This is a genomic window from Luteococcus sp. H91 (assembly GCF_038433135.1).
Taxonomy (GTDB): domain Bacteria; phylum Actinomycetota; class Actinomycetes; order Propionibacteriales; family Propionibacteriaceae; genus Luteococcus.
In genome coordinates this window covers 1-57,447 of sequence record NZ_JBCDMV010000003.1, presented here as the reverse complement: position 1 = coordinate 57,447, position 57,447 = coordinate 1, and the positions used below count along the sequence as shown (strand labels likewise).

The 57,447-nt window shown below is 68.3% G+C and carries 46 protein-coding genes, 4 tRNA genes and 2 pseudogenes (1 of these 52 only partly in view); 24 read left to right on the top strand and 28 right to left on the bottom strand.

The features are described 5' to 3' along the window. A protein-coding gene (xseA, locus tag AAEX57_RS03065) for an exodeoxyribonuclease VII large subunit (RefSeq protein WP_342090797.1) crosses the window boundary here: on the top strand, window positions 1-1,127 show its 3' portion. Its footprint begins 151 nt before the window's first position; the window shows 1,127 of its 1,278 coding nt (coding positions 152-1,278); its start codon lies off the left edge, out of view; it ends in the stop codon at window positions 1,125-1,127. Next, a complete protein-coding gene (locus AAEX57_RS03060) occupies window positions 1,124-1,369 on the top strand; it encodes an exodeoxyribonuclease VII small subunit (RefSeq protein ID WP_342090796.1) in 246 nt (81 codons plus the stop codon). The genes xseA and AAEX57_RS03060 overlap by 4 nt, the downstream gene beginning before the upstream one ends. Window positions 1,370-1,468: 99 nt before the next feature. Here the strand turns inward: AAEX57_RS03060 and AAEX57_RS03055 are convergent, their stop codons facing one another. Next, window positions 1,469-1,981, bottom strand: a complete 513-nt coding sequence (locus AAEX57_RS03055) for a DUF4245 domain-containing protein (RefSeq protein ID WP_342090795.1) — start codon at window positions 1,979-1,981, stop codon at window positions 1,469-1,471. Between the two features lie 41 nt (window positions 1,982-2,022). On the opposite strand from AAEX57_RS03055, the gene AAEX57_RS03050 reads away from it, so the two are divergent. Then, complete coding sequence (locus AAEX57_RS03050; RefSeq protein ID WP_342090794.1) at window positions 2,023-2,679, top strand: spermidine synthase; 657 nt, start codon at window positions 2,023-2,025, stop codon at window positions 2,677-2,679. An 89-nt stretch (window positions 2,680-2,768) separates the two neighbouring features. Here the strand turns inward: AAEX57_RS03050 and AAEX57_RS03045 are convergent, their stop codons facing one another. Both AAEX57_RS03045 and AAEX57_RS03040 read right to left on the bottom strand, forming a co-directional pair. Further along, window positions 2,769-3,626 (bottom strand): HpcH/HpaI aldolase/citrate lyase family protein, encoded by an 858-nt coding sequence (locus AAEX57_RS03045; RefSeq protein WP_342090793.1) that lies wholly within the window; start codon window positions 3,624-3,626, stop codon window positions 2,769-2,771. A 124-nt stretch (window positions 3,627-3,750) separates the two neighbouring features. Continuing rightward, window positions 3,751-5,103, bottom strand: a complete 1,353-nt coding sequence (locus AAEX57_RS03040) for a PhoH family protein (protein WP_446721059.1) — start codon at window positions 5,101-5,103, stop codon at window positions 3,751-3,753. A gap of 279 nt (window positions 5,104-5,382) precedes the next feature. Between AAEX57_RS03040 and AAEX57_RS03035 the strand changes: the two genes are divergently transcribed. Further along, window positions 5,383-7,734, top strand: a complete 2,352-nt coding sequence (locus AAEX57_RS03035; RefSeq protein WP_342090791.1) for a glycoside hydrolase family 31 protein — start codon at window positions 5,383-5,385, stop codon at window positions 7,732-7,734. Between the two features lie 18 nt (window positions 7,735-7,752). On the opposite strand, the gene AAEX57_RS03030 is transcribed toward AAEX57_RS03035, so the two are convergent. Both AAEX57_RS03030 and AAEX57_RS03025 read right to left on the bottom strand, forming a co-directional pair. Next, a complete protein-coding gene (locus tag AAEX57_RS03030) occupies window positions 7,753-8,202 on the bottom strand; it encodes a deoxycytidylate deaminase (RefSeq protein WP_342090790.1) in 450 nt (149 codons plus the stop codon). A 289-nt stretch (window positions 8,203-8,491) separates the two neighbouring features. After that, window positions 8,492-9,466, bottom strand: coding sequence for a cation diffusion facilitator family transporter (locus AAEX57_RS03025; protein ID WP_446721060.1), 975 nt, complete (start codon window positions 9,464-9,466; stop codon window positions 8,492-8,494). A 115-nt stretch (window positions 9,467-9,581) separates the two neighbouring features. On the opposite strand from AAEX57_RS03025, the gene AAEX57_RS03020 reads away from it, so the two are divergent. Then, window positions 9,582-11,099, top strand: coding sequence for a patatin-like phospholipase family protein (locus AAEX57_RS03020; RefSeq protein WP_342090788.1), 1,518 nt, complete (start codon window positions 9,582-9,584; stop codon window positions 11,097-11,099). Window positions 11,100-11,141: 42 nt separating this feature from the next. Here AAEX57_RS03020 and AAEX57_RS03015 read toward each other — a convergent pair whose 3' ends face one another. Beyond that, window positions 11,142-11,921 carry an HAD-IIA family hydrolase gene (locus AAEX57_RS03015; RefSeq protein ID WP_342090787.1) on the bottom strand — a complete coding sequence of 260 codons (780 nt, stop codon included), beginning with the start codon at window positions 11,919-11,921 and terminating at the stop codon, window positions 11,142-11,144. Between the two features lie 670 nt (window positions 11,922-12,591). On the opposite strand from AAEX57_RS03015, the gene AAEX57_RS03010 reads away from it, so the two are divergent. Continuing rightward, window positions 12,592-13,848 (top strand): hypothetical protein, encoded by a 1,257-nt coding sequence (locus AAEX57_RS03010; RefSeq protein ID WP_342090786.1) that lies wholly within the window; start codon window positions 12,592-12,594, stop codon window positions 13,846-13,848. A gap of 24 nt (window positions 13,849-13,872) precedes the next feature. On the opposite strand, the gene AAEX57_RS03005 is transcribed toward AAEX57_RS03010, so the two are convergent. Genes AAEX57_RS03005 through AAEX57_RS02995 form a run of 3 tightly spaced genes read right to left on the bottom strand, consistent with a single transcriptional unit; the run spans window position 13,873 to window position 15,810 of the window. Further along, window positions 13,873-14,508 carry a hypothetical protein gene (locus AAEX57_RS03005; protein WP_342097745.1) on the bottom strand — a complete coding sequence of 212 codons (636 nt, stop codon included), beginning with the start codon at window positions 14,506-14,508 and terminating at the stop codon, window positions 13,873-13,875. Then, window positions 14,505-15,065 (bottom strand): hypothetical protein, encoded by a 561-nt coding sequence (locus tag AAEX57_RS03000; protein WP_342090784.1) that lies wholly within the window; start codon window positions 15,063-15,065, stop codon window positions 14,505-14,507. The genes AAEX57_RS03005 and AAEX57_RS03000 overlap by 4 nt, the downstream gene beginning before the upstream one ends. A 10-nt stretch (window positions 15,066-15,075) precedes the next feature. Further along, window positions 15,076-15,810 (bottom strand): hypothetical protein, encoded by a 735-nt coding sequence (locus tag AAEX57_RS02995; protein ID WP_342090783.1) that lies wholly within the window; start codon window positions 15,808-15,810, stop codon window positions 15,076-15,078. Window positions 15,811-15,911: 101 nt separating this feature from the next. Between AAEX57_RS02995 and AAEX57_RS02990 the strand changes: the two genes are divergently transcribed. The 8 genes from AAEX57_RS02990 (at window position 15,912) to AAEX57_RS02955 (ending at window position 21,681) form a co-directional block, all read left to right on the top strand. Next, a complete protein-coding gene (locus AAEX57_RS02990; protein WP_342090782.1) occupies window positions 15,912-18,080 on the top strand; it encodes a LamG-like jellyroll fold domain-containing protein in 2,169 nt (722 codons plus the stop codon). Window positions 18,081-18,120: 40 nt separating this feature from the next. Then, a tRNA-Lys gene (locus AAEX57_RS02985) sits at window positions 18,121-18,196 on the top strand. A 26-nt stretch (window positions 18,197-18,222) separates the two neighbouring features. After that, window positions 18,223-18,828: a hypothetical protein gene (locus AAEX57_RS02980; RefSeq protein WP_342090781.1), complete on the top strand. Its 606-nt coding sequence runs from the start codon at window positions 18,223-18,225 to the stop codon at window positions 18,826-18,828. A 357-nt stretch (window positions 18,829-19,185) separates the two neighbouring features. Further along, window positions 19,186-20,154, top strand: coding sequence for an SH3 domain-containing protein (locus tag AAEX57_RS02975; protein WP_342090780.1), 969 nt, complete (start codon window positions 19,186-19,188; stop codon window positions 20,152-20,154). A 48-nt stretch (window positions 20,155-20,202) separates the two neighbouring features. Next, window positions 20,203-20,278 (top strand) — tRNA-Glu (locus tag AAEX57_RS02970). A gap of 452 nt (window positions 20,279-20,730) precedes the next feature. Further along, window positions 20,731-21,042, top strand: coding sequence for a DUF2853 family protein (locus AAEX57_RS02965; protein WP_342090779.1), 312 nt, complete (start codon window positions 20,731-20,733; stop codon window positions 21,040-21,042). 420 nt (window positions 21,043-21,462) lie between these two features. Continuing rightward, window positions 21,463-21,536 (top strand) — tRNA-Asp (locus AAEX57_RS02960). 68 nt (window positions 21,537-21,604) lie between these two features. Beyond that, a tRNA-Phe gene (locus tag AAEX57_RS02955) sits at window positions 21,605-21,681 on the top strand. Between the two features lie 255 nt (window positions 21,682-21,936). Here AAEX57_RS02955 and AAEX57_RS02950 read toward each other — a convergent pair. The 5 genes from AAEX57_RS02950 to AAEX57_RS02930 all read right to left on the bottom strand — a co-directional run bounded on the left by AAEX57_RS02950 (window position 21,937) and on the right by AAEX57_RS02930 (window position 26,377). After that, a complete protein-coding gene (locus AAEX57_RS02950) occupies window positions 21,937-22,743 on the bottom strand; it encodes an alpha/beta hydrolase (protein ID WP_342090778.1) in 807 nt (268 codons plus the stop codon). A 174-nt stretch (window positions 22,744-22,917) separates the two neighbouring features. Beyond that, window positions 22,918-23,148 (bottom strand): DUF3073 domain-containing protein, encoded by a 231-nt coding sequence (locus tag AAEX57_RS02945; RefSeq protein ID WP_342090777.1) that lies wholly within the window; start codon window positions 23,146-23,148, stop codon window positions 22,918-22,920. 168 nt (window positions 23,149-23,316) lie between these two features. Continuing rightward, complete coding sequence (gene purM, locus AAEX57_RS02940) at window positions 23,317-24,384, bottom strand: phosphoribosylformylglycinamidine cyclo-ligase (protein WP_342090809.1); 1,068 nt, start codon at window positions 24,382-24,384, stop codon at window positions 23,317-23,319. Continuing rightward, the gene (gene purF, locus AAEX57_RS02935) at window positions 24,381-25,871 is read right to left on the bottom strand and encodes an amidophosphoribosyltransferase (RefSeq protein ID WP_342090776.1); all 1,491 of its coding nucleotides are present in this window, start codon (window positions 25,869-25,871) and stop codon (window positions 24,381-24,383) included. Before purF ends, purM begins: the two co-directional genes overlap by 4 nt. Window positions 25,872-25,978: 107 nt before the next feature. Continuing rightward, window positions 25,979-26,377: a DnaJ family domain-containing protein gene (locus tag AAEX57_RS02930; RefSeq protein WP_342090775.1), complete on the bottom strand. Its 399-nt coding sequence runs from the start codon at window positions 26,375-26,377 to the stop codon at window positions 25,979-25,981. Window positions 26,378-26,471: 94 nt separating this feature from the next. Here AAEX57_RS02930 and AAEX57_RS02925 point away from each other — a divergent pair, with 94 nt between their 5' ends. Together AAEX57_RS02925 and AAEX57_RS02920 are read left to right on the top strand one after the other, a co-directional pair. Further along, window positions 26,472-26,726, top strand: a complete 255-nt coding sequence (locus AAEX57_RS02925; protein WP_342090774.1) for a type II toxin-antitoxin system Phd/YefM family antitoxin — start codon at window positions 26,472-26,474, stop codon at window positions 26,724-26,726. After that, window positions 26,707-27,123, top strand: a complete 417-nt coding sequence (locus AAEX57_RS02920) for a type II toxin-antitoxin system VapC family toxin (protein ID WP_342090773.1) — start codon at window positions 26,707-26,709, stop codon at window positions 27,121-27,123. The genes AAEX57_RS02925 and AAEX57_RS02920 overlap by 20 nt, the downstream gene beginning before the upstream one ends. A 79-nt stretch (window positions 27,124-27,202) precedes the next feature. Here AAEX57_RS02920 and AAEX57_RS02915 read toward each other — a convergent pair whose 3' ends face one another. Then, a complete protein-coding gene (locus AAEX57_RS02915) occupies window positions 27,203-28,546 on the bottom strand; it encodes a dipeptidase (RefSeq protein ID WP_342090772.1) in 1,344 nt (447 codons plus the stop codon). Window positions 28,547-28,555: 9 nt separating this feature from the next. Further along, entirely contained in the window at window positions 28,556-30,001 is a 1,446-nt protein-coding gene (locus AAEX57_RS02910) for an amidase (protein WP_342090771.1), read from the bottom strand. A 101-nt stretch (window positions 30,002-30,102) separates the two neighbouring features. On the opposite strand from AAEX57_RS02910, the gene AAEX57_RS02905 reads away from it, so the two are divergent. Both AAEX57_RS02905 and AAEX57_RS02900 read left to right on the top strand, forming a co-directional pair. Continuing rightward, window positions 30,103-31,332 carry an amino acid aminotransferase gene (locus tag AAEX57_RS02905; RefSeq protein ID WP_342090770.1) on the top strand — a complete coding sequence of 410 codons (1,230 nt, stop codon included), beginning with the start codon at window positions 30,103-30,105 and terminating at the stop codon, window positions 31,330-31,332. Between the two features lie 204 nt (window positions 31,333-31,536). After that, on the top strand, window positions 31,537-32,484 hold the full coding sequence (locus tag AAEX57_RS02900; RefSeq protein WP_342090769.1) for a hypothetical protein: 948 nt from the start codon (window positions 31,537-31,539) through the stop codon (window positions 32,482-32,484). A 61-nt stretch (window positions 32,485-32,545) separates the two neighbouring features. Here AAEX57_RS02900 and purL read toward each other — a convergent pair whose 3' ends face one another. Further along, entirely contained in the window at window positions 32,546-34,804 is a 2,259-nt protein-coding gene (gene purL / locus AAEX57_RS02895) for a phosphoribosylformylglycinamidine synthase subunit PurL (RefSeq protein WP_342090768.1), read from the bottom strand. Window positions 34,805-35,016: 212 nt separating this feature from the next. After that, window positions 35,017-37,587: an aminopeptidase N gene (pepN, locus tag AAEX57_RS02890; RefSeq protein WP_342090767.1), complete on the bottom strand. Its 2,571-nt coding sequence runs from the start codon at window positions 37,585-37,587 to the stop codon at window positions 35,017-35,019. 430 nt (window positions 37,588-38,017) lie between these two features. On the opposite strand from pepN, the gene AAEX57_RS02885 reads away from it, so the two are divergent. Together AAEX57_RS02885 and AAEX57_RS02880 are read left to right on the top strand one after the other, a co-directional pair. Then, window positions 38,018-38,950 (top strand): N-acetylglucosamine kinase, encoded by a 933-nt coding sequence (locus AAEX57_RS02885; RefSeq protein ID WP_342090766.1) that lies wholly within the window; start codon window positions 38,018-38,020, stop codon window positions 38,948-38,950. Window positions 38,951-39,141: 191 nt separating this feature from the next. After that, window positions 39,142-41,196, top strand: coding sequence for a PhoX family protein (locus AAEX57_RS02880; protein WP_342097742.1), 2,055 nt, complete (start codon window positions 39,142-39,144; stop codon window positions 41,194-41,196). Between the two features lie 156 nt (window positions 41,197-41,352). Here the strand turns inward: AAEX57_RS02880 and purQ are convergent, their stop codons facing one another. The 4 genes and pseudogenes from purQ to gabT all read right to left on the bottom strand — a co-directional run bounded on the left by purQ (window position 41,353) and on the right by gabT (window position 45,238). Continuing rightward, window positions 41,353-42,030, bottom strand: a complete 678-nt coding sequence (gene purQ, locus AAEX57_RS02875) for a phosphoribosylformylglycinamidine synthase subunit PurQ (RefSeq protein WP_342090764.1) — start codon at window positions 42,028-42,030, stop codon at window positions 41,353-41,355. Continuing rightward, a pseudogene (gene purS, locus AAEX57_RS02870) lies at window positions 42,030-42,278 on the bottom strand (phosphoribosylformylglycinamidine synthase subunit PurS); the annotation flags it as partial. The gene purQ and the pseudogene purS, both read right to left, overlap by 1 nt. Window positions 42,279-42,422: 144 nt before the next feature. Next, the gene (locus AAEX57_RS02865) at window positions 42,423-43,880 is read right to left on the bottom strand and encodes an NAD-dependent succinate-semialdehyde dehydrogenase (protein WP_342090763.1); all 1,458 of its coding nucleotides are present in this window, start codon (window positions 43,878-43,880) and stop codon (window positions 42,423-42,425) included. 26 nt (window positions 43,881-43,906) lie between these two features. Further along, window positions 43,907-45,238: a 4-aminobutyrate--2-oxoglutarate transaminase gene (gabT, locus tag AAEX57_RS02860; protein ID WP_342090762.1), complete on the bottom strand. Its 1,332-nt coding sequence runs from the start codon at window positions 45,236-45,238 to the stop codon at window positions 43,907-43,909. 151 nt (window positions 45,239-45,389) lie between these two features. Here gabT and AAEX57_RS02855 point away from each other — a divergent pair, with 151 nt between their 5' ends. Then, window positions 45,390-46,274, top strand: a complete 885-nt coding sequence (locus AAEX57_RS02855) for a LysR family transcriptional regulator (protein WP_342090761.1) — start codon at window positions 45,390-45,392, stop codon at window positions 46,272-46,274. Here AAEX57_RS02855 and AAEX57_RS02850 read toward each other — a convergent pair whose 3' ends face one another. Both AAEX57_RS02850 and AAEX57_RS02845 read right to left on the bottom strand, forming a co-directional pair. Then, window positions 46,275-47,129: a universal stress protein gene (locus AAEX57_RS02850; protein WP_342090760.1), complete on the bottom strand. Its 855-nt coding sequence runs from the start codon at window positions 47,127-47,129 to the stop codon at window positions 46,275-46,277. A 66-nt stretch (window positions 47,130-47,195) separates the two neighbouring features. Then, window positions 47,196-48,584 (bottom strand): flavin monoamine oxidase family protein, encoded by a 1,389-nt coding sequence (locus AAEX57_RS02845; protein ID WP_342090759.1) that lies wholly within the window; start codon window positions 48,582-48,584, stop codon window positions 47,196-47,198. Window positions 48,585-48,631: 47 nt separating this feature from the next. Between AAEX57_RS02845 and AAEX57_RS02840 the strand changes: the two genes are divergently transcribed. Then, window positions 48,632-49,294, top strand: a complete 663-nt coding sequence (locus tag AAEX57_RS02840) for a TetR/AcrR family transcriptional regulator (RefSeq protein ID WP_342090758.1) — start codon at window positions 48,632-48,634, stop codon at window positions 49,292-49,294. 8 nt (window positions 49,295-49,302) lie between these two features. Here AAEX57_RS02840 and AAEX57_RS02835 read toward each other — a convergent pair whose 3' ends face one another. Both AAEX57_RS02835 and AAEX57_RS02830 read right to left on the bottom strand, forming a co-directional pair. Continuing rightward, entirely contained in the window at window positions 49,303-50,817 is a 1,515-nt protein-coding gene (locus AAEX57_RS02835; RefSeq protein WP_342090757.1) for an APC family permease, read from the bottom strand. A 37-nt stretch (window positions 50,818-50,854) separates the two neighbouring features. Next, complete coding sequence (locus AAEX57_RS02830) at window positions 50,855-52,276, bottom strand: gamma-aminobutyraldehyde dehydrogenase (protein WP_342090756.1); 1,422 nt, start codon at window positions 52,274-52,276, stop codon at window positions 50,855-50,857. A 183-nt stretch (window positions 52,277-52,459) separates the two neighbouring features. On the opposite strand from AAEX57_RS02830, the gene AAEX57_RS02825 reads away from it, so the two are divergent. After that, a complete protein-coding gene (locus AAEX57_RS02825) occupies window positions 52,460-53,350 on the top strand; it encodes a DMT family transporter (protein ID WP_342090755.1) in 891 nt (296 codons plus the stop codon). A 68-nt stretch (window positions 53,351-53,418) separates the two neighbouring features. Here the strand turns inward: AAEX57_RS02825 and AAEX57_RS02820 are convergent. Both AAEX57_RS02820 and AAEX57_RS02815 read right to left on the bottom strand, forming a co-directional pair. Then, window positions 53,419-54,297 (bottom strand): annotated as a pseudogene (locus AAEX57_RS02820) (phosphoribosylaminoimidazolesuccinocarboxamide synthase); the annotation flags it as partial. 34 nt (window positions 54,298-54,331) lie between these two features. After that, window positions 54,332-55,240: a hypothetical protein gene (locus tag AAEX57_RS02815; RefSeq protein WP_342090754.1), complete on the bottom strand. Its 909-nt coding sequence runs from the start codon at window positions 55,238-55,240 to the stop codon at window positions 54,332-54,334. A 301-nt stretch (window positions 55,241-55,541) separates the two neighbouring features. On the opposite strand from AAEX57_RS02815, the gene AAEX57_RS02810 reads away from it, so the two are divergent. Next, complete coding sequence (locus AAEX57_RS02810) at window positions 55,542-57,341, top strand: alpha-amylase family glycosyl hydrolase (protein WP_342090753.1); 1,800 nt, start codon at window positions 55,542-55,544, stop codon at window positions 57,339-57,341. Window positions 57,342-57,447: the final 106 nt, after the last annotated feature.

Sequence of the window (57,447 nt, the reverse complement as noted above, 5' to 3'; positions counted from 1 at the left end):
CGATGCGGGACACGCTGGCGCAGACATCGGCGTCAATCAGCTGCTCGACGGCGGTGGTGGACGCCGCGGGGCCGCTGACCGAGGGCACCACCGTCACGGCCTGGATCAAGCCGACGGTGTGGAGCAAGAACGGCGCCCTGAGTTTTGAGTGCCGGGAGATCCGGATTGCCGGTGAGGGCCGGCTGCTGGCCCAGCTGGAGCAGCGCAAGCGCATGCTGCAGGCCGAGGGGCTCTTTGACCCGGCGCGCAAGAAGCGGCTGCCCTTCCTGCCCCGGTCGATCGGTCTGGTCACGGGGGCGGACTCCGCGGCCGAGCGCGACGTGCTGACCAACATCAAACTGCGCTGGCCCGCGGCCCACGTCGTGGTGCGACATGCGCTGGTTCAGGGCGACAAGGCCGCGGCCGAGGTGATGCAGGCCCTGGCGGGGCTGGATGCCGAGCCCGGGGTGGAGGTGATCATCCTGGCCCGCGGCGGCGGGTCGCTGGAGGATCTGCTGCCCTTCAGCGACGAGGGTCTGGTGCGCGCCGTCGCAGCGTGCCGCACGCCGGTGGTGACCGCCATCGGGCACGAGCCGGACATCCCGATCGTCGATCTTGCGGCCGACCTGCGTGCGTCCACGCCCACCGACGCCGCCAAACGTGTCGTGCCCGACGCCAAGGAGGAGGCGGAGCGGGTGACCCAGGCGTTGGGCCGGATCCGCGGCGCAATCGTCAACCGGGTGCGGGCGGAACAGCAGCAGTTGGACGGGCTCAAGTCCCGCCCCGTGCTGCGTGATCCGGCCGGCAGCTTCGACATCCACTACGACCGGCTGGAGAACCTCCGGCTGCGGCTGGATCACGCCGTCGACCGCACGCTCACCCAGCACGCGACGAGCCTGGCGCACGACCTGAGCCGGGTGCGCGCAATGAGCCCCAAGGCCACGCTGGAAAGGGGTTACGCAATCCTGGTGGACGGCGAGGGTGCGTCGGTCAGCTCCATCCGCGACGTGGATCTGGACGACGACGTGATGGCGTACCTGGCCGACGGCAAGCTGACCCTGGGCGTGACCGGGATCGACGACCCCAGCGGCGAGTTGAACGCCAGCATGGACGACTTCGAGATGGACTTCGACGAGGAGAACGAATGAGCGAGAACCAGAACCCGGCCCCGGACGCCACGCCGCAGAGCCCCGGGCAGCAGCCCGAGCTCGGTTATGAGCAGGCCCGCGAGGAACTCGCCGAGGTGGTGCGCAAGCTGGAATCCGGCGGCGTCCCGCTGGCCGATTCGATGGCGCTGTGGGAGCGCGGCGAAAAATTGGCCGCCATCTGCCAGCAGTGGTTGGACGGCGCCAAGGCCAAGATCGACGCGGCCCGACAGGCGGCCGGGTAGGCGGTTCAGGCCCCTCGACAAGCTCGGGGACCGTGGCCAGGTGGGTGCCAGAGCAAACACAACCACGATGGCCGAGCCTGTCGAGGCCCCCCTCCAGCGTCAGCTCAGCGTCGTGGCGAAGGCCTCGACGCCCTCGTAGCTGGTGTCCGCGCAGACCACCGTCGTGGTGGGCTTGGGCTTGTCGATGGTGTTCACCAGGCAACGGGTGCGAGCATCCTCGGTGACCATCCGGGTCCAGGTCTTGCCCGACAGGGTGGAGTTGCCGTCGGCCCTGGCCCCGCGGGTGACCGACTTCACGAACTCGGGCTGGCTGGCGCCCAGCCGCTGCTTGACCTCGTGGTAGACCTGCTCCGGGCTGAGGAAGCCCAGCTGCAACTCGTCGTTGCCGTAGCGGGCGCGGATCGGCTTCCAGGTCTCGGGCAGGTTGCTCGGGGCGAGCACCTGGAAGGGCGCGTCGGCGCGGGCGTCGGCCACCACGGGCTTCCAGTCGGCGGCGGGCACCTGCGGCTCGTCGGGGATGCGGGCAAACCAGTAGTAGATCGCAATGCAGGGCAGCAGGATCACGGCAAGGGAGATGATCATGTCGCGGCCCGAGGCCCTCTTGTTACGCACGCGCTGCATCCTACGTCAGTGCCGGGGTGCATCATGTCTGCATGCAATCCGTGGTGACCCTGGGCTTCGACGACGCCGACGGATTCGACATCGCCCTGCGACGCCGCGGCGCCGGCCCCGACGCGGTGCACGAGCTGGTGGTCAACGGCATGTTCGCGATGGACTCCGTCGACGCCTCCAGCGAGCTGGCCCTGGCCCGGCTGGCGCCTGCCACGGCGCGACGGGTGCTGGTGGGCGGGCTGGGGCTGGGCTTCACCGCCGGGGAGGTACTGCGGCGGCTCGCAGAGGCCCGGGTCACCGTCGCCGAACTCTCGTCGGCACTGATCGGCTGGGCGGGCCAGGGCATCGTGCCCAGCCTGACCTGCGTCGCCGATGATCCTCGCTGCACCCTGTGGCATGTCGACGTCGCCGAGGCCCTGCGCACCACGTCGGGCTGGGACGCGATTCTGCTGGACGTGGACAACGGCCCGGACTTCCTGATCCACGATGCCAATGCGCCGCTCTATGAGACGGATTTGCTCACCGCCGCCCGCGACGCCCTGACGCCGGGTGGGCTGCTCGCCATCTGGTGCGAGAACGCCACACCCAGCCTTGATGCCGCGCTGCGGAGGCTCGGCGACCACGTGTGGCAGGTCACTGTGCCCGTGGACCGAGACGGGCACCACATCGACTACGCCATCCACTGCTTGCGGCGCTGAGGCTTCGACAAGCTCGGCCGTCGTAACGGGGCCGGCGCATCGTGACCACTCAACCGCGGCGGCCGAGCCTGGCGAGGCCCCGGGGACCCTCAACCCTCTTGGGGAGCCGTGATCCCGAAGGCCAGGGCCAGATCCAGCAGGCGTCGGGCCCGGGCCAGCTTCGGGGTGTCCGAGGCGCTGCGGATCTGGCTGCCGCCGGCCTCGAAGTCCGCCAGGAAGCCGCTGGCCCAATCGATGTCGTCCTGGGACGGCGAGAGCACCTCGTTGACGATCGGGCACTGCTCCGGGCTGAGGCACAGCTTGCCGCGCATCCCGAACTTCTGGGTGTTGTCCGCCGAGTTGGCCAGCTTGCCGCCCAGGGCACCAACCGCGGGCCCGTCGATCGGGCCCGGCAGCCCGGCCGCCCGCGACGCGATGGTCAGCTGGGAGCGCGTGTAGGCCAGGGCCATCTGGTCGTCGTCGATGCCGGTGTCGCGGCGGAAGTCCCCCAGCCCGAAGGCGATCCGGAAGGTGGCACGGGACTGGGCGATCCGGTCCAGCAGCATCATGGCGCGGGCCGTCTCGATCATCGCCACCACCTTCTGGTGCGAGGCCAGCCGCTCGGCGGTCTTCTGCACGTGCTCACTGGTCTCAACCATGGCCAGCATCACGCCGTGCATCCCGTCGAAACCGGCCAACGCATCCAGGTCGCCCTCCCACCAGACGGTGCCGTAGCCGTTGATCCGCACCCAGGCCTGGCCGCCGCGACGGAAGAAGTCGACGACATTCTGCCGGGCCCGGATCTTGTCGTCGACGGCCACCGAATCCTCGACGTCCAGCACCACCGCATCGGCCTGACTGGCGATGGCGGCGTCGAAGAGTTCCGGCTTCGCGGCATTCACCAGCAACCAACTGCGGGCGATGTCCGGGGCAATCCGGCTGGTGGGGGTGTGCAGCTCGTCGGTCATGATGGCTCCTGGCGGATCGGGAGGGGTCGGGTTGGGTGCCCGGTCGGTGGTCAGGTCGAGCGGGGGACGACCCCTCCCATTGTGACCGAACCGCCCGACCCGTCACCCCGATTGTCGGAAGAATTCAGATACCGCCTTCCAGCATCTCCGTCACCAGTGCGGCGATCGGGGAACGTTCCGAGCGGGTCAGCGTGACATGCGCGAACAGCGGGTTGCCCTTCAGCTTCTCCACCACCGCCGCGATTCCGTCGTGCCGTCCGACGCGCAGGTTGTCGCGCTGGGCGACGTCGTGGGTGAGCACCACCCGGGAGTTCTGGCCGATCCGGCTGAGCACGGTGAGCAGCACATTGCGCTCCAGGCTCTGCGCCTCGTCGACGATCACGAAGGCGTCGTGCAGGCTGCGACCGCGAATGTGGGTGAGCGGCAGCACCTCCAGCATGTCCTGCGCCATCACCTCGTCGATCACGTACTTGTTGGTGACCGCACCGAGCGTGTCGAAGACCGCCTGCCCCCAGGGCGCCATCTTCTCGTTCTCGGTGCCGGGCAGGTAGCCAAGCTCCTGGCCGCCGACGGCGTACAGCGGGCGGAAGACGACGACCTTCTGGTAGAGCCGCTGCTCCAGCACCGCCTCCAGCCCGGCGCACAGCGCCAGCGCAGACTTGCCGGTGCCGGCCCGCCCGCCCAGCGAGACAATCCCCACCTCCTGGTCCAGCAGGATGTCCAGCGCCACCCGCTGCTCGGCGGAACGACCGTGCAGCCCGAAGGCGTCGCGCTCGGATCGGATCAGCTTCACCCGCCCATTGGGCAGTTTGCGACCCAGCGCCGTGCCACCCGACGGGCAGTGCAGCTTCAGGCCGGTGTGCACCGGCAGGTCGTCGGTCTCCAGCACCTCCGCCTCGCCGTTCTCGTAGAGCGACTCGACCACCGAGGTGGGCACGGCCAGCTCCCGCATCCCGGTCCAGCCGGAGTCGACGGCCAGTTCGGCTCGGTACTCCTGTGCCTCCAGCCCCACCACCGACGCCTTGACCCGCATCGGAAGATCCTTGCTGACCACCACGACGTCATTGCCCTCGGCCGCCAGGTTGATCGCCACCGCGAGGATTCGGGAGTCGTTGTCGCCCAGCCGGAAGCCCGCGGGCAGACGCTCCGGGTTGGTGTGGTTGAGCTCGATGTGCAGGGTTCCACCCCGCTCGTTGACGGTGACCGGCTCGTCCAGTCGGCCGTTCTCCAGCCGCAGGTCGTCCAGCAGGCGCAACGCGGTGCGGGCAAAGTAGCCCAGCTCGGGGTGATGTCGCTTGGCCTCCAGCTCGGCGATCACGACGATCGGCAGCACCACGTGGTGCTCGTCGAAGCGCACCAGCGCGCGGGGATCGCTCAGCAGGACGGAGGTGTCCACCACGTAGGTCTTCAGGCCGGTGGCCGTCGTCGAGGAGGCGAGGGTCTGCTCGGAGGGCTTGAGCACGTAGAGCTCCTTCATCTGTGAAGGGGCCGGTCACTCGGCAGCCGACCCCTTCGTCGTCAGGGTTTCGGTGGTGCCGGGGGACGCGCCGACTGGCGTCCGGAGCTCTGCGCTCCCGGGCCATTCGTCGGTCCGTCCATGCCCCCAAGCTACGACGCTACCGTGCACGGGGGCGGCACCACGCGGGTGACTTCACGCAGTGTTCACCGCTTCGTCAGGTGCTGCCGGGGCCGCCTCGGGGCAGGGTGTGAAGGGGCTGGCCAAGGATTGTCGGAGCCGGTCCCTACAGTGGTGGGCATGACCGCCCTGCCCGAACACCTCCGGCTCGCCGCCGAGCCGATCGCACCCCAGACCTCCGTCGTCTCCGGCGCGCACTACCGCTTCACCGTGCTGACCGAGCGCCTTGTCAGGTGCGAATACTCCCCGACGGGGGTCTTCGAGGACCGGCCGACGCAGACCGTGCTCCACCGTGATCTGCCGACGCCGGAATTCCGAGTGCATCGCGACGGACAACGGGTGCAGATCATCACCAGCGCCCTTCACCTGGACTACGCCGGTGGTGAGTTCTCGCCGCAGAGCATCAACGTCAAGGAGCTCACCGGCGGTTACCACTCGGTGTGGCGTCCGGGGGAGGAGCCGGACAGCAAGTTCGCGCAGTATGTCGGGGTGCGGACCCAGCTGGGTGGCACGGCGCGCACGCTGGACACCGTCGACGGGGCAACCGAGTTGGAGAACGGCCTAGCCAACTCGCTGGGCATCACCAGCCTGGATGATTCCGCCTCCCTGGCGCTGACCGACGACGGGTGGGTGGCGCAACGCCCCGAGGGCAATGTGGACGTCTACGTTTTTGCCCATGGCCACGACTACGGCGATGCGGTGCGTGACTTCTACCGGATCAGCGGGCCGCAGCCGATCCTGCCCCGCTACGCGCTGGGCAACTGGTGGAGCCGCTACCACGCCTACACCCAGGCCGAATACCAGGAGCTGGTGGAGCGCTTCGAGGCGGAGGGGCTGCCATTCAGCGTCGCGGTGGTGGACATGGACTGGCACCTGACCGAGATCGACCCGAAGTACGGTGCGGGCTGGACGGGCTACACCTGGAACCGCGAGCTCTTTCCCGATCACGTCGGATTCCTTGCCTGGTTGCACGAGCGCGGGTTGAAGGTGTCGCTGAACGTGCACCCGGCCGAGGGGATCCGGGCCTTCGAGGAGGCCTACCCGCGGGTGGCGGAGGCGCTGGGAATTGATCCTTCGACGGAGCTGCCGGCCACCTTCGACTTTGCCGATCCGGCCTTCATCAAGGCCTATTTCGAGCAGGTGCACCACCCGATGGAGGCCGAGGGCGTCGACTTTTGGTGGCTGGACTGGCAGCAGGGCAGCCACTCCCGCATCCCGGGGCTGGACCCGCTGTGGATGCTCAACCACCTGCACTTCCTGGATTCCGCGCGTGACGGGCAGCGACCGCTGACCTTCAGCCGCTATGCCGGGCCCGGATCGCACCGCTACCCGGTGGGTTTCAGTGGAGACACGGTGATCAGCTGGGCCTCGCTGGCCTTCCAGCCCTACTTCACCGCGACGGCCTCCAACATCGGCTACGGCTGGTGGAGCCACGACATCGGCGGCCACATGTTCGGCATCAAGGACGACGAGCTGGCCACCCGCTGGGTGCAGTTCGGCGTCTTCTCCCCGATCAACCGGCTCCATTCCTCCAATGGCATCTTCAACGGCAAGGAGCCGTGGCGGTTCAATCCCGTCGCCCGGCAGGTGATGGGCGACTTCCTGCGGCTGCGGCACCGGCTGCTCCCCTGGCTGTTCACGGAGAATGTGGCCGGGCACGACGAGCTGCGGCCGTTGATGCGGCCGTTGTACTGGACCGATCCCGACGAGCAGGTGGCCTATGCCGCGCAGAACCAGTATTGGTTTGGCCGCGACCTCTTGGTGGCGCCGATCACCACCCCGATTGACCCCACGACGCAGCGGGCCAGTGAGCGGCTCTGGCTGCCCTGTCTTGGCGGGGACGGGGGCCGGTGGACGGATCTGTTCACCAACCTGACCTACCGCGGCGGCCGGGCCGTGACCATGTACCGGCCGATCAGCCAGATACCCGTGCTGGCCCGCGCCGGGGCGATCATCCCGATGACTCCCCCGGATGAGTTCGGAATGGGCAATCCGACGCGACTGGAACTGCACGTCGTGGCCGGGGCCGACGGTGAGTACGTGCTCTACGAGGATGACGACCGCGCCACCCCCCGCGCCGTGCGCACCCGGATCACGTACAGCCAGCAGACCGGCGAGGTCACCGTCCACCCCGCCGAGGGCGAGCTGGCCGTGGTGCCGGCGACCCGCACGATCACACTGCACCTGCACGGCGTCGGTGAGGTGCGCGTCCTGGATCTGGGCGAAGTGTCGACCAGCGCGGGCGCTAGCGGTCGTTTCGACGGGCCCCGCGAGCCCGACAACCAGCTGGACGAGCGGATCTTCACCTTCCTGGACGAGGCCCAGATGCCGATCTTCACCAAGGAACGGGCCCTGCAACTGGTCAAGGATCACCCCACCCCGGGCGCCCGGGTGGCCGCGCTCAGCGAGCTGGAGGGTCTGGACGCCCAGGTGCTGGCCGTGCTCCGGGAGTTGATCCTGGCGCTGGAGTGAGCCCCGTGGCTACTGGGGTCACCAGGCGACCAAGGCGTCCTGGTCGTACTCGCCCTCGGGCCAGACGGCGCGGATGATGCCCGCTGCTGCCAACGCCTTGCGGCAGCCGGGGCAGGGTTCGTCGGTGATGTAGGCGGTGGCGCCCTTGGTGTCGCGGGTGCTGAACAGCAGGGCGTTCACCTCGGCATGGATCGCGATGCAGAAGCCGGGGGTCCCCGGGCGGTCGTAGTCGCCCAGGCCGGGAACCTGGTCGTAGCCAAGCTGACCGCGGGGGCAGGCGCCCTCCAGGCAGTCGGGGCGGCCGGGCGCGGCGCCGTTGTAGCCCGTCGCGATGATCCGCCGGTCCAGCACCAGCAGGGCGCCCACCCGGCGTCGGGTGCACTTGGCCCGCGCCGAGACAGCCGTCGCGATCCCCAGGAAGTACTCGTCCCAGCCGGGGACGACGGTGGCCTGCGCCTGTTCAGTCATGGCGACATCCTAGGGCCGGGGAAACCGGTCGCGCCTGTTGGCCACCTGCCTCCCCGGACGGCGGCCATGCTCCCCGGACGGTGGACCTGCTCCCCCAACCGTCGCCCTACGCCAGCAATAGCCATGGCAAGGCGACGGTTCGATGAGCAGGGCAACTGTCCAAGGAACAGGGCGACGCCAGGTTGGGCGCAGTGGCACCGCAGAGGCCTCGACAGACTCGGCCACGTGGACCTCTGACAGCTCACTCAGCCACGGTCCCCGAGCTTGTCGAGGGTGCCCGGCAGAGCGGTCAGCTGATTCCGAAGTCGTAGTCGTCGTAGGAACGCGGATCCTCGATCGGCTCGGCGTGGATCATCACGTGCAGTTCGGGGAAGGCCTCCAGCAGCGCGTCGGTGATGTCCTCCACCAGGTCGTGCGCCTGCTGCACCGTCCAGGCCCCCGGCACCAGCAGATGCATGTCCATGAAGCGACGGTTGCCCGATTCCCGGGTGCGAACCCCGTGGAACATCACGTGTTCGCCGGTGAAGCTCTCCAGGATTTCGCGGATCCGCTTGTTGTCCTCCTTGGGCAGGCTGACATCCATCAGACCCATGCCGGATTCGTGCATCAGCTTGGCACCGGTGAACAGGATGTTGATGCCGACGGCCAGGGCCACCAGGGCATCCAGCCGGGGCCAGTCGGTCAGCCACACCAGGCCGACGCCAATCACCACGCCCACCGAGGTCCACACGTCGGTCAGCAGGTGCTTGCCGTCGGCGACCAGGGTCATGGAGCGGTACTGCTTGCCGGCGCGCAACAGCACCCACGCGACCGTGCCGTTCAGCACCGACGCGACCACGGAGACCAGCAGGCCGACGCCGACATTCTCCAGCGGCTGCGGGTGCAGGAAGCGCTGTACGGCGGTCACCACGATCACGCCGGCGGCGACGAAGATCATCGCGCCCTCGATCGCGGCCGAAAAGTACTCGGCCTTGCTGTGGCCGAAGTTGTGGTCCTTGTCCGGCGGCTTGATCGCCAACCGAAGGGCCATCAGGGCGACGATGGCGGCCACCAGGTTCACCACGGATTCGGCAGCGTCGGACAGCAGACCGACCGATCCGGTGATCCGCCAGGCGACGGTCTTCAGCGCGATGGTGGCCAGGGCCGCGGCGATCGACAGCCAGGCAAAACGGGTCAGGTCGACGGGGGCGGTGGCGCGGGTGTTGATCGGGGTAGCACCGGCCTGACTGGCAGCGGGTTTGCTGGCGGAGGAATCGACCGGCATCGCGCCGGGGGCCTGCTGGGGAGTCACGTCACCATTGTGGGTCATGGCGTCTGTGAGCCCGCTGGGGGCCGTTCATCCGCTGACCCAACCCGTCGTGGCCACTAGGCTGGGTGTCATGGCACGACGACCCTGGTTGGGCATTGGCGCCGCCCTGCGCCCGATCCACGACGACCGCCAGGGCCTGGTGCTCTCAGGCGGTGGCGCCAAGGCGAGTTTCCAGCTGGGCGCGCTGCGCTACCTCTATGAGGTGGTGGGGATCGCGCCGAGCGTCGTGGTCGGTACCTCGGCCGGTGCCATCCTGGGCGCGCTGATCGCGCAGTCGACCGATCCCGCCGAGCAGGCCGAGTCGGTCAGGGAACTGGAGGAGCTGTGGCTGGGCATGACCCGGCAGAGTGACATGTTCACCGAGCGGGTCTGGTTCCGACGCTTCCGGGCCCGCGGCCCGGAGTTGATGGCGCTGCTGCAACGAGAGAACCGCACCGCCTGGCTGGGCAGCGGGCGCAGCCTGCCGCGAATCCAGCTGCCCTTCACGCGTGGCGTCCAGATCGATGCCTCCGGCGAACAGCAGGAAGAGGCTGCGCAGACCCCGCAGGAAGCCCAGGCCGAACTCACTGGGCAGTTGGAGACCCTGGCGATGGCGACGCTGGATCCGACGGACAGTTCACCGGATCTGTCCCCCAGCCAGGTGATGACCATCATCGCCGGGTTGAGCCGGATGAAGGGCGTCGGCAATGACGTCGGGGTGATCCTCACCGGCGCGGAGAAGACTCGCTCCATGTACATTCCCGGGCCCATCCTGCGCGCCCTGCTGGGCGAGGGGGGCCTGTTTGATTCCGCGCGAATCCCGACGTCGGGGGTGACGATCCGGATCGGCATGGTCAGTCTGGAGAGCGGCGAACTGCGCTTCATGCGCGAGGACGGTCGGCTGGTTGACCGCTACGACGTGGAGGTGCCGGGTGAGGTGCATGACTTCTCCCGCGGGGTACTGGCGTCGTGCTCCATCCCGACGATCTTCACCCCGGTGCCGATGGACGCCGAGCACTTCGTCGACGGTGGGGTCCGGGAGAACCTGCCGGCGGAGATGGCGATCGGCCCGCTGGGCTGCACCACCACCTATGTGGTCACCTCGAATGCTCCCGGGGTGCGACCCAGCGAGAATTTCGAGGACAAGGACATGTTCGCGATTCTGCTGCGCTCCACGGAAATCCAGTCCGACGAGACCGAGCGCGACGAGGTGGCCTATGCCCGCAGCGCCGGCGCAATCGTGATCGAGCCCGAATTCGACGTGCACGACGCGTTGACGATCGACCCCGGCCTGTTGCGGATCAACCGGGACTACGGCTGGATGCGCGCCGCGGAGCAGCATCTGGGGGCAACAGCGGCGGAGCAGGCACTGGGACGCAGCATCATCGGCGCCCGACGTCGGATCTGGGAGCTGGAGCGGGACTACCTGGACGATTCCCGGGAGCACGACGAGCGGGAGCTGATGCTGCTCGTCCGGCTGAAGTACGACCTGCGCGACCAGGTTCCCCGGCTCCGCGACGGTGTCGCCCCCGAAGGCGCCGAGAACTGGTGGCAGAGCTGGGAACCGCACAACTTCGAGCCGCAGGTGGAGCCGCCCTGGTTGGTGTGAGGCCTCGACAGGCTCGGCCGCCGGTGGTCACCGGGGCTGGCGTCAGATCATGTCGCGCAGTTCGGCGACGCTCTCCACGATCAGGTCGGGGCGGTAGGGGAAGCGCTCCAGGTCAAGCCGGCCGGTGATCCCGGTGAGCACCAGCACGGTGAACAGGCCGGCCTCCATCCCGGCGACGATGTCGGTGTCCATCCGGTCGCCGATCATCGCCGTCGTCTCCGCGTGCGCCTCGATCTTGTTCATGGCGGAGCGGAACATCATCGGGTTCGGCTTGCCCACCACATAGGGCTTGCGGTTGGTGGCCGCGGTGATCATGGCCGCGGCGGCGCCGGTGGCGGGCAGCAGCCCCTGCGCGCTGGGGCCGGTGGTGTCCGGGTTGGTGGTGATGAACTTGGCGCCACCGACCACCAACCGGATGGCCTGGGTGATCGACTCGAAGGAGTAGGTGCGGGTCTCCCCCAGCACGACGTAGTCCGGCTCGGTGCTGGTCAGGATGAAGCCGGCCTGGTGCAGCGCGGTGGTCAGCCCCGCCTCACCGATCGCGTAGACCCGGGCCCCCGGCTTCTGCCGCTGCAGGAAGGCGGCCGTGGCCAGCGCGGAGGTCCACAGGTTCTCTTCCGGCACGGTGAGGCCCGATCGGTCCAGCCGGGCGCTCAGGTCCCGCGGGGTCATCGACGAGTCATTGGTCAGCACCAGGAAGCGGTGCGAGGTGTCCACCCAGCGCTGGATCAGCTCGGCGGCGCCCGTGATCGGCGAGTCCTCATGGACCAGCACGCCGTCCTTGTCGGTCAACCAGCATTCGATGTCTCGTGGTGTTCGCACGTCCCAACCGTAACCCAGCAAGGACAACAGCGGGTGAACGGTGGTGGCTGCCCGGCGCCGGCCAAACTCCTGCCGACCTGGTCCTCGTTGCTCGTATGTACTTCGCGACGCGTGGGGCCACTGCGCGCGCTCGTTGCCCCAACGACGGCTGGCATGTTTGGCGCGAAGTCACGCGGGCGTCCTTGTGGCGCGAAGTGCCACGATCGTCGTCGGCCCGGCGGCCCCTGCCCGCGACTCGTCGCACGGCTGCCCACCGACGGGCGTTCAGATGGATCGATCAAGACGGCGTCCGGAGCCGATCTGCTCCGTGACAGAGTCGAGCGGGCTGGCTGGTTGACGTCCACTTCGCGCCCCACGCTGGACGCCGTCTGGGCCGCCCCGTGGCGACTGTTGACCTTGATCAGCGGATGGCCCACCGCCTGACTTCGCGCCACAAGGTCAACCGTGGCACTCCGCGCCACAGGTCACGACCTTGGGCACCGCCAGCAGCGAGCGGAGTGACCCGGCGCGTCGCGAAGTGCAGAGCCACGAAGGGCCCGCCCCGGCAAGGAATTCGGAGATCGCGTCCGGACGTGGCTCCACCGCGATGACGGGGTCCGCGCGAGCAGCAATCTGGACAACCGACCGGAAGTGGTGCCGAATCGGCCCGGTGGACTTCTAGCATGGACGCGTGAGGTTCATGGCCGAGGCGCTGGGCGCACTACGCGAGGTGATCTTCGACGGGTTGCTGCTGCTCGCCCGGCACTGGCCGGCGCTGCTGGGCTGGTTCCTGGTGGGCGCCACCGGGCGCCGGGCGTTCATGTGGCTGGCCGTGGCCCTTGCCGACGTGAACCGCACCCTGGGCGCCCTGGTGCTGCCGCTGGCCCCGATCTGCATGCTGCTGAGTCTGGTGATGATGCTGCGCAGCACCGCGTCGTCGCTGCCCGCCTTCGCGGACTTCACCAAACCGTCGTGTAGCCGAGGCGAGAGCCTGCGCGGGCACCTGGTCATCGCCACCGAGGTGCTGGTCCCCTTCCTGGCCGTCTATTCGGCGCAGGGCCTGCTGAAGGCCGATGTCACCACCTACATCCGCTCCAACACCATCGACGAGTGGCTGAACGAGGGCTTTGCCGCCGACTTCTCCCGGTCCACCGTTGCGCCGGAGTGGCTGCTGCTCAGTCTGGTGGTGGCGGCGCTGGTGGTGCGCAAGGCGATCGCCGGCTTCAAACTGGCCCGACGTCATCTGGGCTGGGCCGCGTTGAACGGTTACGTCGAGACGCTGTGGATGGTCACCCTGGGGTCGGTGCTGGCCACCCGGCTGGGTGCCATCCAGGAGTGGGTGACCACGCGTGCGGTGGTGGTCGGCATCGTCGAGCGGTACCACCATTTCGTCGCCTGGGCCGGGTGGCTGGGCGAGCTCTTCCAGGGCATGATCGAGACCGCCTCCACGGTGGTGGGCAACATGTCCAGCATCGTCGTGCTGCCGGTGGCCTGGTTGGCGATCGGCGCCACCGTCTACGGCAGTCAACTCCGGGAGGGCACCCTGACCGCGCCGGAGATCCGCACCCAGCAGTTGCGGCGCATCCCCAGCCCGGTGCGACGGGTGGTGGCGCAAAGCATGGAGCCCGTGACGACTCCGTTCAAGGAAGCCGCCTCCGCGATCGCTCGGGTGGCGGCCGCTGGCGTCATCCCGATGGTGTTGTTCTGCCTGGTCTTCGTCGCCGCCGGTGAGCTGCAGGTGGGCGTCGCCTGGCTGCAACGCTGGATCGTCGGGCCACAGGAATCCTTGGCCCGGGTGGCCACCGAGCCCTTCCTGCAGCTCGGACAACAGGCCGTCTACTTCGTGGTCGCGATGGCGCTGCTGGCAGCCGCCGTGAACCGGGTGGTCACCGCGCAGTCCATCGCACTGGAACCGGTGGAGCAGCAGGGCACCCCCGCATTGGGTTGAGCCGATCGCACGGGAGGGCCACTCCTACCTGACCGGAATGCCGAACTCCGCATAGTCCGGCGGCGCCCAAGACACCCGAAGGGTGGTGGGGACGGCATCACTCGGCAGTGCCCACAGCCAGGTGCTCTGCCAGATCCGGGGCCGTTCCTCCCCCTCACGGGCTGGCATCACCGTGCCCATGACGACGCTTGGCCCCCCGCGCTCCAGCGGAACACAGTCATTCTGCATGGCGCTGGCCTGGGTCATCGTCCTGCTGGCCTTCATCCCGATGTTGCCGACGAAGCGCCGGCCGTGCTGGTCTCGCAGGCTCACCCCGCAACCGTTCAGCGGGGCCTCGGGATCGGCCTCGAACTGAAGGGTGCTGCGCCACAGCGTCTGCCCTGCGGGCACGGTCCAGGCGGTGTCGTTGACCGGCTCGAAGCTGATCAGCTTCATGGTCACGTCGATCGTGTAGTCAAGGTCCACGCTGCGCGTGTGCTGCACGAAGTGCAAGGTGCCGTCCACGGACCGCTGCGGGTTGTGGAACTGCTGCGGTCGGTACAACCTGACGTAGGCCCACGACGACGAGGCGATCGCCGCCGCCAGCAGGGGCACCAGCAGCATCAACCAGACCCGGTTGCGCTGCCACCATGAGGTCGCGGCCGGGGCGAGCGCCATCACGCACCTTCCTTGTCCGCGTCGAAGGTGCTGGTGCTGGCCTCCAGCCGGGTGGCCTTGGCCTGGTCGATCCCCAAGTCGATCACCGCGACGTCATCCGCCTGGCCACGGCCCGCGGTGGACACCTCGAAGCTCGCGCCCGCCAGCACTCCCCTGGGGAGCTCGAAGAGCTGCCGGCAATGGTGTGCGACGCCGGGGATCGACACCCCACACGAGGTCATCACGGCTTGCTTCCCGCCGAAGCGGCGCCCATCTGCCGCAACCACGGTGCCACCCGCGACGCTCTGGGTGCTGTCCTTCGCGGTGAAACTCACATCCACCAGCAGCCAGACCCCCGGCGTCGACGCCAGCGTCTTGAAGGTCCTCACCTTCGCGGCACCGTCCACCCCGTGCACCACGACGGTGCCGGTGCGCATGGCCACCTCGTCCCCCAGGGCCGCGTGGTGATCATAGGGCCGCTCCAGCACCTCGTTGGGGTCCTGCAACCGCTCATCAACCACCGATCCGACGCTCAGGGCCGCCAGAACGGCCACGGCGGTCGCCGCCTGCCGGCGCTTCATGCCCGCTCGCTCATGGCCGGTACTCCTTGGTGGGCACGGTGAGTTGGGCCGTCGGGGTGAGATCCCACCAGCCCATACCACCGTCCAGTCGGGAGGCCCGCCAGACCTGCGAACTCAGTATGACGGTCGTCTGACTAGGGGTGGGGCTGGCTGAATCCTGCCTGAAGACAGCGACGAAGGGCTGGGTCATCCCCGGCTGCAGATCACCCATTCTCAGGCTGTCCGCACGCAGCAACTGCTCGGGATGACAGGCATCTTGTTCCAGCATGAGCCCGTCGCGTCGACACCCGGGCACGTCGATCGCCAAGGCCTTGCTCAGGATCACCGAGGGCACCGGTTCGTTGTGCTGCGAGGTCACCGAGCCGACCACCAGCAGGTAGCGCTGCCCGCGCTGCCGGGTCAGCAGCTTGCCCATTTCCGCGGTGTGCCAACTCTTGGTGACGGTCACCACGAAGGGTGCCGCCGATGTCTCGGAACCCGTTGCCACGACGGGCAATTCGTCGCTCGCGGCCCGCACCTTGTCCCATCCGCCCAACGTGCCGACCACCAGCAGCACCAGCGCCAACAGGGCGAAGAAGAGATTGGTCGGGGTGACCACGTCGCTGACGTACCGACCCCACCGCACGGTGCGCTTGACCGCGGCCGACAGCGGCCGCGGAGCCTCCTCGGCGGCGGGCAGGCCCTCGGTCTGCGGGGTGACCTCGGGCAGCGCAACCTCGCCAGAGCGTTGGTCACTCGTCCACATATTTTCAGGATACGGGCTGGTCGGGTCGGTTGTTAGCCTGACCACATCCCCCGATGCATTGTCCGAACCCATGTCCGAACGATCCGAAGGGCAACCTCCACGTGACCAGCACCAACCGCCGCACCTTCCTCGCCGTCGGCGCCGCCGGAATCGCCGCGACCACTGTCGTCGGCTGTTCCAAGGACGAGAAGCCCACGCCGAACCCCAGCCCCAGTGACATCCCCAGCGGCGGTGGGGCCAGCAGCGCCGAGGCGTCGGCACCCGTCGTGAAGGGCACCCTGAAGGAGGCCATCCTGGCCGATGATCCGTTGCTCTACCTGGACTTCCAGGACGACGCGGACGCCAAGGCCCCAGCCGACCGCTCCAAGCACCACCGCAAGACCGTGATGCACGGCAACAAGTGGTGGCCCAATGACGCGCTGAGCACGGCCGCCCCCAACGGCGTGGGGCGCGCCTTCTACTCGGGCATGAGCAATGACGAGGCGTGGGTGGAGATTCCCGACGCCAAGACCTGGCTGGCCGATGTCCCCCAGACGGGCCTCACCGTGGAGATGTGGCTCTACCAGGAGGAGCCCAATTTCAACCAGGCGCTGCTCGCGGTGCCGTCGGACAGCGACCCCACCGGCTGGGCCTTCGGCCTGCAGCGCGACGGCACCGGCCTGTTCGCGGAGGGAGCGGGCTACACCAAGGTGGATTTCAAGACGGAGAAGACCACCAACAAGTGGCACCACTTCGCGCTGACCATCACCCCCAAGGGAGAGGTGGCCGGCTACCTGGACGGCAAGCAGGTCAGCACCGGCAGCATTGGCCCCTTCAAGGGCACCGTCACCGGCGGCGCGGTCGGCACCCGCGACGTCAAGAAGGGCACCGGCGCGTCGCTGTCCGGCCAGTGGTCGCAGTACGCCATCTTCGGCAAGCCGCTGAGCGCCGAGCGGATCAAGGCCCACCACGATGCGGGCGCCTCCGCCACCGCCGATCCGGTGGTGCGTGGCGTCGACGCCAACTTCGGCGGCCCGGCCGAGTACTACAAGCAGTTCACCAATGCCGAGGTGCTGGCCGATGCCTCCCGCTTCCCGATTGCCGAGTGGTGGATGAATGGCACCACAGAGGAGCTCAAGGAGGAGAAGAACTACACCCACGGCGGCGTCGTGGTGGATCCCAAGGTAACCCCCGAGGCGATGCAGCAGTCGGGGATGTGGGCGATCCGCACCACGGGGATGGACATGGCCGGCAAGCCCGGCGCCGAGACCGTCGGCTGGCTGCCGGAGGACGAGGCCGACATGGACAGCGTCAAGATGAAGAAGCTGGAGGAGAACCTGGACAAGCACCCCAAGGGCTACCTGGCGTACTCCAACTTCGGCACCGGCGTCACCATCTCCTCGATCGACCGCTACCGGGTCCGGCCGCTGATCGACCGTCCCGACCTGCACCAGGTCTCGGCCGACCTCTATTCCTACTGCGTGCACCCGACGATGCGCGCCCAGGTGGCCAAGGCCTGGGGCCTGCCCGAGGAGCAGATCCGTCGGGCCGCCGCCCACGGCATGGTGGTGGAGCGCTGCCGCGCCTTCCTCAGCCGGCCGTTGCCGGTCTGGGGTGTGGTGGCGATCGGGCACGCGAATGTGGTGCGCAAGGGTGAGCCGGGTTATGGCTCCGTCCCCACCGCTGACGAGGTGGAGGGCGCCCTGATGTCCTGCATCACCGCCGGCGCCAGCGGCATCCTGATCTTTCCGCAGAGCTTCGCCGACGACAAGCCCGCTCCGATCTGGAAGGCCAGCGAGCAGTACACGGTGGGCGACACGGTGCGCGATTCCAAGGAGGAGTACCGCTTCTGGTACGCCCGCACGGAGCCGAAGAAGGGCGTCGACCCCCGCGAGGTGACCGACGACTCCTGGCTGAGTTGGCGTCCTGGCGCCTTCGGCGTGCGCAACGACGGTCACTACGCCCGCGGGGTGAGCGAGCGGGTGAAGAAGGTGACCGCCCGGCTGCAGAAGCTGGCGCCGGTGCTCTACTCCCAGTCCGAGCCGCGCAACATCAACCCCGATCTGCACACCCGTTACTGGCCCAAGGCACCCGACGGCTACAGCTACCTGATTGCGATGCAGCGCATCCAGCACGAGCAGGGCTCCTACGAGCTGCGGCTGCCCGAGGGGGTCTCCCCGTCGAGCGTCGAGGTGCTGGAAGAGGATCGCAGCATCGAGGTGAAGGACGGGAAGTTCAGTCAGGACTTCGCCAACGAGTGGGAGCACCACATCTACCGTTGGAAGGCCTGAGCGCCGCCACCCGTCGCCGACTCGCTACACTGTCGCGAGCGCCCCTATAGCTCAGCTGGCAGAGCAGCGGACTTTTAATCCGCGGGTCCAGGGTTCGAGCCCCTGTGGGGGCACCAGTGCAGTCTCGCTGCGGGGGGTGGTCATGCGCGGTTTCCTGGTGGTCCTGGGCATCGGCCTGGTGCTGCTCGCCCTGGCGGCCTGGCGAGACCGGCAGACCCGACGGGTTGCCGAGACCAGACTGGGCATCCCGGTGGAGCGGCTTCACCCGCGGGCATCGGAACCCGACGAGAGCCAGCGCGCCGCCCTGCAGGACTTCCGGGCCGCGCAGCCCCGCGTCGACGCCCGGCTGGCCGACGACCGTTTCGCCAGCTGGGACAGCCCGGCCACCGCGGAGGTCACGAATGCCGATCTGCTGTGCTGCCCTGAGGGCATGGGTGGACTGCGAGAGCTCCTGCCCAGCCTGCAGCGCGCTCGTGCCGACCACCGGTGCCTGGTGGTGGTGGCGCCAGCCTTCGACGAGGATCTGCTGACCCAGTTGGCGGCCACTACGGGGCCTGCCCGCCCCTTGGCGCTGCGGGCCGACCCCGACGCGTGTCACGAGATCGCCCGAATCACGGGTGCGACGCCGGCCGACCGGGTGGATCTGCAGTCCGGGGCGGCTGGAAAGCTGCATGGCAAGGCACGGCGGCTGGTGTGCGATGCCACGGCCTGCTGGCTGGAAGCCTCGACCGATCAGCCGCAAGCCTGAACCCTCAACCCCTGATTGAGGCCATTTCTGGGCAAATCTCAGGCCCCTCATCACCATTTCTCATGTTCTTGGGCGTTCGCCCAGAGCGCCGACATGCCTTCCGCGCGCTTTGCCTTGGCCCAAAGGGAAGGCGGGGTGTTCACGGGTGCGCCAGACGACTGGACGGACACCCACGGTTCACCGGATGCTTCGGCGCGGTTCCTTGCCTGTAAGGAAAAGGACGCTTCAGCAGATTCGCAGCATCCGGCCATCACCCCTACAGTCCTTGCCCGGGGAGACCCAGCCACGACGCGGGGACGTCGCGGCCGACAGATTGGTTCGACAGCACGCGGCCCAGGCCGTCGGAAGGAAAATCACATGTCTGCACTGCGTACCACCCGGGCGGTCACCGTGACGGCCATCACCACCGCTCTGCTCGCCGGAGGCGCCCAGTTCACCTCGGGCGCCATGGCCCAGGCCGCTCCGCAGCCGTCGAAGGCGGTGACGAAGACCAGCACCGGCAAGGCCACCACCACGGCAGACCTGTCGATCCGCACCACGGCCAGCACCACGTCCCGGCGCGTGGGGATCATCCGCAAGGGCAATGAGGTGGCCATCACCGGCAAGCGCGCCAATGGGATGGCGCAGATCTACTGGATGGGCAACCATCGCTGGGTCAGCGCCAAGTACCTCGCGGTGGGCGGTGCCAAGCCTCCGGCCGCCCAGGCGCGCGCCCTGAAGCCCGGCGTGCTGAAGGCGACCGCCAACCTGGCGATCCGAGAGAGGGCCACGGTGCGCTCCAGGCAGCTGGGCACCATCAACAAGGGCAATGAGGTGGCCATCACCGGCAAGCAGGTCAACGGGATGGCCCAGCTCTACTGGATGGGCAAGTACCGCTGGGTCAACGCCAAGTACTTGAGCAGCGCCAAGAGCGTGACGAGCACCGTGCCCTCCCGCCCCCGTGCCACCACCCCCAAGCCGGCGATCGTCTACAACCCCGCGGCGCTGCCGGGCTCCAGCATCGCCACCAAGCGCGTTGCCGCCGTGGTCAGCAGCAAGTACCCGCAGATCACCACCATTTACGGCATCCGGATCGATCCGGGCTCCGACCACCACACCGGCCGCGCGGCCGACGTGATGTTGCCCAACTACCGCTCCAACCAGGCCCTGGGCTGGGAGATCGCCAACGAGATGCGTTCGCGCGCCAGCGAGCTGAACATCAGCTACGTGATCTTCCAGCAGAAGATCTGGTCGGTGGCGCGCTCCGACGAGGGTTGGCGCCCGATGGCCGACCGGGGTGGCGACACCGCCAACCACATCGACCACGTGCACATCTCCGTACGCTGACGGCCGGTTTTGAGCCGCGGCGCAGAACCCCTAGACTTGGACGGTCGGGTCCCCATCGTCTAGCGGCCCAGGACACCGCCCTTTCAAGGCGGCAGCGCGGGTTCGAATCCCGTTGGGGATACCAGGTGAAACGGCCCCTGGCCAGCAGCAATGCTGGTCAGGGGCCGTTTCTTGGTCGACGGCGTGCGGCTGGAACGCACCGGGCATCATCCTCGTGGTCGTGATCATCGCCTTCGTCGTCCACCAGATCCGCAGGGGCAACTGACCACTCGCGCACCAGGCGTCGCTGACGTCGCGGTCCTTGGCCCAGAGCCCACCAGGGATTCGCCTACTCGGCACCTCATGGTCTTCGTCACCGCCGCTGCCATGACCTCCCCATGGCCCACCCTCTTCGTGAGATGACTCACACAGCAAAGGAGGGGAATCCCTCCCCAACGGATCGGTGGGCCCCAGCCGACGACGGCGTCGTCTGGGGCCCACCACCATTTCATCGGTCATTCGCCCAGAAACGCCTGCCGCGGGCGATTTCGGTGCCACGATGGTCTTGTCACCTGACACCTCCCGAAAGGCTCCGACATGGACCACCTCGCAGACATCCAGAAGTACTCCCCCAAGGCCGATGCCGACGTCGTCGCGGCCATGGCAAAGACCTACCGCCTGGTGCTGAGCAAGCCAGACTCCTCGATGGTCTCCTTCAGCGACCCGACCGAGCTCGCCACCGTGCGCGAGAACTTCGTGAAGAAGAAGCTGGGCGTCTCGGGCGATGACGCCGCGCTGGACGCCGAGATCAAGAAGGTGGGCGAGCAGGTCCCCGGCCGCAAGAACCGACTGACCGTCTACTACCTGCTGGCCGAGCACTACCAGAAGCTGGATCTGTTCAGGGTCTGAGCCCGCAAACACGAAACGCCGACAGCCAAACGCCGGGTGCCCCTGCAATCCCCCGATCAGCAGGCACACCCGGCGCTTTGGTACGCATCGTCTTCCCTCCCCCGAGGAACGATCCTTGCGCGTGAATCCATCCTCACCCGCCGCCCGGTGTGAACACAAGTTAATGGTTAACATGTTTGGTGGCGCCGACAGGCCACGGGCAAACATCGCCGCCCCCTTCGCCGAGCCGAACTCCCGGCAACACACAGATGACCGCATGACCACACCCCTCCAGCCAAGGTCAGCAAAATGCCTAGTCACAGGCTTTTGGGCGACGTCAATGCCCTCGATTTCACATTTGCCCCAAGTTCACGCTATATTTTTCGAGCTGCCTGATCCGGGCAGCAAGGCCGGATCGGAAACGATCCAGCAGGGCCGCAAGGCCCCGTAGCGCAGTTGGTTAGCGCGCCGCCCTGTCACGGCGGAGGTCGCGGGTTCGAGTCCCGTCGGGGTCGCGAAAGCGGTGATGTTCGCATCACCGCTTTTGTGTTGAAGGAGAGCTTCCACTTCTCCTTCGACGCTTGGCCAGGTAGCTCAGCTGGTAGCAGCGTTCGCCTGAAAAGTGAAAGGTCACCGGTTCGATCCCGGTCCTGGCCACCACGCAAGCCCGTTCCTCATCCGAGGAGCGGGTTTTTTCTGGTTCTGGGGCGCGTGAGCCCTCGAACCGGCTTGCCCCGCGCGCTGCCACCCCCAGAGAGCACTACGACCCCCTGGGAGCACTGTGACCCCACCCAGGGCACCCCGACCCCCGCACTCCGGGGTCGGGGGCACCACCGCTGGGGTCACAGTGCGCTACCGGGGTCGAGGTGGCCCCGTCCGGAGCCTCGGCGGGCTTCACCACCGGGTTGATCACCCCTACAGGTAGGCGCCGGCCCAGCGGGCAATCTCGTCGAAGTAACGCTCCCGCACCTCGGGGGCGGAGAGCGCCAGGTCATGCAGCCCACCGTCGATCCGGACGGTGGTGACGTGCGGCCCCAACCGCACCGCCTTGGCGGCGATCTTCTCGACGTCCAGCACCGCGTCGGCCCGCTTCAGGGACTCGTCCCAGGTGCGGCGGAAGTCGCTTCTGGCGCTCGTCATCACCAGGACGGGGCAATCAACCGCCAGACCCTCCGCGACGCGCTCGTGGCCAGCCAGGATGGCCGCCAGCCAGCCCACCCGAACCTGGAAGGCGTTGGTGCCCTTGAGCCGCTGCTCCATGCTCCACTCCCCGCCGAGCGACGCATCGATGGTGCGGGCATAGAGGCCGTTGTTGGGCAGGGGCAGCACCGTGGTCGGATAGCTGGTGCTGAGCCGCTGCAGCACGGGCGCGGTGACGGCGCGCAGCAGCGGCGAACCCTGCAGATCCAGCCAGGGCGAGTTCAGCACCAGGCCGGAGATCTCACCGGGTCGGGCATCCGCCCACAGCGCGGCCACCAGACCGCCCGTGGAGTGGCCCATCAGGCACACCTCGGAATAGTCCTCACGCAGCACGTCCAGCGCCGCATCCAGCTCCTGGAAGTACTCGTCCAGATCGGTGATGAAGCCCGCCAACTGCCCGTCGTCCAGACTGCGGCCATAGCGGCGCAGCTCCAGGGCATGGAAGTCAAGGCCCATGGCGTCCACGACGTCGGCCAGGTGGGTCTGGAAGAAGTAGTCATTCCAGCCGTGCAGGTAGAGCATTGCGCGAGCTCGCCGCGGGGCTTGCCCCGCCGCGCGTCGTCGTACCAGCGTACCGACGAGCGCAGCACCATCCGCTGGCTCACCCGGAGCGGGCACAGCCAGCGGAAGTGGAATGGTCAGGCACTCATACCCGGCCAGCAGACGGTCGCCGTCCCACTGCCGGGTCACGAGAGGTCAACCGACTCGGCGAGGATCCTCATCATCGTCGCCGTACTCGTCGACATCGACGCCGTAGGCGGCAGCAAGCTCCGCATACTGGTCGTCCAGCTCGTCCTCGTGGTTGTTCGAAGACGGGCTCTTGATCCCGAGCTCTCGCTCAAGAGATGCCACATCCATGTTGACCGGGCGATACTTCAGATCCCTTGCCACCTTGGTCTGCTTCGCCTTTGCACGGCCGCGCCCCATATCGGGTCGACCCCCTCGCTTTGTCCCTCGCGGCTTTACCGCGGCATGTGTGTTCAAACTTTCGTGAAACACAGGCTACCGAACTTGTCGGGAGCTTCCAAAAGACACAGCCGTCGAAGACCCAGCGATCTGGGCCCTCGACGGCTGCCGTTGTCTCGGGAGTGCTGGTCAGCCAGCGATCGGGTGCTCACCCACCATGCTGACCCGCGGCTGGTCAGGCGTTCCATCCGCGACCCGGCCCACAACCCAGTTGCTCACTCCGCGGGCATCCAGGGCGGCCTGGGCGGTGTTCAACGAGGCCTCCGGCAGGACGGCCACCATGCCGACGCCCATGTTCAGCGTCGCCTCGATGTCCGCCTGGCTGACCTTGCCCACCTGCTGCACCAGCTGGAAGATGGCGGGCGGCGTCCAGGAGGAGCGCTCCAGGGTGACGGTGAGGTGATCGGGGATCACCCGGGCCAGGTTGTTGGCCAGGCCACCGCCGGTGATGTGGCTCATGGCGTGCACCTCGGTGGCCTTGATCAGCTCCAGCACGTCCAGCGCGTAGACCTTCGTCGGGGTCAGCAGGGTCTCGCCGAGCGTGCCGCCCAGCTCGGGGACGTCGCGGTCCAGCGCCCAGCCGGCGTCGTTCAGCAGCACCTGGCGCACCAGCGAATAGCCGTTGGAGTGCAGGCCGGAGCTGGCCATGGCCAGCACCACATCACCGACGACGATCCGCTCGGCGCCAAGGATCTTGGACTTCTCGACCACGCCCGTGGTGGCGCCGGCGATGTCATACTCGTCGGGGCCGAGCAGGCCGGGGTGTTCGGCGGTCTCGCCGCCCAACAGCGAGCAACCCGCCACCTCGGCGGCCGCGGCGATGCCCTTGACGATGTCCGCGATCCGCTCGGGAACCACCTTTCCGCAGGCGATGTAGTCGGTGACGAAGAGCGGCTCCGCGCCGCAGACCACCAGGTCGTCGACCAGCATGCCCATCAGGTCGAAGCCGATGGTGTCGTGGGTGTCCATGGCCTGGGCGATGGCCACCTTGGTGCCGACGCCGTCGGTGGAGGTGGCCAGCACCGGGTGCTCGTAGTTCTTGAAGGCGCTCGCGTCGAAGAAACCGGCGAAGCCACCCAGGCCACCGAGCACCTCGGGGCGCTTGGTGCGGGCGACGTGCGCCTTCATCAGCTCGACCGCGCGGTCACCGGCCTCGATGTCGACGCCGGCGCGGGCGTAGGCGGACTGACTCATCAGCATTCCTTCTTCTTGAGGGGAGCATTCTTGAGGTCTTCCAGGGGCAGGTCCTGCGGGCCCACCGGGTACTCGCCGTCGAAGCAGGCGCGGCAGAGGTTGTCCTTCGTGACGTGGGTGGCCCTGATCAGCCCATCCAGGGAGATGTGGCCCAGGGAGTCGGCGCCGATCGACTCGGCGATCTCGTCGATGGTCATCCCGGGGGCGATCAGCTCGTCGCGGGTGGCGAAGTCGATGCCGTAGAAGCACGGCCACTCCACCGGCGGCGCGGAGATCCGCACGTGCACCTCCTTGGCGCCGGCATGGCGCAACATCGCCACCACCTGGCGCTGGGTGTTGCCGCGCACGATGGTGTCGTCAACCACCACGATCCGCTTGCCCGCCACGACGTCGGGCAGCGGGTTGAGCTTCATCCGGATGCCCATCTGGCGCATCGTGTTCGACGGCTGGATGAAGGTGCGGCCGACGTAGGCATTGCGCACCAGGCCCAGGCCGTAGGGAATCCCGGACCCGGCGGCGAAACCAATGGCGGCGGGGATCCCGGACTCCGGGGTGGGGATCACCAGGTCCGCCTCGACGGGGCATTCCTTGGCCAGCAGCTTGCCGATCTTGACCCGCACATTGTGGATCCGTCGGCCCTGCAGCAGGGTGTCGGGGCGGGAGAGGTAGACGTACTCGAACAGGCAGTGCTTCGGCTTGGCCTCGGCGAAACGCTGCGAGCTGATGGTGCCGTCGGCGGTGATGGTGACCAGCTCACCCGGCTCGACGTCGCGCAGGAAGGTGGCGCCGACGATGTCCAGCGCGGCGGTCTCCGAGGCCACCACGACGCCCGCGCCGTCGGGCAGCTGCCCCAGCGCCAACGGCCGGATGCCCTGAGGATCGCGCGCGGCGTAGAGGGTCTGCTCGTCCATGAAGGTCAGGCAGAAGGCGCCGCGCAGCTTGGGCAGCACCTCCAGCGCCGCCTCCTCCAGGTTGCAGTCGTCGTAGCTGGCCAACAACGCGGACAGGATCATGGTGTCCGACGAGGAGTCCATCCGCTTCTTGTGCGGCACCTTGTCGTCGCCGATCCGCTCGCCCAACAGGGCCTCCAGCTCGTCGGTGTTGGTCAGGTTGCCGTTGTGGCACAGCGCCAGCGAACCGTCGCGAGTGGCGGCCAGAGTGGGCTGCGCATTGCCCCAGATGCTGGCGCCGGTGGTGGAGTACCGGGTGTGCCCGACGGCCAGACCGCCCTGCAGGGTGTTCAGCGTCGGCTCGTCGAAGACCTGGCTGACCAGGCCCATGTCCTTGAAGACCATGATCCGATTGCCATTGCTGACGGCGATTCCGGCCGACTCCTGGCCCCGGTGCTGCAGCGCGAACAGGCCGAAGTAGGTGAGCTTCGCCACCTCCTGCCCGGGAGCGTGGACGCCGAAGACGCCGCAGGCATCCTGCGGCCCTCGGTCGTGCGGGTCGAGCTCATGGGTGAGGAGTCCATCGGGGCGAAGTGGCACGACAGTCAGCCTATCGCGGGTAGACACGGACCGTCCCCCTGCGGCACTGCCAGCAACCGCACGAGCAGTGACCGCCCTGATGGCGGCGCTGGTGGCGCTCAAGCTGGTTAGTGGCCGCGACCAGAGCACCACTGCTCCAACACCTGCTCCACGTCCAGCAGACCGGTGATGATGGTGCGCCCGGCGATGGGTGTCAGGTTCGTCTGTTTGATCCGGGCATTGAGGTCCTCGACGATGGCGCGGGCGGTGGCCTCGTCGCGCACGTCGGCCAAGGTCTCCAGGATGTCCTGCTTCTCCCGACGCACCGCCAACGGCCCGGGCATGGCGCCGGCCAGGTCTTCCTTGGCCAGCTTGCGTCGGGCCCACCAGTCCGGGTCCTCGCCGGGGCGCCCCAAGTCCGTCAGCGGCTTGCCCTGGCCGGGCAGGTTGTTGAACTCGCCCCGCTCGGTGGCCTCCCGGATCTGCCGGTCAATCCAGCTCTCGAAGACAAGCGGTTCGTCGGGCATGTGCCCATGATAGGGACGCGCTGATCAGTCATGTCCCGGCCGTGGCGGTCCGGACCACCCCAGGCCTTGTAGCACACCGCGCTACGCTGGTGGCATGACCGAGAGCATCAGCCAGCGCGAGCTACGCAATGAGAGTGGCCGGATCATGCGGGCCGTGGCCGAGGGGAAGAATTTCGAGGTGACCAGCAATGGCCAGCCCGTGGCGGAGCTGCGACCGCTGCATCGACGTCGATTCGTGGATGCTCGCACCGCGGTGGCCCTGATGAAGGGTGCCCCGCCGGTCGACTGGGCACAGCTGCGCGCCGACCTGGATGAGGCGGTGGATCAGGGTGTCCCCGATCGTTCCTGACAAGCCCTCGCGCGGTCTGCTCGACACCTCGGCATTGATCGATCTCGACCGCTTGGAACCAGACACGCTCCCCGCCGAGGTGACCATCGCCGCCGTCACCCTGGCCGAACTGTGCGCCGGGCCGGCCGCCACACAGGATGAGGACGAGCGAATACGACGTCAGCTCCGACTGCAACATGTCGAGGCCACCTTCGACCCGATCCCCTTCGGCGTGCTGGAAGCGCGTGCCTACGCCCGGGTCCATGTCGCCGTCACGGCCATCGGACGACGCCCACGCGGCCGGTTCGCAGATCTGCTCATCGCCGCCACGGCACTCGCCAATGACCTGGTTCTGGTCACGCGCAACCCGGATGACTTCGTCGGTCTGGAAGAACTGATCCACATCGTCGAGGTGTGACCCGTCGGTCCATCGTCACCAAAAGGCGACGTGGACCCGGCACCAGTCGGGGGCCAGATCCACGTCGGGAAAATTGGAGTCAGCGGGCCAGACGGGCCAGCAGCAGCGCCTCGGCCAGGCAGGCCTTCTCCAGGTCGTTGATGTCCTGTGACTCGTCGATGCCGTGCGGACGGCCGTCGGGGTCGGCGACGGCGGTGACCAGCACCTGCGAGGTGGGGAAGGCCTGCTGGAAGTCGGCGATCATCGGGATGGAGCCGCCACAACCCACCTGCACCGGCTCGACACCCTCCCAGGCGTCGCGGAAGGCGCCCTGGGCCAGCTCCGCCAGCGGACCTTCGAAGGGCACGACGCCGGGATCGCCGGTCTCTCCCTTGGTGACGGTGACCCGTGCGCCCCACGGGGCGTGGCTCTCCAGATGCTTGGCCAGGGCGTCCAGGGCGGAGGCGGAGCTGTCACCGGGGGCCACCCGCACGCTCACCTTGGCGCGGGCCACCGGGGCCAGGGTATTGGAGGCGTCGGCCACCCGGGTGCAGTCGATCGCCAACACGGTGCAGGACGGCTTGGTCCACAACCGGCTGACGGCGGAGCCGTCGCCGATCCACTGCACACCGTCCAGCACGCCGGTCTCCTTGCGCAGCCGGTCCTCCGGGTAGTCCAGTGCGGGCGCGTCGGCGCTCTTCAGCCCCTCGATGGCGACATTGCCCTGCTCGTCGTGCAGGGTGGCCAGCAGCCGGCACATCGCGGTCAGCGCGTCGGGCACGACGCCGCCGAAGCCGCCGGAGTGCAGCGCGTGGTCCAAAGTGCGAAGCTCCACCACGCAGTCGCAGACGCCGCGCAGGGTGGTGGTGAAGGACGGCTGGCCGGCCTCCCAGTTGGTGGCGTCACAAATCACGAAGACATCGCTGACCAGCTCGTCGTGGTACTTCTCGATCAGGCGGGCCAGGCTCGGGGAGCCGATCTCCTCCTCGCCCTCGATGAACAGGGTCACGCCCACCGGGGGCTTGCCGTCGAAGGCACGCAGCGCAGCCAGGTGCACCGCGACACCCGCCTTGTCATCATTGGCGCCGCGGGCGTAGAGACGCCCGTCGCGCTCGGTGGGCTCGAAGGGTTCAGTGCTCCACAGGGACACATCACCCGTGGGCTGCACGTCATGGTGCGAGTAGAGGCAGATCGTCGGCTGACCCTCCGGAGCCGGGAAGTGGGCAATGACGGCGGGCTGACCGCCCTCCTGCACCACCTTCACGTCGGGGCAACCCAGTTCGCGCAGCATGTCGGCGACGGTGTCGGCGCTGCGGCGCACCTCGTCGGCCTTCTCCGGCAGGGAGCTGATCGACTCGATCTGGATCAGCTTGTCCAGGTCTTCCCTCATCCGGGGAAGGACGGCGTCGACGGCGGAACGGAGTGCGGCTTCATCAAGGCTCATGAGCCGATGTTATCCACCCTGACCGGCCGGCGGAATGGGGGTGCGGGGCCAGGGATCGGCGGCTTCCAGTTGGGCTGCCAGACGAAGCAATATCTCGTCGCCACCCATCGTCCCGGTCAACATCACACCGATCGGCAGCTCCACGCCGTCGATCCTCTCGCGATGCAGCGGCAGGCTGATCGAGGCGCGGCCGGTCAGGTTGGCGGTGCTGCTCCACGGGGTGAAGGCGGTCTGGTGCCAGAAGTCACGCTCCGGATCATCGTCGTGCCGCAGCTCTCCGACCAGGGCGGGCGGCTGGGCCAGCGTCGGGGTCAGGACCACGTCGAAATCCGCCCAGGTGGTGGCCACCTCGCGAGTCAGCCGTTGGGTCTCCATCAACGCCCGGGCGTGCTCGACTCCGGCCACCTCGCGCCCCTTTCCCCGCAGCCAGCGGGTCAGCGGGCGCAGCTGCCCCTCCCGCCCATCGGGAACGGGCGCGGAGAGCGCCATCACCGACCAGAGATCAATGAACGCGGCCCAACGCTCCGGCGCATAGGGCGACGGGGCCTGCTCGACGTGGTGCCCCAACTCCTCCAGCAGCCGGGCGGCGCGTTCGGCGGCACGCAGACAGGCTGGATGCACCGTGGTGTCCACATTGCTGGGCGTGGTCAGCAGGCCGATCCGCAGGCTGGGCGGCGGGGTGTCCAGTGCCTGCAGGAAACCGCCGGGTGTCTCGGGCAGCAGGTACTGGTCGCCCGGCCAGCGGCCACTCAGCACGTCCAGACCGGCGGCGGTGTCGCGGACGGTGCGGGTGAGCACGCCGTGGCTGGCCAGCGCCACCCCGTCGACGCCGTGCGGCCCCGGGGAAACCCTTCCCCGGCTGGGTTTCAGCCCCACCAGCCCGCAGCACGACGCGGGAATCCGGATGGAGCCGCCGCCGTCGGAACCGTGGGCGATCGGCACGATCCCGGCGCTGACCGCGGCCGCCGCGCCACCGGATGAGCCCCCGGCGCCCCGGCTCAGGTCCCACGGGGTGCGGGCGGCGGGCTGGCCCTCCGGTTCGGTGTAGCAGGGCAGCCCGAATTCCGGGGTGCTGGTCTTGCCGGTCATCACCGTGCCGGCGCCGGCCAGCAGGGTCACAATGCCGTCGTCCACCGGCGCCGGGTCACCGTCCAGCGCAGCCGATCCGGCGCGGAGGGGCAGCCCGCGCACCATGCTCAGGTCCTTGATCGGGCAGGGCACTCCGCGAAGCCGCGATCCCTTTGCCAGGCTGGGGTTGGCGTCCAGGCTGGCGGCGGTGGTCAGGGCCCGCTGGTGGGCCAGATGGGTGAAGGCGCCCACCGTCGCGCCCAGCTTCTCGGCCCGCTCCAGACTGTCGACGGTGACCTCCAGCGCCGTCACTTCCCCGGCCCGGATCGCGTCGGCCACCTCCAGCGCGGAGAGTTCGTGCAGCTGGGTTCCCGACGGCGATGTCATGCCGGGAACTCTGCCACAACCCGGGCCGGCCGCGATGCATCGTCCCGCGCGGACCCCTGCCCATCGGGGCGTCTTGCATGGAAGGATGGTGCCAATCGTCCGTGACCCGAAAGGCCAAGACCATGAGTGTCTTCTCTGCCGTCGAAATGGCGCCCCGCGACCCGATCCTGGGCCTCACCGAGGCCTACCTGGCCGATCCGAACCCCAAGAAGGTGAACCTGGGCGTGGGCGTCTACCAGGACGCCAACGGCAAGCTGCCGGTGCTGGACTGTGTGCGCACCGTCGAGCAGCAGATGGGCACCGACCCCAAGCCCCGCGGCTACCTGCCGATCGACGGCCTGAAGGCCTTCACCACGGAGGTCGCCAAGCTGGTGCACGGTGCCGATGCTGCCGAGATCGCCGAGAACCGCCTGGTCACCGTGCAGACCCTGTCCGGCACCGGCGCGCTGCGGGTTGGCGGCGACTTCCTGCGTCCGCTGTCCAACGGCACCCTGCTGCTGAGCGACCCGTCGTGGGAGAACCACCAGGCCGTCTTCACCCGCTGCGGCTACCAGGTGGACACCTACCGTTACAAGGCCACCGACCGGGACGGAATCGACTTCGACGGCATGCTGGAAGACCTCCGCGCCGCCGCCAAGGGCACCGTCGTGGTGCTGCACGCCTGTTGCCACAACCCCACCGGTTACGACCTGACCGACGAGCAGTGGGACCAGGTGGTGCAGGTGGTCACCGACGCGGAACTGATCCCGCTCGTGGACATGGCCTACCAGGGCTTCGCCGACGGCCCCGAGGAGGACGTCCGGGCGATCCAGAAGTTCGTCGCCACCGGGAAGCCCGTCGTCAACACGGTCAGCTTCGCCAAGAACATGAGCCTCTACGGGGAGCGGGTGGGCGCCCTGCAGGTCACCTGCACCGACGCCGACGAGGCCGCCCGGGTGCTCAGCCAGCTCAAGATCCTGATCCGCACCATGGTTTCCTCCTCCCCCACCCACGGCGCCACCGTGGTGGCCACCGTGCTGGCCGACGAGGCGCTGCGTGCCCAGTGGATCGAGGAGCTGGGCGCGATGCGCAACCGGATCAAGGAGATGCGCCGCAAGCTGGTCGACGGTCTGGCCGCCGCCGGTGTCACCGCCGCCAGTGGGAAGAAGGACATGGGCTTCATCGCCGAGCAGGTGGGCATGTTCAGCTACTCCGGGCTCTCCAAGGAGCAGATGGTGCAGCTGCGCGAGAAGTGGGGCGTCTACGGCACCGACAAGGGGCGGATCTGCGTCGCCGCCCTCAACGACTCCAACATCGACTACGTGTGTGAAGCCATCGCCGACGTGATCTGACCCACTCGGGTCCGGTTTGAGCGTTCACCTTTAGGTCTGACCACAAAAGTGCGGATGGTTACCACCGTCGACGGTGGTAACCATCCGCACTTTCTTTCCGGGCACCCCTACGTGGGTTTTCCACAGGCCACGCAGCACCCAAGAGTTGTCCACAGTTTCTACTGGGCGATCGCCCAAGAGCGAACCACGGGTAACAGTGGCTACATGCATCGCCGCATCGACATCCCCGACCCACTCACCGGACTGTTGCGCGCTCAGGAAGGAGTCATCAGCCGCGGACAGGCGATGATCTTCCTGCCAGATCGGTGTGTCCAGCGGCTGGTGGACTCGGGCCGGTGGCGGCGGCTGAGCAGCGGGATCTACACCGACAATCCCGACGCCCTGGGCTTCACCGGGCGCGCCTGGGCCGGGGTCCTGGCCGCCGGCGATGGAGCGATGCTCGGCGAACACGCTGCTGGGCATCGGCATGGCATCTGCCCCGAGCCCACCGACGACCTCGTCGTACTGGTGCCCTTCGACCGGCGCCGAATCCCGGCACCGGGATGTCGTCACGTTCGTCGGCGGCATCTCCCCACGTCGCGAGCACTGCTTCCGGTCTCCCCCGTCGACTGGACAGTGCTGGATCTCTGCGCCGCCGAGCCAGAGAGGGCAGTGGAATGGGTCACCGAGGCGCTGCGAAAACGGCTCACCACCGCCGGGCGGCTCCAGAAGGAACTCGACAGACGTCCCTGGCTGGCGGGAGGCGCTCGAACGCGCCAGCTGCTCACGAATCTGCTGCACGATGCGGAGGGTCTGGAATCCACCTTGGAACACCGCTACGCCGTTGCGGTTGAGCAACCGCACGGGTTGCCACGGGGTCGGCGGCAGTATCGGCGCAAGTACAAGCGCCACGACCTGCTCTATGACAGCGCCATCGTGGAGTTGGACGGGCGGCTGGGGCATGCGGATTCCCGCTCCACCTTCCGGGACATGGAGCGAGACAACGAATCCATGCTGGAGGGGCTCCCCACCCTGCGCTATGGCCACGACGACTGCTGGCGTCGCCCGTGCGAGGTGGCCTCACAGGTCAATCAGATGCTACAGATGACCGGGCAACCCACACAGGCCCATCCTTGTCCCCACTGTCTGGGGTCGGACCTCTGGCCCACATGAAAATGTGGATGGTTACCACCGTCGACGGTGGTAACCATCCACACTCTTACTTTCGGTGGGATCAGGCGTTCATCACCGACGGGATCGTGGCCGCCCAGGCCGCCCGCAGCTCGTCCAGGCCGACGGTGAACTGGCCCTGAACCTCCAGCTCGGGAACGCCGGTGACCTCGCCCAGCCGGAACCAGGGCAGGTTGTGCTCGGTGCACAGCGCCTGGAAACGGGGCAGGGAATCGGCGGGGAGGCTGACGATCGCCCGGGCGGCGGACTCGCTGAACAGCTGCACGCACGGATCGCCCTCGGGCAGGGTCAGCGCGACGCCCAGGTTCATGCGCAGGCTGGATTCCACCAGGGCCTGGGCCAGACCGCCGTCGGCCAGGTCATGCGCGCTGGTCAGCAGGCCTTCCTTGCTGGCGGCGATCATCACCGCGGCCAGGGCCTTCTCGGCGGCGAAGTCGACGGCCGGAGGCTGGCCGCCCAGGTGGTCGTCGTGCATCACCTGGGCCCAGACCGAGCCACCCATCTCCTCCTTGGTGGTCCCGAGCAGGAACACGCCGTCGCCCTCATGGGCGAAGCCCATCGGGATGCGCTTGGTCACGTCGTCGATCACACCCAACATGCCGACCACCGGGGTGGGCAGGATGTTGGTGCCGTCGGTCTGGTTGTAGAAGCTGACATTGCCGCCGGTGACCGGGGTGCCGAGCTCCTGGCAACCGTCCACCAGGCCCTTGATGGCCTCCTGGAACTGCCACATCACCTCGGGATCCTCCGGGGAGCCGAAGTTCAGGCAGTCGGTGATGGCGACGGGTTCGGCGCCGCCGACGGCCACATTGCGGTAGCTCTCGCACAACGCCAGCTGCGCGCCCTGGTAGGGGTTGAGGTAGGCGAAGCGGCCATTGCAGTCGGTGGCCAGGCTGATGCCCAGGTTGGTCTTCTCGTCGATCCGCAGCATGCCGGAATCCTCGGGCTGGGCCAGCACGGAGTTGCCGCGCACGTAGCGGTCGTACTGGCTGGTCACCCAGGACTTGTCGCACAGGTTCGGGCTGGCAACCATCTTCTTCAGCGTCGCGGCCAGTTCCTCGCCGGTGGTGGCCCGCTCCAGTGCATTCGCGTCATCGGCGTTGACCGCGTCGATCCAGTCCGGACGGGCGATGGGCCGGTTGTAGGTGGGGCCGTCGTGGGCGACGGTCTTCGGGTCGACGTCGACGATGGTCTCGCCGTGCCAGGTGATGATCAGCCGGTCCCCGTCGGTGACCTCGCCTACGACAGTCGCCAGCACATCCCACTTGGCGCAGATCTCCATGAACTTCTCGACCTTGCCGGGTTCCACCACGGCCATCATGCGTTCCTGGGATTCGCTCATCAGGATCTCTTCGGGGCTGAGCGACGGGTCGCGCAGCGGCACCACGTCGAGCTCCACATTCATGCCGCCGGAGCCGGCGCTGGCCAGCTCGCTGGTGGCGCACGAGATGCCCGCGGCGCCGAAATCCTGCAGGCCGTTGATCACGTCGGCCTGGAAGAGCTCCAGGGTGCACTCGATCAGCAGCTTCTCCATGAAGGGGTCGCCCACCTGCACGCTGGGGCGCTTGACCGGGCCGTCGGCCTCGAAGGTCTCCGACGCCAGGATCGAGGCGCCGCCGATGCCGTCGCCGCCGGTGGCCGCGCCGTACATGATCACCTTGTTGCCCGCACCCGTGGCCTGGGCGCGCTTGAGGTCCTCGTGCTTCATCAGGCCGACACACAGGGCATTGACCAGCGGGTTTCCGTAGTAGGTCTTGTCGAAGACCACCTCGCCGCCGATGTTCGGCAGGCCCAGGCAGTTGCCGTAGCCGCCGACGCCGGCGACGATGCCGGGCAGCACGCGCTTGGTGTCGGGGGCATCCAGCGGGCCGAAGCGCAGCGGATCCATCACACCGATCGGGCGGGCGCCCATGGCCAGGATGTCGCGGACGATGCCACCGACGCCGGTCGCGGCGCCCTGGTAGGGCTCCACATAGGACGGGTGGTTGTGGCTCTCCGCCTTGAAGGTGACGGCGTAGCCCTGGCCGATGTCCACCGCGCCGGCATTGTCACCGATACCGGCCAGCAGCGGCCCACGCGGGGTGGTCTGCTCCAGCACGCTGAAACGCTTCAGGTGCACCTTGGAGGACTTGTACGAGCAGTGCTCGCTCCACATCACCGAGTACATCGCCAGCTCGGCGCCGGTGGGGCGCCTGCCGAGGATCTGGCGGATCGAGTCGTACTCGTCCTGCTTCAGCCCCAGCTCAGCCCACGGCTGCTGGACGTCGGGAGTGTTGACGGCATTTTCTACGGTGTCGGCCACGCAGACAATCTATCTGGTGCGACGCTCCGGGGCGACGCGAAACCAGAGGACGCGGTGACCTGGGCTGCCCGGTTGTGCTCCTGGCTGTGGGTACTCGACGGGCTCGGGGACCGCGGTGGAGTTCGCGCCTCGGGGACCATGGTGAAACCCGGACCCGAAGCCAGCCACGATGGCCGCACTTGTCGAGGCCCAGAAACCCAGGCACCCACAGATCAAGGCCGGGCGTTGAATTCCTGCGCTCGCTGGGCCCGACGGGCATTGTCCGCACCCTCGATCACCAGGCGACGCAGGGCCCCCGGGGCGTCGAGATGGGCGGCCAGCCACGCCTCGGCGTGCTCGGCGGCGTCGGGACCACAGGGGAAGAGCCCGCCGACCAGCCGCTGCGCGATCTCGATGGCGTGCCCACCCCAGACGTCGGTCAGCGCGTCGAAGTAACCCGCCGACGCCGACGCCCCCAGCTCCTCCTGGCCAGGGGTCGCGAAGCCCGCCACCAGCGCGTCGACGTGGTCATTGCTGAGCGCCAGCGGGGTGTGCAGCTCCCGCCAGACGTCGGCCTTCACGGCGGGATCGGGCCGGGAGGCCAGCGCCTCGCGCTGGGCGGTGATGCCGTCGGCACTGGCGTCGCGCTCCAGTTCGGCGTCCAGTTCCGCCGCGCCCCAGAGTCCGTGGACGGCCAGCGCGCGGGCCAGCGCCCAGCGCAGTTCGGGGCCCAGCTCGAGTCCCGGCACGACGACCGAGGCGTCCAGCAGACCGGCGATCCGGTCACCCAGCCCCGCCACCCGCAGCCCGAAGCGGGCCACCGCGCGAGCCAGCACGATCTGCGCGTCGCTGCCGGGATCGCTTGACTGCAACAGTTCCCACAGCTTCTCGGCGGACTGGCCGGCCACCTCGTCGCGGGCCGCCGACGGCAGGTAGCGGTTGATCGCCAGTTCCAGATTGGCCAGCAGACTGCTCAGGGTGGCGATGTCGGTCTCGGCGGCACCGTGCCGCAGCACCGCGTCGGCGTAGTCGCGCACCGGCAGCGCGGCGTCGCGGGTCATGTTCCACAGCGCCGACCAGACCAGGGCTCGGGCCAGCGGATCAGCCAGCAGGGACAGGTGTTCCCGAACGGTGGCCAGCGAGGCCTCGTCCAGCTCGACCTTGGCGTAGGTCAGGTCTTCGTCGTTGACCAGCACCAGATCGGGCGCCTCCAGCCCGACGGCCTGCTCCAGCCAGGTCTCGGCGCTGCCGTCCAGCTCACAAGCGAAGGTCTCGGTGCGGCTCAGTTCCCCATCGACCAGCCGGTAGAGCCCCAGCTTGAGGGTGTGCGGGCGCCCGACGGGTGCACCATCCCGGGCATCGACGGAGACGTGGCGCACCCCGAGCCGGTTGATCCGACCGTCCGCCAACTCCACCAGCGGGGTCAAGGTGTCTGGACCGGCGGTCTGCAACCAGGCAGCGGACCATGCGGCCAGATCCCGCCCGGAGGTCTCCTCCAACGCGGCCAGCAGGTCGGCCAACCGGGCCGAGCCGAAGGCGTGCGCCCGGAAATAGGCCCGGGAGCCGGCGAAGAAGTCGTCGACGCCCACATGGGCCACCAACTGCTTGAGCACCGCGGCGCCCTTGGCATAGGTGATGCCGTCAAAGTTCTGCTTGGCGGCCTCGACGTCACCGATGTCGGCGACGATCGGATGGGTGGTCGGCAGCTGGTCCTGGGCATAGGCCCAGGCCTTGCGGCGGCCGGCGAAGGCCACCCAGGCGTCGGTGAACTCGGTGGCTTGCTCACTGACGTGGGCGCCCATGAATTCCGCGAAGGATTCCTTCAGCCACAGGTCGTCCCACCAGGCCGGGGTGACCAGGTCACCGAACCACATGTGCGCCATCTCGTGCAGGATCGTGTTGGCACGGGCCTGGTACTGGGCACGGGTGGCGGCGGAGCGATGAATGTAGCTCTCGGTGAAGGTGACCAGGCCGGGATTCTCCATTGCGCCCAGGTTGTATTCGGGGACGAAGACCTGGTCGTACTTGCCCCAGGGGTAGGGGAATCCGAAGCCGCGATGGTAGAAGTCCAGCCCCTGCCGGGTCAGCTCGAAGACCTTGTCGGCGTCGAAATGCTCCACCAGGCTGTGTCGGCACAGGGCGCCCAGCTCGATCTCCAGCCCGTCGCCGGAGCTCCACCGGGAGCGCTCTTCATGCCACGGCCCGGCGATGATGCAGGTCAGATAGGTGGACAGGGGCGGAGTGGGCCCGAAGGCGTGCCGGACACCGTCCAGCTGGCCGTCGTCGTTCTTGATCGCGCCGCCGGCCACGCGCGGCTGGTTGGATCGCACCTGCCAGCCGTCGGGCGCCAGCACGGTGATGTGGTGCGCGGCCTTCAGGTCGGGTTGCTCGAAGTTGGGGAAGACCCGGCGGGCGTCGGCGGGCTCGAACTGGGTGTAGAGGTAGGTCTGCTGGTCCACCGGGTCCAGGAAGCGGTGCAGGCCCTGGCCGGAGCGTGAATAGCTGGCCTCGGCGAAGACCTCCACCACGGCGCGGCCGAGGGGCAGGGTGAGCGGGAAACGCGCACCGTCGTAGCTGACAGGCTGCAATTCGCCGTTGACCAGGATCCGGTGGACCTCGCCGTCCAGGAAGTCCATGAAGGTCTCGGTGATGGTGGCATCCAGCACGACGACCGTGTGCACCGGGTAGCGCGGCTGCGTCTGGTCGGGCGCGCGGCGAAGGTCGACGGTGGTGTGGTAACTCTCCAGGCGCAGGCCGGCGCTGCGGGCGTTGGCCTCGTCCCGAGTGATGTTTGCGGTGCTCACGGGACCAAAGCCTCACACTCACCGTCATTTCTGGCAAGCACCGCATGATTTCGCTTAGGGAAGCGCTGATCAATCATGTCCCGGCTGCGGCCCGGATCGGGCGATCTGCTGACCCCAGATCTCTACCAGTACGCCTAGCAGGGCGGCCCGCAGCTGGTCCGCCCCGAGGCTCGCCAGGTTTGCGCCACAAACTGCATTCTGAATGGCACCCAGTGCCTCTATGGCATTGGGTCCGAATCAGGATGTGGTTTGTGGCACAGACCAGCAGTGCCTAGAGCCAGGTCGGACCCAGGCCACTCCAGCCAGAAGCTTCCAGGTCGGGCCGGTAGGTTGACCGCGAGGCCCGCCTGGTGCTCAGCACAACTGACCGACCCGTCCCCCGGTGGGTCAGGCCACCCTCTTCTCCCCTAGTCTGGGGCGTATGACGACGATGTCCACTACGACCGAAATGCTCGCCGTGCTGGCCATGGACGCCGGCCAGACCGGGGTCCGCACGCAGCTGCTGCACGGCGGCCAGGTGCTGGCCAGCAAGGACTTCGACGGGGTGCTGACCGATCGGCCGGTGCTGCCGCAGCTGGCCCGGATCGCGCTGGAGGCCGTCGCCGACGCGCCGCGACCGGCGGACATCCTGGCCGTGGGCTCCTCGGGCCTGACCGACGACATGCAGGCCGACGCCTTGCTGGAGCTGGTCCGTGACGGCGGATTCGGTCAGGTGCGGCTGGCGCACGATTCGATCACCAGCTATCTGGGCGCGCTGGGCAATGTGCCCGGCGTGGTGGTGGCGGCCGGCACTGGCGTCGTGACGCTGGCCGTCGGTGAGCACGACGTGGCCCGGGTGGACGGCTGGGGAAACCTGATCGGTGACGCCGGTTCGGGCTACTGGATTGGCCGGGCGGCGCTGGATGCGGTGATGCGCGCGCACGACGGCCGCGGCCCCGCCACCGCGCTCACTCCCCTTGCCCAGCAGGAGTTCGGAGATCTGGAGGGCGCCTACATGATCTTGCAGGGCGACGAGCACCGGGTGAGCCGGATCGCCGCCTGGTCTCGCACCACCGCGGAGCTGGCCGCGCAGGGCGACGAGGTCTGCCGCGCCATCCTCACTGGGGCCGGGCAGGAGCTGGCGCTGAGTGCCTGCGCCGGACTGCAGCGGGTGGGCCAGGCGGAGCGGTCCGATCCGCTGGTGAGCACCGTCGGCAAGGTCTTCACCTGCCCGGAGGTGATGGCCAGCTTCCGCGACGCCGTGCTGGGCCAGCACCCGGGCGCCCGACTGGTGGAGCCCCAAGGTACCGGTTTGGATGGCGCCGGCCTGCTGCCCGAGGTGGGCCCCGACGCTGCCCTGGCCAGCCGGATCCGCCGCGCCTGAGGAGGCGATTCCCTTCGGGATCCGGGAATCTGCACCCGCCACCGGGAAACGGAATCCTGAGCGTACCTGAGAACACGTTCATGAATCGTTCAACTATGAGCCCATGAATGTCCATCCGAGCCTGCTTTGCTCACACTTGCGTCCCCACTGAACCCGGCCCCCCTCGCGGGCCGACCCGAAAGGTACAGACCATGGATTCCAAGCGGCTCCTGCCCATGATCGGCCATGTGCGCGGCAAGCGCTCCGCCGTGACCTGCCAGCTCAAGTGTGACAACCAGTGCCTCGGCGAGGTGTGCAACACCACCTCCAACGACTACTTCCGTGACATCGCGTCGGCCGCCGTCTCCCGCCGCGCCGTCCTGGGCGGCACCGCCGGTGCGGTCGCCCTGTTCGGCGCCTCGCAGTTCGACGCCGCCGCCGCCCCCCTGGGCGAGAACGCCCTGGCCGCTCGCCGCGGCGGTGGCAAGGCCCCCAAGCGCACCCCGCTGACCTTCGACGCGATCAGCCCGGTCGACTTCAAGGTGGACGAGTTCAACGTCCCCGAGGGCTACACCTGGAAGCCGATCATCCGCTGGGGCGACCCGCTGTTCGCCGACTCGCCTGCCTTCGACCCGAAGAAGCAGACCGCCAAGGCCGCCCGCAAGCAGTTCGGCTACAACAACGACTACACCGAGATCATCGAGATCCCCGGCAGCGAGGGCCGTCGCGCGGTGATGTTCGTGAACCACGAGTACACCAACGAGAACATCATGTTCCCGCCGAGCATGTCGATCGAGCAGCAGCGCGAGGTGGGCATGATCAACCACGGCCTGACCGTGGTGGAGCTGGAGCGCAAGAACTCCAACTCGCCCTACAAGTACGTGCAGGGTGGCAAGCTGAACCGCCGCATCGTGATCGACACCCCCTACCGGGTCACCGGCCCCGCCGCGGGTTCCGACCTGCTGAAGACCAAGGCCGATCCGTCGGGCACCAAGGTGCTGGGCACCCTGGGCAACTGCTCCGGCGGCCTGACGCCGTGGGGCACCCTGCTCTCCGGCGAGGAGAACTACCACTCCTACTTCGTCGGCACTGGCGAGACCCCCACGGACAAGCGCTACGGCATCACCAACAAGGAGACCGTGCGTGGCTGGGAGCACTCCGACCCGCGCTTCGACACCCGCAACGAGGGCTTCGAGAACGAGAGCAACCGCTTCGGCTGGATCGTGGAGGTGGACCCCTTCGACCCGAAGGCCGCCCCCCGCAAGCACACCTCGATGGGTCGCTTCAAGCACGAGGGCGCCAATGTCATCATCGGCGAGGACGGTCACGTGGTGGCCTACTCCGGTGACGACGAGAAGTTCGACTACCTGTACAAGTTCGTCTCCAAGCGCAAGTACCGCAAGAACGATCGTCGCCACAACATGACCCTGCTGGAGGAGGGCGATCTTTACGTCGCCAAGTTCACCGGCAACTCCCCCGTCGAGGAGATCGACGGCAAGGCCACCCCGCTGTCCGACGGTGAGTTCGACGGCACCGGCCGTTGGCTGCCGCTGGTGGAGAATGGCCGCTCCATGGTCGAGGGCATGAGCGTCGAGGAGGTGTTGGTCTTCACCCGCATCGCCGCCGACAAGCTGGGCGCCACCAAGATGGACCGCTGCGAGGACGTCGAGCCCTCGCTGAAGACCGGCCGCGTCTACGTCGCCTGCACCAACAACTCCGATCGCGGCAAGGAAGGCAAGGAGGGCGCCAACGAGGCCAATCCGCGCACCCAGAACCGCGACGGCCATGTGATCGAGATCGACGAGCTGGGCAGCCAGTCCTCCACCCGCTTCGCCTGGAGCCTGCTGCTCGTCTGCGGCGATCCGGCCACCGACGAGAACACCTACTTCGCGGGCTACCCGCGCGAGCACGTCTCGCCGATCTCCTGCCCGGACAACCTGGCCTTCGACTCGGTGGGCAACCTGTGGATCTCCACCGACGGCGCCCCGGACGGCATCGGCTACAACGACGGCCTGTTCAAGGTGACCCTGAGCGGCAATGACCGCGGCCGGGTGCAGCAGTTCCTCTCCGTCCCGCGCGACGCAGAGACCTGCGGCCCGATCATCCGTGACCAGGACCGCTCGGTCTTCGTCTCCGTCCAGCACCCGGGCGAGGACGGCACGTGGGAGAAGCCGAACAGCTACTTCCCGGACTACAACAACACCCTGCCCCGGCCCGCCGTGGTGCAGGTGTACAAGAACCCCCGTCGCGGGCGCGGCCGTCGGTGACACCGCGCTGACAAACTGAGAGGCGCCCGGACCAATCGGTCCGGGCGCCCTTCTCATCGTCCAACGGCTCCTCGACAAGCTCGGGGACCGTGGTGAGAACCTTGCCCAGCAAACGCACGCACGATGGCCGAGCCTGTCGAGGCCCGAGATCTGGGATCAGGCTCGAGACTCCAGGAAGCGCAACACCGAGCTGAAGAACTTGCGGCCATCCAGACTGGGGCCGGTGAGCTCCTCCATGTTGTGCTCGGGGTGCGGCATCAGGCCGACGACATTGCCGCGCTCATTGGTGATGCCGGCGATGTCATGGTTGGAGCCATTGGGATTGCCGTCGATGTAGCGGAAGACCACCTGGTTGTTGTCCTCCAGCATCTTCAGCGTCTCAGGGCTGGCCTGGTAGTTGCCCTCGCCATTCTTCAGGACGATGGTGATCTCCTCACCCGGGGCGAAGTCGCAGGTCCAGGTGGTGTCATTGGTCTCCACCCGCAGGCGCTGATCCTTGCAGACGAAGTGCCGCTGCTCGTTGCGGATCATCGCGCCGGGCAGCAGGTGGCTCTCGCACAACACCTGGAAGCCATTGCAGATGCCCAGCGTCGGCATGCCCTTGTTGGCGGCCTCGACCACGGAATCCATCACCGGGCTGAACCGGGCGATCGCGCCGCAGCGCAGGTAGTCGCCGTAGCTGAAGCCACCGGGCAGCACCACGGCGTCGACCCCCTGCAGGGAATCCGACGCGTGCCACAGCGGCACGGGCGTGGCCCCGGCGATCTCCAGGGCGCGGATCGCGTCGTGGTCATCCAGCGACCCGGGGAAGGTCACCACACCGATCTTGGCCATCAGTGCTGGCCCTCGACGTGCACGTCGAACTGCTCGATCACGGTATTGGCCAGCAGCTTCTCTGCAGCATCACGGATCTGGTCGAGCCGGGCGTCGGTGAGTTCACCGTCCACCTCGATCTCGAAGCGCTTGCCCTGGCGCACCGTGAATCCGGTGTATCCAAGGCGGTTCAGCGCACCGGTCACGGCCTTGCCCTGCGGGTCAAGGATCTCGGGCTTGGGCATCACATCGACGACTACACGGGCCATGCCGCGATCCTATCGTGCGTCGCGGCCCAGTCGTCGCCGCACCAGTGGCCAGAAGACCACCACCCGCCCTGTCCGTCGACGGGGTGAGATCGTCGACGGGCAGTGTTGGCAGGGGCTTCAGTGCTCATCGGGGTCGTCCTTTGTTCAGACGGGCAGGGCGACGTACTTGGTCTCCAGGTATTCGGCGATTCCCTCCGCGCCGCCTTCGCGGCCGAAGCCCGAGGCCTTCACGCCGCCGAAGGGTGCGGCCGGGTTGGAGATCACCCCGGCGTTGACGCCGACCATGCCGTACTCCAGCCGCTCGGCCACCCGCAGGCAGCGGGCCTGCCCGGCCGAGTAGAAGTAGGAGGCCAGGCCGAATTCGGTGTCATTGGCGCGGGCAATCACGTCGTCCTCGTCGGTGAAGGTCTGGATGGCCACCACCGGGCCGAAGATCTCCTGCCGGGCAATGTCCGCCTCGGCCGGGACGTCGGTCAGCACCGTCGGGGCCATGAAGGAGCCCTCCTCGGGTACCGGTTGGTCCCCGCAGAGCTTGCGGGCGCCACGCTCCACGGCGTCGTCCACCAGGGCCTGCACCTCGGAGACGGCCTTGTCGGTGATAAGCGGGCCGACGTCGGTGCCCGGTTCCAGGCCATTGCCCAGCTTCAGCGCGGTCATCCGGTCGGTGAGCTTCTGCACGAACTGTTCGGCGACGGCCTCGTGTACGAAGAAGCGGTTGGCTGCGGTGCAGGCCTCCCCGATGTTGCGCATCTTGGCGGCCATCGCACCCTCGACGGCGGCATCGACGTCCGCGTCGTCGAACACGATGAAGGGGGCATTGCCGCCCAGCTCCATCGAGACCCGCAGCAGTTGCTCGGCGGACTGTTCCACCAGCGTGCGCCCCACCCCGGTGGAGCCGGTGAAGGTGAGCTTGCGGGCCCGCGGATCGCGGACCAGCGGCTCCATCACCTTGCCGGAGGTGGAGGTGGTCAGCAGGTTCACCACCCCGGCGGGCAGGCCCACCTCCTCCAGCAGGGCCACCAGGGCGATCATGGTCAGCGGGGTCTCGGCGGCGGGCTTGATCACCATGGTGCACCCGGCGGCGATCGCCGGCCCGATCTTGCGGGTGCCCATGGCCAGTGGGAAGTTCCACGGGGTGATCATCAGCACCGGGCCGACCGGCTGCCGCATGGTCAGCAGGCGGGAACCGCCGCCCGGGGCCTGGCTGTAGCCGCCGCTGATCCGCGCCGCCTCCTCGCTGAACCAGCGGAAGTACTCGGCGCCATAGGCCACCTCACCCTTGGCCTCGGCCAGGGTCTTGCCCATCTCCAGGGTCATCAGGGTGGCGAACAGCTCGGTCCGCTCGATGATCAGTTCATAGGCGCGACGCAGGATCTCCGACCGTTCCCGCGGGGTGGTGCGGGCCCACTCGGCCTGGGCCCGGTGCGCGGCGGTCAGGGCCTCCAGGCCGTCCTGCGGGGTGGCGTCGGCCACCTGGGTGAGCACCTGTCGAGTGGCCGGGTTGCGCACGTCAAAGCTGGCGCCGCCGCTGGCCGGGCGCCACTTTCCGTCGATGAACAGCCCGTGCGGCAGGGATTCCAGGGTCTGGTTGATGTCGCTCATCTTGATTCCTTCCGGGTTGCCGACGGTCACAGGCTGGCCTCGATGGCCCGCTCCAGGACGTCGAGGCCCTCCTCCAGCAGATCATCGCCGATCACCAGCGGCGGCAGGAAGCGCAGCACATTGCCGTAGGTGCCGGCGGTCAGCGTGACCACGCCCTCAGCATGGCAGGCGGCGTTGATCCTCTTGGTGAGGTCCGCGGCGGGGCGGGTGCTTCCCGGCTCCACCAGTTCCACGGCCATCATGGCACCGCGGCCGCGGATCTCGCCGATCACGTCGAAACGCTGCGCCATGGCCTCCAGTCGACGGGTGAAGATCTCACCAATGTGCCGGGCCCGGCCAGCCAAGTCCTGCTCCTCCATGGTCTGGATGGCGCCCAGCGCGGCGGCACAGGCCACCGGATTGCCGCCATAGGTGCCGCCCAGGCCGCCGGCGTGCACGGCGTCCATCATCTCCGCCCGGCCGGTGACACCGGACAGCGGCAGGCCACCGGCGATCCCCTTGGCCGTGGTGACCAGATCCGGGACGACGCCCTCCGCCTCGCAGGCGAACCAGTCGCCCGTGCGGCAGAAGCCGGTCTGTACCTCGTCGGCAATGAAGACGATGCCGTGTTCAGTGCACCAGTCGGCCACCCGCTTCAGCCAGCCGCTGGGCGGAACGATGAAGCCGCCCTCACCCTGGATGGGCTCGATCAGCACGGCGGCCACATTCTGCTCACCCACCTGGGCGTGCACCGCCTGGGTGAAGGCCTCGAAGGCGTCGTCGGCGATGCTCTCGGCCGGGCCCATCCAGCGGTAGGGATAGGCCATCGGCGCCCGGTAGATCTCCCCGGCGAAGGGGCCGAAACCCTGCTTGTAGGGCATGTTCTTGGCGGTCAGCGCCATGGTGAGGTTGGTCCGGCCGTGATAGGCGTGGTCGAAGACGACGACGGCATCGCGGCCGGTGTGCACCCGGGCGATCTTGATCGCATTCTCGATGGCCTCCGCACCGGAGTTGAACAGGGCGGTGCGCTTGTCGTGGTCGCCGGGGGTGAGCCGGTTCAGCTGCTCGCAGACCGCCACATAGGACTCGTAGGGGGTGACCATGAAGCAGGTGTGGGTGAAGGCCTCCAGCTGGGCGCTGGCCCGCTGCACCACGGCCGGGTCCGCATTGCCGACGCTGGTGACGGCAATGCCGGCCCCCAAGTCGATCAGCTGGTTGCCGTCGATGTCCACCAGGATGCCGCCCGAGGCCTGCTGGATGTAGACCGGCAGGCCGACGCCGACGCCGTCCGAGACGGCGGCGCGGGTGCGCTGGTGCATCTGCTGGCTCTTCGGGCCGGGGATGGCGGTGACGAGCTTGCGCTGCTGAGGAACGGACATGATGCCTCCGATGGGTCGTGTGGGTCTGCGGTGTGATCCGACGGGCCGACGCTGGAGTCCGTCGCGAGTGCTTTCGGCAAGCCTGCCCATCAACGACCTATGCTGTCCAATACCAATTGTTGATCCTTTCCATTCCAGAACGGCATAATCCATGGACCTGCACGCCCTGCGTTGTTTCCTTGCCGTGGTTGACCAGGGCACCGTCACGGCCGGCGCCGAGCAGCTGGGCATCGGCCAACCCGCTGTCTCCCGGCAGATCCGCCAGCTGGAGCGCAGCCTGCGAGTGGAACTCTTCCGCCGGGAGGAGGGACGGCTGCACCTGACCGCCGCCGGGCGGGAAATGGTCGGCTCCGCCCGCGCGGCGCTGCGCGCCGCCGACGAGGTCCGACGGGTGGCCACCGCGGTGGTTGCCGGCCACCTGCAGAAGGTGACCATCGCCTCCACCGGCACCACCCGGGATGATGTGATCGCCCCCTGGCTGGCCACTTGGGATACCGACGCCCCGCTGCCGTCAGTGGTGGAGACGACGGCCCGCGCGGCCTACCAGCGGCTGGGCCAGGGCGTCGACCTGGCGATCGGGCCGAGCACGCCGCCGCCCCATCTGGCCCGACGACGGATCGCCGACCTGCCGGTGATGGCCCATGTCTGCCCCGATCACCCCTGGGCCGGGCGCGGATCGGTGCCGCTGTACGAGCTGGCCGAGGCCGACCTGCTGCTGCTGGAGCCGTCCTTCCACGCCCGCCAGCGGCTGGAGCAGGCGATGGACGCCGCCGGTCTGGGGCTGGCGGCCAGGGCCGAGTTCTCCTCACCGATCGTGGCGCAGGCCGTCGCGGCCTCCGGGCGCGGCGTCTGCGTGCTGTCCGACGACACCCGCTTCGGTCTGATGCCCCTGCTCGTGTTGGACGAGCAGGGGCACCCGGTGACGATTCGACTGCATGCGGCCTGGGAGCGTGACCACCACGCCGCCACCCGGCTCTGGGAGCTGGCCAGCGACCTGTACTGCTTTGCCCGCGAGCGCTACCCCGCGATCAGCTGATCAGGCGCGATGACCGGGCGCCGGCACCACGATCATCGGCACCGGCAGCGCCGCCAGCATCCGGGCGGCCATGCTGCCCAGGAAGGTCTGCCGGCCGGTGGCCAGCCGGGAGGATCCCACCAGGACGACGCTGTTCGGCGTCCACTCCACCGAGTGGATCGCCGCGGTGGCATTGCGCCCCTCGGCCACCACCAGTTCCACCGGGGCCCGCTCGGCCACCTTGACCTGGGCGGCCTCGATCGCCGTCGACGCGGCGGCGCGGGCGTCCTGACTGGCCCGGGCGTCGCTGCCGAGCTCCACCAGGGAGATCAGCTTCAGCCGGGTGCCGCTGCGCAGGGCCACCTTCACCGCCTCGTCGACGACGTCCTGCGCCCCAGGGCGGGTGCCCACGGCGCAGGCAATCTCGTCCAACCGGTCGTGCTGGGCATGGGCATAGCCGCGCGGGGCCAGCGCCACCGGAACAGGCGAGGCGTGCAGGATGGCGCTGGCCACCGACGACATCACGGGCATGCCGCTGCCGTGACCGGCCCCCATCACCACCAGTTCCACCTGCAATTCCTTGGCGGCCTGCAGGATCCCGGCGGCCACCGAGGGGGAGCGCAGCACGTGCAGCTTCACGTCCAGCCCGGCGGGGATGTCGGCGACGGCCTTCTGCATCCGGGCCTTGGCCTCGGCGAGCAGCGCCCGTTCGAAGGCGCGCTCCCCCGCCTGGGCGGCGGCCATGCCACCACCGGACCGGGCAACGTAGACGACGTCCAGCGTCGCGCCGAAGGTGTTGGCGAGCACCGCCCCCAGCCGGAGGGCATCCCCGCAGTGCCGGTCACCGGCCCAGGCGACGAGGTATCGAGTGGTCACGGTCAATCTCCTGGTCAGTATGGGTTGCTACGTGTGGGATACAGCATGTTGGCCACGCAGTGTGGCCTACCCGGCGTCGAGGATCTGGTCGGCCACCCGCTGCCCCATTCGGACCGCGCCGTCGACGTGCTGGAAACCGGCACCGGCGATGTCGGAGCAGGCGAAGCGGATCGGGCCCACCGGGTCGTGGTGGAAGGGCCCCCAGCGGTGGAGACCACCCAGATCGTAGCTGGCCCCGTAGGCGCCGCGCGTCCATTCCTCGCTGACGAAGTCGCTCTCGTAGTAGACCTCGGGGGTCAGCGCCCGCTCGCCCAGGTAGTTGGCCAGGGAGCGCAGGATCAGCTCGCGACGTTCCTCGGCGGGCAGCCCGAACAGTTCGTCAGCCTTCTCGTCGGAGACGAAGCCCACCAGGGTTCCCTTCTGGTCACCGTGGTTGGTGTTGTCGTAGACCTCCTGGGAGACCTCGTGGGCCCCGAAGCCAGTCCCGGAGAGCCCCTGCTCCCGCCAGAAGGGCGTCGAGTAGACGGCGTGCACCTTGATCACGATCCCCAGCGAGGTGTGCTGGTGCATCTGGTGCTGGCGCCAGGGCATCGGCGGGTCGTAGCTGATCCGGTGGTACAGGTTCGGCGGAACGGCCAGGACCACGTGCTTGGCCTGCACCTGCATCCCGTCGCTGACCACGGTGGCCCCGTCCTGGCCCCAGCGGATGGTGCGCACGGGCTGGTTGAGCCGCACGACCTCGTCGCCGAGCTCGCGGGCCATGGTCAGCGAGACGGACTGCATGCCGCCCACCACCCGTCGGTCCAGGATGAAGCAGTCGTCGACGAGGTTGGAGAAGGATCCGGCCGAGGCCGCCATCAACACGGCCTGCAGGGTGCTGAAGGCGTGCGCCGGCTTGGTCAGCATGCCGCCGGCGATGAAGATGCCGATGTTGTTGCAGGCCTCCTCATTGCTGGACTGCTGGCGCAGCCAGTGGTGGAAGGAGATGGTGTCCAGCTCCCGGGCCTGAGGATGCTCCCACGGCTTGTCCGGATCCATCTCGGCAGCCAAGCGGTCCAGCTCCTCGGTGATCCGCTCCATCTCGGCCTCCACCTCGGGCCCGGCCGGGAACATGTCCCCGCGGTAGAGGTGCCGACTGCCGTCGGGGGCCAGGTAGACATTGTCGCCCTCGCGGTAGCGCTCGAAGGTCTCCAGCCCCAGCTCGTCGACCAGGTCGATCAGGGCGGTCTGGTCGGGCGAGATCCACTGCCCGCCGAGTTCCAGGAAGGCACCATCCACCTCGTTGGACCAGGTGCGGCCGCCCACCCGATCCCGCGCCTCCAGGACGATCACCCGCTGGCCGGCGGCCACCAGACGACGGGCGGCGGTCAGGCCGGCCGGCCCGGCGCCGACGACCACCACATCCGTCTCGACGGGGGTGGGCAAGGGCTCGGTGTGCTGTGTGACTGCATTCATCGTGTGCTTCCTCCTGTGGTGTGCTGGATTGTTCGTAGGATCATGGAGTGGAAGAAAATTCGGCGCGCCGCCCCGGGCGCCCCAGCGCCCCGGTGCTCAGTCGGGAGCGGATCACCACCGTCGCCCTGGGGCTGGTGGCAGACCAGGGCAGCCAGAGCTTCAGCCTGAATGCCCTGGCCAGGGCGCTGGGCGTGCGGCCGTCCGCCCTGTACAACCACGCCGGTTCCAAGGCGGTGGTGATGATGTGGATGCAGGAGCAGATCAATGCCTCCATCGACGTGGACTGCTTCGCGCGGCAGGAATGGCGTGCGGCGCTGCGCAGCTGGGCCCGCTCCTACCGCGAGGCCTATGCCCCCTTCCCGATGCTGGCCCCGGTGATGGCCGTCCAGCCGGTGGCAGATGCCCCGGTGACGCTGGCCATGTACGAGGCCGTCGTGCTGGGTCTGGAGCGTGGCGGCTGGGCGCCGGAGCAGGCGGTGGACGCCATCGTCGCCGTGGAGGCCCTCATCTTCGGGGCGGCGCTTGACCTGGATGCACCCCCGGACATCTTCGAGCCGGGCTCCGCGGAAGCCCACGCCCCCCGCTTCACAGCGGCAGCGCGGGCCCGCCTGGCCCGGGCCGGCAGCGCGCGTCGAGCCTCCGACCAGGCCTTCGAGCTGGGCCTGGCCGCGCTGGTGGACAATCTGCACCCCGCGACGGGTGGAGCCTGACGGGCTGGTCATCCCAGCAGCTCCTCTCCGACGTCGATCCCCTTCCAGACCAGTCCGTCGCGGAAGAAGGTCGGATCCATGAAGCGGGTCACCAGCAGCAGCACCAGCCCCAGCAACAGGATCCCGATACCGATGATGAAGACCAGGCCGACGCCACCGATCTGCGAGCCGGAACCGAAGGCCGGATCCATCGCGTCGTAGGAGACCTTGAGGAAGACCACCGCCAGGCAGAGCCCGCCGGTGGCCGGCATCACCAGCCGCAGCATCACCTGGGCGAGGCCGCGGGCCTTGTTGCGGAAGTACCAGACACAGGCGAAGGCCGTCAGCGCGTAGTAGAAGCAGACCATCATGCCCAGCGTCGCGATTGTGTCGTTCAGCATGCTGGTGGAGGCCAGGCGCATCACGATGTAGAAGCTGCCGGAGACCACTGCGGAGGTGATGATGCCGGCGGTGGGCGTGCCCCGCGACAGGTTCACCTTCTGCAGGAAGGGTGGCATGGCGCCGTAGTGGGACATGGCAAACAGGGCCCGTGAGGGACCGCTCATGGTGGCCTGCAGCGACGAGGTGCTGGCGGAGAAGATGGCCAGCACCAGCAGGAAGGACCACGGGCCCATCACCGGTTCCGCCAGGTGCAGGAAGGCATTGTCGGCATTGTCCGGATTGGACAGGCCGGTGGCGCCGTCGTCGACGCCGGCGAACATGATGGTGCTGAAGGCCAGCACCAGGTAGAGCACCAGGCCCAGGACGGCCGACGCGGTGCCGCCGAGCCCCGCGGTGCGGGTGCCGCCCCGGGTTTCCTCGCTCAGGGTCAGGCAGACGTCCCAGCCCCAGAACAGGAAGATGGTCAGGCTGACCCCCGCCGCGATCGCGGAGGCGCTCGGCACGCTCATCGGGTTGAGCCAGGCCAGGCTGGGGCCGCCGTGCGGCAGCCCCGCCTGCCAGGCCCGGTAGGCGGCCATCGCGGCGTAGACCAGGAGCACGCCGATCTGGAAGGTCATCAGGACGTACTGCACCCAGGCCGTGGTCTCGATGCCGCGCAGGCACGGATAGGTGCACAGGGTGATGATCACCAGGCAGGTGGCGATGTTCACCCAGGTCACATTGGTCAGGGCGGCGATCTGCTCCGACCCAGTGATGGTGCCCAGGAAGGCGTAGAGGAAGTCGACGGCGACCCCGGCCAGGCTGGACAACACGATCACATTGGCGGCGATGAATCCCCAACCGCCCATCCAACCCACCCAGGGCCCGAAGGCGGTGGAACACCAGGTGAAATTGGATCCGCTGTCCGGCATCGCGTCGTTGAGCTCCTTGTAGGCCATGGCCACGAGGAACATCGGCACGAATCCCAACAGCAGCATGGCCGGCACCTGGGTGCCCACTTCCAGGGCGGTGGGCCCCAGGCTGGAGGTCATGGAATAGGCCGGGGCGACGGTGGCCAGACCGATGGCGATCACCGCCAGCAGGCCAAGGCTCTCGGCCTTGAGGCCCTTCTCCTCCACGACCGGTGGTGGTGGCTGCGACATTGCAGGCTCCTGTCCTTCGGTTGATGGGTGAGGGCTCTCAGGCCTCCAGGGAGTGCATCACGTGCTTCACCCGGCTGTACTCCTCCACGGAGTAGAGCGAGAGATCCTTGCCGTGACCCGACTGCTTGAACCCGCCGTGCGGCATCTCGGCGGTCAGCAGGATGTGGGTGTTGACCCAGACGCAGCCGAAGTCCAGCTCCCGGCTGACCCGCATGGCGGTGCCATGGTCGGTGGTCCAGACGCTGGCGGCCAGGGCGAAGTCGACGTCATTGGCCAGCTCGACGGCTTCCTCCTCGGTGCTGAAGCTCTGCACGGTGAGCACCGGGGCGAAGGTCTCCTGCTGCACCAGCTCGTCGTCCTGGTGGACGCCGTCGATGATGGTGGCGGGGAAGAAGTAGCCGTCGCGCTCCAGCGGCTTGCCGCCGGTCAGCACCGTGGCGTGCGCGGGCAGCCGCTCCAGCTTGGCCTGCACGTCGGCAAAGTGCCGGGCATTGTTCAGCGGGCCGAAGTCGTCGTCTGCGGAGTCACCGGCGGAGGTGGCCTCGGCGGCCGCCACCAGGTGCTGCACCAACTCGTCGTGCGCCGAATCCTGCACCAGCACCCGGGTGACCGCGGTGCAGTCCTGACCGGAGTTGAAGGTGCCGAAGGTGACCAGCTCCTGGGCGGTCTTCGCCAGGTCGGCGTCGGCGAAGACGACAGCCGGAGCCTTGCCGCCCAGCTCCAGGTGGGTCTGCTTCAGCTGGCCCCCGGCGCTCTCGGCAACGGCGCGACCGGCCCGGACGGAGCCCGTGATCGAGACCATCGCCGGCGTCGGGTGCTCGCACATCAGGCTGCCGGTGGAGGCGTCGCCCAGGATCACGTTGACCACACCGGGCGGGAAGATCTCGCCGGCCAGCCGGGCCAGCACCAGGGTGGATTCGGGCGTGGTGTCCGACGGCTTGAGCACGACGGTGTTGCCTGCGGCCAGGGCTGGGCCCAGCTTCCACAGGGCCATCATGATCGGGTAGTTCCACGGGGTCACCTGGGCGACCACGCCGAGCGGTTCGCGACGCACATAGGAGGTGTTCTCACCGAAGTACTCCCCGGCGGCCTTGCCCTCCAGGGTGCGAGCGGCACCGGCGAAGAAGCGCAGGTGGTCGGCCCCGGTGGCCACCTCCTCGTCGGCGATCTGCTGGCGCAGCTGCCCGGTATTGCGGGCCTGGGCGTCCACCAGCTCGTCCTGGTGCTGCTCGATGGCGTCGGCGAAGCGGAGCAGCAGTGCCTGGCGCTCGCTGGGGGTCGACCGGCGCCACTGCCGGGCGGCCTGTTTGGCCGCGGCGAAGGCGGCATCCACGTCCTGCTGGTCACTGATCGGTGCCTGGGCCACGATCTGGCCATTGGTGGGATCAACGATCTGGACATCCTCGGCGCCATGGGCGTCGACGAACCGGCCGTCGATGAAGTTCTGCAGTCTGGTCATCGGGCTTCCTCCGCTGCTTCTCGTGCTGGGTGCTGCCTTCCGGACTAAATGAATGGCATTCATATTTACAGACGACAGGGGCTCCCGGGAAGGGGTTGGCGCAAGAAAATGTGATCCAGCTCACATCTGCACCGGTGCTGGGCAGCCCCAGCGCGCGGAGATCTGGCCACTAGGGTGGCCCGCGTGACGCGTCGACCAGACCAGCCGGGGGCACCCCACGGGGCGGTGCTCGCGCTGGCCGGCGCCTGCCTGTGGGGAACCACCGGCACCTCCCAGGCACTGCTGGCGGGCAGCCCCTCCCCGGTGGCGGTGGGCGCCCTGCGGGCGGGCATCGCCGCCATCGCCCTGCTGCTGGTGGCGGTGACCACCAACCGCTCCGGCTGGGTGCGCACGCCCACCCGCCACAGCACCGGGTGGCTGGTCCTGGCCGGGCTGGGGGTGGCGCTCTACCAGCTGGCCTTCTTCGCGGCCGTGCAGCAGACAGGCGTGGGCGTCGGCACCCTGGTCACGCTGGCCTGCGCTCCCGTCTCGGCGGGTCTGCTGGGTTGGGGGCTGGGCGGGCCCCGCCCGACGCGTCGATGGGCACTGGCCACACTGGTGGCGCTGGCGGGCGCCGCCGTACTGGTGACCAGCGCCGGCACCGCCCACCCGATCAACCCGCTGGGGATCGGTCTGGCGATCGCCGCAGGCTGTTCCTTCGGCGGCTACACCGTCGCCGGCCACCGAGTGGCCCAGGCCGGTGCCACCGGGCTGAATGCCACCGCCTGGATCTTCGCCATCGCCGGCCTGACGCTGCTGCACCCCCTGCTGGGGCAGGACCTCGGCTTCGTCGCCCAGCCCCGCAACCTGCTGGTGCTGGGCTGGCTGGGGCTGGTGGCCACCGCCCTTGCCTACCTGCTCTACCAGCGCGGCATGGGCAGCATCGACGCGGCGACCGCCGCCACCCTTGCCCTGGCCGAGCCGCTGGTGGCCAATCTGCTGGCGGTCTTCGCGCTGGGCGAGCCGTTCAGCTGGTTGATGGGCGTGGGCGTGGCCCTGGTGATCGCCGGGCTGGGCCTGCTCTCCCGCGCCTGAAGCAGCCGCGGCCGGCCCCGGCCCGCGCGATCACCCCTCGGTGTGGGTCAGGCCAGGTTCAGCGGGGTGCCGGTGAGCTTCTGGTAAGCCTCCAGATACCGCTCCCGGGTGGCCTGGACGACGTCGTCGGGCAGCGACGGCGGCGGATTGTCGGCGTTTCGGTCCCAGTCGGATTCGCGGGTCAGCCAGTTGCGCACGTACTGCTTGTCAAAGCTGTCCAGCGCCCCACCCGGGGCCCAGCTGGCCGCATCCCAGAAGCGTGACGAGTCGGGGGTGAGCACCTCGTCGGCCAGCACGATGGTGCCATCGGCGCGACGGCCGAACTCGAACTTGGTGTCGGCCAGGATGATGCCGCGCTCGCGGGCGATCTCCTCTGCCCGGGAGTAGATCGCCAGGGTCAGGTCACGGATTTGCTCGCCAAGCTCCTGCCCGGTGGTCTGGCACATGGTCTGGAAGTCGACATTCTCGTCGTGCTCCCCCAGCTCGGCCTTGGTGGCGGGGGTGAAGATCGGCTCGGGCAAGCGGGAACCGTCCTGCAGACCGTCGGGCAGCGGGATGCCGCAGACCGTGCCGGAGGCCTGGTACTCGGCCCAGCCGGAGCCGGTCAGGTAGCCGCGGGCCACGCACTCGACGGGGATCATCTCCAACTTCTCGCAGACCAGCGCCCGGCCCCGCACCAGCGCCGCTCGCTCCTGGTCCAGCTCGGTGGCCGGATCGGCACTGATCACGTGATTGTCCACCAGTTCCCGCAGCTGCTCGAACCACCACAGCGAGAGCTGGGTGAGCACGACGCCCTTGCCCGGGATCGCGGGGCTGAGCACGAAGTCGTAGGCCGAGATGTTGTCGGTGGCCACCATCAGCATCCGGTCGACGGCATCCAGCGCGTAGAGTTCACGCACCTTGCCGGCATGGATCAGGGGCAGTTGCAGGCTGTTGTACTGGCTCACGAAGACACCCTACGGCCTGGGACCACCGAGCGGCTCACCACTCCCAACGGACCAGGTGGACGCCGGGCGTGACATCCACCCGCACGAGCTGCGCCAACCCACCCGCCAGGGGAAGGTCCACCGCACCGGGGATGGCCAGGCTCTCGTCCTCGCTCAGCACAGTGGGCGAGTCCGTGCTGAAGCCCACCACCCGGGAAGGCAGGTCGCGCTCGGGGAACTGCACCTCCAGCACCAGCTCACTCATCCGCTGGGAAGCCAGGCCCAAGGTCCTGGAGGAGTTCTGGCCGGCGGAGCCGGGTTTCAGGGCGGTCATGTACTCCAGCATCACCAATTCGCCCATCCGCAGCGGCCGCGGCAGCAACATCTCGGTCAACACCAGGCTGTCCCCCCGGACGTGGAAGCGTCGCCCGACGGTGCAGTTGGACAGGCCCTGCACCTCCTGGCCGGCGGCGCCGCTGGCCAGACCGCTGTCATCCACCACTACCGGGAAGGACCTCGTGCCATCGGCCACGCACTGCACCACCTTGCGCACCACCTCGGAGGAGAAGGCCCGGTCAGCCGTGAGCGTGAGAGTGACGTGGGTGCTGATGGTGCGCAGGGCCGTGGCGCTGAGGTCGGCGTGCTCCAGGGCATCCTCCACGGAGTGCGGCAGCACCAGGAGTTCCGACGCCCTGGCAGACCGGCGTCGGGTGTAGGCCACCGGCGCCATCGAGGTGAGGGTTCCGGGCGCAAGCTCCAGGACGCCCTCCAGCGCGGTCAGGGTGCGCTGGGACTGGGCGCGCGCGGGCAGCGAGCGCCCGTTCTGCCAGTAACTCAGGGTGGCGACACTGACCTTGACCTCGGCCTGCTCCAGCCGGTGCCGGATTCTCTCCAGGCTCAGGCCACGTGCCTTGATCGCCTCGCTGAGAACCGACGCGAAGTCGGCTCCCGAATCCGCAGGCATGGCATTCCTCCGATGAGGTTGTCGGGCGAGCAGTCTGGCGTCCACGTGGATGCGCAGCGGCCCGAGTGGACTCGGGGGCTCCACTCGGGCCGCAGCACCGTCCAACCAGGTGGACATTGCCAGACTTCCACGCGGCAAGGCCAGACCGCACCCCCATTCGGGTGGGGCCAGTGATTAAGAGTTAACAAGTCGATGCCGAGCGGTGACGTCTGGGCAATGCAAACATGCCTCTGAACGATCTACGGCTAGTCTGGCAGAGGCCTGCAAGCATGCAGGAGAGACCACGGAAGGTGATCACGGTATGACTCAGGAACCTCGACTGGACGGAATGGGCGCGCTCCCCTACGACGGCGGCGTCGCCTTCCGGGTGTGGGCGCCCCACGCTAGCCAGGTGTCGGTCTTCGGCAGCTTCAACGACTGGAAGAACGACGCCAACCCGCTCCAGCCCGAGCAGGGCGGCTACTGGTACGGCGTGGTCGAGGGCGCCGCGGTGGGCGATGAGTACAAGTTCCACCTGGTCAACAGCCAGGACCCGAAGAATGTCTTCGAGCTGGACAAGGTGGATCCCTACGCCAGCAAGGTGACCAATTCCGTCGGCAACTCGATCGTCTACGACCACGACGACTTCGACTGGCAGGGCGACTCCTTCGCCTGCCCCCCGCACAATGAGCTGGTGATCTACGAGCTGCACGTCGGCTCCTTCAACACCCCGGCCGACCGGGTGGGCAACTTCGATTCCGTGCTGGCCAAGATGGACCACTTCAAGAAGCTGGGGGTCAATGCGGTGCAGCTGATGCCGGTGATGGAATTCGCCGGCGACCGTTCCTGGGGCTACAACCCGGCCCACATCTTCGCCGTCGAGAGCGCCTACGGTGGCCCCGACGGGCTGAAGACCCTGGTCCGCGAATTCCACAAGAACGGCATCGCCGTGATCATCGACGTGGTCTACAACCACTTCGGCCCCAGCGACCTTGACCTGTGGCAGTTCGACGGCTGGAGCGAGAACGGCAAGGGCGGCATCTACTTCTACAACGACTGGCGCTCGCAGACCCCGTGGGGCGATGCCCGGCCCGACTACGGCCGCGCCGAGGTGCGTCGCTTCATTCGCGACAACGCCTTCATGTGGCTGGAGAAGTACCACGCCGACGGCCTGCGCTGGGACATGACGGCCTACATCCGCTCCAAGGATGCCTTCAGCAATGACCTGCCCGAAGGCTTCGAGCTGATGGGCGCGGTGAACCGCGAGGTGCGTGACAAGTTCCCCGGCAAGATCATGATCGCCGAGGACATGCATGGCCACGACAACATGGTGGGCGAGGGCTTTGAGCAGGCCGCCTTCCACGCCCAGTGGGATGCCGAGTTCGTGCACCCGCTGCGCCGCTTCATCGGCGCCTACAACGACTCCGACCGCAACCTGGGCGAGGTTTCTGGGGCGATTGCGCACAACTATGACGGCGAGGCCTTCCGCCGGGTGATCTTCACCGAGAGCCACGACGAGGTTGCCAATGGCAAGCAGCGCGCGGTCAGTGACGTGAACCCGATTGACCAGCAGGGTTGGCATGCAACCAAGCGCGCCACCCTGGGCACCATGGTGGCGCTCACCGCTCCCGGCATCCCGATGATCTTCCAGGGTCAGGAATTCCTGCAGGGCGGCTACTTCACCGACGAGGTCCCGCTGGACTGGAACCTGAACGAGGACCACCAGGGGATCGTGCAGCTGCACGCCGACCTGATGCAGCTGCGCCGCAACTGGGCCGACGACACCGAGGGTCTGCGCGGCCCGGGCCTGAACATCTTCCACACCAACAACGACTTCAAGGTGATGGCCTGGCACCGGTGGCGCGAGCACGGCACCAATGATGACGTGGTGGTGGTCATCAACGGTTCGGACCAGGTGCGCGGCAACTACCGGATCGGACTGCCGGCCGGCGGCCGATGGGAGCTGAAGTTCAACTCCGATTCCACCGTCTACTCGCCGCACTTCGGCAGCGCCGAGGCCTACGACATCACGGCGGAAGAGCAGGACCAGGATGGCTTCGAGTACTCGGGCAATGTGACCCTGGCCCCGTACTCCATGCTGGTCTACAGCTGGAAGGGCTGATCCTTCCCCTCCGACGAGAATTCGGGCGCCGCGGCCATTGGCCGCGGCGCCCGAATTCTGTCAACAGGGGTTTGCGCCTGAGACCCCAGCGGGGGGGGGGTTCGAA

Bases quoted from the DNA above. Each gene is read 5' to 3' on its own strand.
- AAEX57_RS03060 (WP_342090796.1), top strand. From the start codon at position 1,124: ATGAGCGAGAACCAGAACCCGGCCCCGGACGCCACGCCGCAGAGCCCC.
- AAEX57_RS03050 (WP_342090794.1), top strand. From the start codon at position 2,023: ATGCAATCCGTGGTGACCCTGGGCTTCGACGACGCCGACGGATTCGAC.
- AAEX57_RS03045 (WP_342090793.1), bottom strand. From the start codon at position 3,626: ATGACCGACGAGCTGCACACCCCCACCAGCCGGATTGCCCCGGACATC.
- AAEX57_RS03040 (WP_446721059.1), bottom strand. From the start codon at position 5,103: ATGAAGGAGCTCTACGTGCTCAAGCCCTCCGAGCAGACCCTCGCCTCC.
- AAEX57_RS03035 (WP_342090791.1), top strand. From the start codon at position 5,383: ATGACCGCCCTGCCCGAACACCTCCGGCTCGCCGCCGAGCCGATCGCA.
- AAEX57_RS03030 (WP_342090790.1), bottom strand. From the start codon at position 8,202: ATGACTGAACAGGCGCAGGCCACCGTCGTCCCCGGCTGGGACGAGTAC.
- AAEX57_RS03025 (WP_446721060.1), bottom strand. From the start codon at position 9,466: ATGCCGGTCGATTCCTCCGCCAGCAAACCCGCTGCCAGTCAGGCCGGT.
- AAEX57_RS03020 (WP_342090788.1), top strand. From the start codon at position 9,582: ATGGCACGACGACCCTGGTTGGGCATTGGCGCCGCCCTGCGCCCGATC.
- AAEX57_RS03000 (WP_342090784.1), bottom strand. From the start codon at position 15,065: ATGAAGCGCCGGCAGGCGGCGACCGCCGTGGCCGTTCTGGCGGCCCTG.
- AAEX57_RS02995 (WP_342090783.1), bottom strand. From the start codon at position 15,810: ATGTGGACGAGTGACCAACGCTCTGGCGAGGTTGCGCTGCCCGAGGTC.
- AAEX57_RS02980 (WP_342090781.1), top strand. From the start codon at position 18,223: ATGCGCGGTTTCCTGGTGGTCCTGGGCATCGGCCTGGTGCTGCTCGCC.
- AAEX57_RS02975 (WP_342090780.1), top strand. From the start codon at position 19,186: ATGTCTGCACTGCGTACCACCCGGGCGGTCACCGTGACGGCCATCACC.
- AAEX57_RS02965 (WP_342090779.1), top strand. From the start codon at position 20,731: ATGGACCACCTCGCAGACATCCAGAAGTACTCCCCCAAGGCCGATGCC.
- AAEX57_RS02950 (WP_342090778.1), bottom strand. From the start codon at position 22,743: ATGCTCTACCTGCACGGCTGGAATGACTACTTCTTCCAGACCCACCTG.
- AAEX57_RS02945 (WP_342090777.1), bottom strand. From the start codon at position 23,148: ATGGGGCGCGGCCGTGCAAAGGCGAAGCAGACCAAGGTGGCAAGGGAT.
- AAEX57_RS02930 (WP_342090775.1), bottom strand. From the start codon at position 26,377: ATGCCCGACGAACCGCTTGTCTTCGAGAGCTGGATTGACCGGCAGATC.
- AAEX57_RS02925 (WP_342090774.1), top strand. From the start codon at position 26,472: ATGACCGAGAGCATCAGCCAGCGCGAGCTACGCAATGAGAGTGGCCGG.
- AAEX57_RS02915 (WP_342090772.1), bottom strand. From the start codon at position 28,546: ATGAGCCTTGATGAAGCCGCACTCCGTTCCGCCGTCGACGCCGTCCTT.
- AAEX57_RS02910 (WP_342090771.1), bottom strand. From the start codon at position 30,001: ATGACATCGCCGTCGGGAACCCAGCTGCACGAACTCTCCGCGCTGGAG.
- AAEX57_RS02900 (WP_342090769.1), top strand. From the start codon at position 31,537: ATGCATCGCCGCATCGACATCCCCGACCCACTCACCGGACTGTTGCGC.
- AAEX57_RS02885 (WP_342090766.1), top strand. From the start codon at position 38,018: ATGTCCACTACGACCGAAATGCTCGCCGTGCTGGCCATGGACGCCGGC.
- AAEX57_RS02880 (WP_342097742.1), top strand. From the start codon at position 39,142: ATGGATTCCAAGCGGCTCCTGCCCATGATCGGCCATGTGCGCGGCAAG.
- purQ (WP_342090764.1), bottom strand. From the start codon at position 42,030: ATGGCCAAGATCGGTGTGGTGACCTTCCCCGGGTCGCTGGATGACCAC.
- AAEX57_RS02865 (WP_342090763.1), bottom strand. From the start codon at position 43,880: ATGAGCGACATCAACCAGACCCTGGAATCCCTGCCGCACGGGCTGTTC.
- gabT (WP_342090762.1), bottom strand. From the start codon at position 45,238: ATGTCCGTTCCTCAGCAGCGCAAGCTCGTCACCGCCATCCCCGGCCCG.
- AAEX57_RS02855 (WP_342090761.1), top strand. From the start codon at position 45,390: ATGGACCTGCACGCCCTGCGTTGTTTCCTTGCCGTGGTTGACCAGGGC.
- AAEX57_RS02845 (WP_342090759.1), bottom strand. From the start codon at position 48,584: ATGAATGCAGTCACACAGCACACCGAGCCCTTGCCCACCCCCGTCGAG.
- AAEX57_RS02835 (WP_342090757.1), bottom strand. From the start codon at position 50,817: ATGTCGCAGCCACCACCACCGGTCGTGGAGGAGAAGGGCCTCAAGGCC.
- AAEX57_RS02830 (WP_342090756.1), bottom strand. From the start codon at position 52,276: ATGACCAGACTGCAGAACTTCATCGACGGCCGGTTCGTCGACGCCCAT.
- AAEX57_RS02815 (WP_342090754.1), bottom strand. From the start codon at position 55,240: ATGCCTGCGGATTCGGGAGCCGACTTCGCGTCGGTTCTCAGCGAGGCG.
- AAEX57_RS02810 (WP_342090753.1), top strand. From the start codon at position 55,542: ATGACTCAGGAACCTCGACTGGACGGAATGGGCGCGCTCCCCTACGAC.